Source organism: Kitasatospora sp. NPDC004272, from assembly GCF_053603035.1.
In genome coordinates, this window is the sequence record NZ_JBSGET010000051.1 from 1 (window position 1) to 49,267 (window position 49,267).

The 49,267-nt window shown below is 73.8% G+C and carries 42 protein-coding genes and 1 riboswitch; of the genes, 20 read left to right on the forward strand and 22 right to left on the reverse strand.

From position 1 onward, the window contains the following. The 7 genes from ACWEO5_RS17570 to ACWEO5_RS17600 form a co-directional block, all read right to left on the reverse strand. Positions 1 to 1,179, reverse strand: a 1,179-nt coding sequence (locus ACWEO5_RS17570; protein WP_452163217.1) for a glycosyltransferase, incomplete at its 3' end; no start/stop codon positions are given. Beyond that, a complete protein-coding gene (locus ACWEO5_RS17575; RefSeq protein WP_452163218.1) occupies positions 1,176 to 1,976 on the reverse strand; it encodes a polysaccharide deacetylase family protein in 801 nt (266 codons plus the stop codon). The genes ACWEO5_RS17575 and ACWEO5_RS17570, both read right to left, overlap by 4 nt. Further along, positions 1,966 to 3,744: a lipid II flippase MurJ gene (locus tag ACWEO5_RS17580; RefSeq protein ID WP_452163219.1), complete on the reverse strand. Its 1,779-nt coding sequence runs from the start codon at positions 3,742 to 3,744 to the stop codon at positions 1,966 to 1,968. The genes ACWEO5_RS17575 and ACWEO5_RS17580 overlap by 11 nt, the downstream gene beginning before the upstream one ends. Then, positions 3,741 to 4,973, reverse strand: coding sequence for an O-antigen ligase family protein (locus ACWEO5_RS17585; protein ID WP_452163220.1), 1,233 nt, complete (start codon positions 4,971 to 4,973; stop codon positions 3,741 to 3,743). Before ACWEO5_RS17585 ends, ACWEO5_RS17580 begins: the two co-directional genes overlap by 4 nt. Before the next feature lie 100 nt (positions 4,974 to 5,073). After that, entirely contained in the window at positions 5,074 to 6,645 is a 1,572-nt protein-coding gene (locus ACWEO5_RS17590) for an exopolysaccharide biosynthesis polyprenyl glycosylphosphotransferase (RefSeq protein WP_452163221.1), read from the reverse strand. 295 nt (positions 6,646 to 6,940) lie between these two features. Then, positions 6,941 to 8,104, reverse strand: coding sequence for a glycosyltransferase (locus tag ACWEO5_RS17595; protein ID WP_452163222.1), 1,164 nt, complete (start codon positions 8,102 to 8,104; stop codon positions 6,941 to 6,943). Between the two features lie 118 nt (positions 8,105 to 8,222). After that, positions 8,223 to 8,663, reverse strand: a complete 441-nt coding sequence (locus ACWEO5_RS17600; protein WP_344552255.1) for an SRPBCC family protein — start codon at positions 8,661 to 8,663, stop codon at positions 8,223 to 8,225. Between the two features lie 103 nt (positions 8,664 to 8,766). Between ACWEO5_RS17600 and ACWEO5_RS17605 the strand changes: the two genes are divergently transcribed. Then, positions 8,767 to 9,666: a HipA family kinase gene (locus tag ACWEO5_RS17605; RefSeq protein WP_452163223.1), complete on the forward strand. Its 900-nt coding sequence runs from the start codon at positions 8,767 to 8,769 to the stop codon at positions 9,664 to 9,666. 15 nt (positions 9,667 to 9,681) lie between these two features. On the opposite strand, the gene ACWEO5_RS17610 is transcribed toward ACWEO5_RS17605, so the two are convergent. Then, a complete protein-coding gene (locus tag ACWEO5_RS17610) occupies positions 9,682 to 11,166 on the reverse strand; it encodes a S8 family peptidase (RefSeq protein ID WP_452163224.1) in 1,485 nt (494 codons plus the stop codon). A gap of 248 nt (positions 11,167 to 11,414) precedes the next feature. Continuing rightward, on the reverse strand, positions 11,415 to 14,342 hold the full coding sequence (locus tag ACWEO5_RS17615; RefSeq protein ID WP_452163225.1) for a glycoside hydrolase family 48 protein: 2,928 nt from the start codon (positions 14,340 to 14,342) through the stop codon (positions 11,415 to 11,417). 258 nt (positions 14,343 to 14,600) lie between these two features. Between ACWEO5_RS17615 and ACWEO5_RS17620 the strand changes: the two genes are divergently transcribed. Further along, positions 14,601 to 16,187 (forward strand): cellulase family glycosylhydrolase, encoded by a 1,587-nt coding sequence (locus tag ACWEO5_RS17620; RefSeq protein WP_452163226.1) that lies wholly within the window; start codon positions 14,601 to 14,603, stop codon positions 16,185 to 16,187. Between the two features lie 31 nt (positions 16,188 to 16,218). Here the strand turns inward: ACWEO5_RS17620 and ACWEO5_RS17625 are convergent, their stop codons facing one another. Beyond that, entirely contained in the window at positions 16,219 to 16,374 is a 156-nt protein-coding gene (locus tag ACWEO5_RS17625) for a DUF2568 domain-containing protein (RefSeq protein WP_452163227.1), read from the reverse strand. Between the two features lie 291 nt (positions 16,375 to 16,665). Here ACWEO5_RS17625 and ACWEO5_RS17630 point away from each other — a divergent pair, with 291 nt between their 5' ends. Further along, complete coding sequence (locus tag ACWEO5_RS17630; RefSeq protein WP_452163228.1) at positions 16,666 to 17,094, forward strand: nitroreductase family deazaflavin-dependent oxidoreductase; 429 nt, start codon at positions 16,666 to 16,668, stop codon at positions 17,092 to 17,094. Positions 17,095 to 17,116: 22 nt separating this feature from the next. On the opposite strand, the gene ACWEO5_RS17635 is transcribed toward ACWEO5_RS17630, so the two are convergent. After that, complete coding sequence (locus ACWEO5_RS17635) at positions 17,117 to 18,109, reverse strand: aldo/keto reductase (RefSeq protein ID WP_452163229.1); 993 nt, start codon at positions 18,107 to 18,109, stop codon at positions 17,117 to 17,119. Positions 18,110 to 18,228: 119 nt separating this feature from the next. On the opposite strand from ACWEO5_RS17635, the gene ACWEO5_RS17640 reads away from it, so the two are divergent. Next, positions 18,229 to 18,867: a TetR/AcrR family transcriptional regulator gene (locus tag ACWEO5_RS17640; RefSeq protein WP_452163230.1), complete on the forward strand. Its 639-nt coding sequence runs from the start codon at positions 18,229 to 18,231 to the stop codon at positions 18,865 to 18,867. Positions 18,868 to 19,152: 285 nt separating this feature from the next. On the opposite strand, the gene ACWEO5_RS17645 is transcribed toward ACWEO5_RS17640, so the two are convergent. After that, positions 19,153 to 19,911 (reverse strand): DeoR/GlpR family DNA-binding transcription regulator, encoded by a 759-nt coding sequence (locus ACWEO5_RS17645; RefSeq protein WP_452163231.1) that lies wholly within the window; start codon positions 19,909 to 19,911, stop codon positions 19,153 to 19,155. A 112-nt stretch (positions 19,912 to 20,023) separates the two neighbouring features. Here ACWEO5_RS17645 and ACWEO5_RS17650 point away from each other — a divergent pair, with 112 nt between their 5' ends. Further along, the gene (locus tag ACWEO5_RS17650; RefSeq protein ID WP_344552318.1) at positions 20,024 to 20,392 is read left to right on the forward strand and encodes a DUF4406 domain-containing protein; all 369 of its coding nucleotides are present in this window, start codon (positions 20,024 to 20,026) and stop codon (positions 20,390 to 20,392) included. Next, positions 20,389 to 21,138, forward strand: coding sequence for an NUDIX domain-containing protein (locus ACWEO5_RS17655; protein ID WP_452163232.1), 750 nt, complete (start codon positions 20,389 to 20,391; stop codon positions 21,136 to 21,138). The genes ACWEO5_RS17650 and ACWEO5_RS17655 overlap by 4 nt, the downstream gene beginning before the upstream one ends. A 113-nt stretch (positions 21,139 to 21,251) precedes the next feature. Here the strand turns inward: ACWEO5_RS17655 and ACWEO5_RS17660 are convergent, their stop codons facing one another. The 4 genes from ACWEO5_RS17660 to ACWEO5_RS17675 all read right to left on the reverse strand — a co-directional run bounded on the left by ACWEO5_RS17660 (position 21,252) and on the right by ACWEO5_RS17675 (position 25,349). Beyond that, complete coding sequence (locus tag ACWEO5_RS17660; protein ID WP_452163233.1) at positions 21,252 to 21,563, reverse strand: GNAT family N-acetyltransferase; 312 nt, start codon at positions 21,561 to 21,563, stop codon at positions 21,252 to 21,254. Next, positions 21,503 to 23,134, reverse strand: coding sequence for a phytoene desaturase family protein (locus ACWEO5_RS17665; protein ID WP_452163234.1), 1,632 nt, complete (start codon positions 23,132 to 23,134; stop codon positions 21,503 to 21,505). The genes ACWEO5_RS17660 and ACWEO5_RS17665 overlap by 61 nt, the downstream gene beginning before the upstream one ends. A gap of 206 nt (positions 23,135 to 23,340) precedes the next feature. Continuing rightward, a complete protein-coding gene (locus ACWEO5_RS17670; RefSeq protein WP_452163235.1) occupies positions 23,341 to 23,925 on the reverse strand; it encodes a hypothetical protein in 585 nt (194 codons plus the stop codon). 113 nt (positions 23,926 to 24,038) lie between these two features. Then, on the reverse strand, positions 24,039 to 25,349 hold the full coding sequence (locus tag ACWEO5_RS17675; RefSeq protein ID WP_452163236.1) for a glutamine synthetase: 1,311 nt from the start codon (positions 25,347 to 25,349) through the stop codon (positions 24,039 to 24,041). A gap of 197 nt (positions 25,350 to 25,546) precedes the next feature. Between ACWEO5_RS17675 and ACWEO5_RS17680 the strand changes: the two genes are divergently transcribed. Both ACWEO5_RS17680 and ACWEO5_RS17685 read left to right on the forward strand, forming a co-directional pair. After that, positions 25,547 to 26,185 carry a TetR/AcrR family transcriptional regulator gene (locus ACWEO5_RS17680; protein WP_452163237.1) on the forward strand — a complete coding sequence of 213 codons (639 nt, stop codon included), beginning with the start codon at positions 25,547 to 25,549 and terminating at the stop codon, positions 26,183 to 26,185. A 116-nt stretch (positions 26,186 to 26,301) separates the two neighbouring features. Next, entirely contained in the window at positions 26,302 to 27,789 is a 1,488-nt protein-coding gene (locus ACWEO5_RS17685; RefSeq protein ID WP_452163238.1) for an MFS transporter, read from the forward strand. A 62-nt stretch (positions 27,790 to 27,851) separates the two neighbouring features. Here ACWEO5_RS17685 and ACWEO5_RS17690 read toward each other — a convergent pair whose 3' ends face one another. Further along, positions 27,852 to 28,424: a Uma2 family endonuclease gene (locus ACWEO5_RS17690; protein WP_452163239.1), complete on the reverse strand. Its 573-nt coding sequence runs from the start codon at positions 28,422 to 28,424 to the stop codon at positions 27,852 to 27,854. 412 nt (positions 28,425 to 28,836) lie between these two features. Here ACWEO5_RS17690 and ACWEO5_RS17695 point away from each other — a divergent pair, with 412 nt between their 5' ends. The 9 genes from ACWEO5_RS17695 to ACWEO5_RS17735 all read left to right on the forward strand — a co-directional run bounded on the left by ACWEO5_RS17695 (position 28,837) and on the right by ACWEO5_RS17735 (position 40,288). Further along, on the forward strand, positions 28,837 to 30,612 hold the full coding sequence (locus ACWEO5_RS17695) for a 3-hydroxyacyl-CoA dehydrogenase family protein (RefSeq protein ID WP_452163240.1): 1,776 nt from the start codon (positions 28,837 to 28,839) through the stop codon (positions 30,610 to 30,612). 194 nt (positions 30,613 to 30,806) lie between these two features. Beyond that, on the forward strand, positions 30,807 to 31,709 hold the full coding sequence (locus tag ACWEO5_RS17700; protein ID WP_452163241.1) for a TetR family transcriptional regulator: 903 nt from the start codon (positions 30,807 to 30,809) through the stop codon (positions 31,707 to 31,709). Between the two features lie 378 nt (positions 31,710 to 32,087). After that, entirely contained in the window at positions 32,088 to 33,458 is a 1,371-nt protein-coding gene (gene ccrA, locus ACWEO5_RS17705) for a crotonyl-CoA carboxylase/reductase (RefSeq protein WP_452163242.1), read from the forward strand. Next, positions 33,458 to 35,482: a protein meaA gene (locus ACWEO5_RS17710; protein WP_452163243.1), complete on the forward strand. Its 2,025-nt coding sequence runs from the start codon at positions 33,458 to 33,460 to the stop codon at positions 35,480 to 35,482. Before ccrA ends, ACWEO5_RS17710 begins: the two co-directional genes overlap by 1 nt. Positions 35,483 to 35,505: 23 nt before the next feature. After that, the gene (locus ACWEO5_RS17715; RefSeq protein WP_452163244.1) at positions 35,506 to 36,468 is read left to right on the forward strand and encodes an HpcH/HpaI aldolase/citrate lyase family protein; all 963 of its coding nucleotides are present in this window, start codon (positions 35,506 to 35,508) and stop codon (positions 36,466 to 36,468) included. A 4-nt stretch (positions 36,469 to 36,472) separates the two neighbouring features. Beyond that, positions 36,473 to 36,970 carry a MaoC family dehydratase gene (locus tag ACWEO5_RS17720; RefSeq protein WP_452163245.1) on the forward strand — a complete coding sequence of 166 codons (498 nt, stop codon included), beginning with the start codon at positions 36,473 to 36,475 and terminating at the stop codon, positions 36,968 to 36,970. Between the two features lie 141 nt (positions 36,971 to 37,111). Then, a complete protein-coding gene (locus ACWEO5_RS17725) occupies positions 37,112 to 38,314 on the forward strand; it encodes an acyl-CoA dehydrogenase family protein (protein ID WP_452163246.1) in 1,203 nt (400 codons plus the stop codon). Positions 38,315 to 38,745: 431 nt separating this feature from the next. Continuing rightward, a complete protein-coding gene (locus tag ACWEO5_RS17730; protein WP_344552285.1) occupies positions 38,746 to 39,423 on the forward strand; it encodes a phosphatidylserine decarboxylase in 678 nt (225 codons plus the stop codon). Positions 39,424 to 39,436: 13 nt separating this feature from the next. Next, a complete protein-coding gene (locus tag ACWEO5_RS17735) occupies positions 39,437 to 40,288 on the forward strand; it encodes a CDP-alcohol phosphatidyltransferase family protein (protein WP_176190528.1) in 852 nt (283 codons plus the stop codon). Between the two features lie 77 nt (positions 40,289 to 40,365). On the opposite strand, the gene ACWEO5_RS17740 is transcribed toward ACWEO5_RS17735, so the two are convergent. From ACWEO5_RS17740 to ACWEO5_RS17760, 5 genes are all read right to left on the reverse strand, one after another. Next, on the reverse strand, positions 40,366 to 41,703 hold the full coding sequence (locus ACWEO5_RS17740) for a hypothetical protein (protein ID WP_452163247.1): 1,338 nt from the start codon (positions 41,701 to 41,703) through the stop codon (positions 40,366 to 40,368). 380 nt (positions 41,704 to 42,083) lie between these two features. Continuing rightward, positions 42,084 to 43,205, reverse strand: coding sequence for an alpha/beta hydrolase family protein (locus tag ACWEO5_RS17745; RefSeq protein WP_452163248.1), 1,122 nt, complete (start codon positions 43,203 to 43,205; stop codon positions 42,084 to 42,086). Positions 43,206 to 43,413: 208 nt separating this feature from the next. After that, the gene (locus ACWEO5_RS17750) at positions 43,414 to 44,205 is read right to left on the reverse strand and encodes a hypothetical protein (protein ID WP_452163249.1); all 792 of its coding nucleotides are present in this window, start codon (positions 44,203 to 44,205) and stop codon (positions 43,414 to 43,416) included. A 361-nt stretch (positions 44,206 to 44,566) separates the two neighbouring features. Then, on the reverse strand, positions 44,567 to 45,241 hold the full coding sequence (locus ACWEO5_RS17755) for an XRE family transcriptional regulator (RefSeq protein ID WP_452163250.1): 675 nt from the start codon (positions 45,239 to 45,241) through the stop codon (positions 44,567 to 44,569). Between the two features lie 164 nt (positions 45,242 to 45,405). Beyond that, the gene (locus ACWEO5_RS17760; protein WP_452163251.1) at positions 45,406 to 45,774 is read right to left on the reverse strand and encodes a VOC family protein; all 369 of its coding nucleotides are present in this window, start codon (positions 45,772 to 45,774) and stop codon (positions 45,406 to 45,408) included. A gap of 63 nt (positions 45,775 to 45,837) precedes the next feature. Here ACWEO5_RS17760 and ACWEO5_RS17765 point away from each other — a divergent pair, with 63 nt between their 5' ends. From ACWEO5_RS17765 to ACWEO5_RS17775, 3 genes are all read left to right on the forward strand, one after another. Next, positions 45,838 to 46,299 carry a MarR family winged helix-turn-helix transcriptional regulator gene (locus ACWEO5_RS17765; protein ID WP_452163252.1) on the forward strand — a complete coding sequence of 154 codons (462 nt, stop codon included), beginning with the start codon at positions 45,838 to 45,840 and terminating at the stop codon, positions 46,297 to 46,299. 199 nt (positions 46,300 to 46,498) lie between these two features. Next, positions 46,499 to 48,751, forward strand: coding sequence for a rhamnogalacturonan lyase family protein (locus tag ACWEO5_RS17770; RefSeq protein ID WP_452163253.1), 2,253 nt, complete (start codon positions 46,499 to 46,501; stop codon positions 48,749 to 48,751). Positions 48,752 to 48,890: 139 nt separating this feature from the next. After that, a riboswitch (cobalamin riboswitch) is annotated at positions 48,891 to 49,020 on the forward strand. Between the two features lie 31 nt (positions 49,021 to 49,051). Next, positions 49,052 to 49,267, forward strand: a 216-nt coding sequence (locus ACWEO5_RS17775) for a cobalamin biosynthesis protein (RefSeq protein WP_452163254.1), incomplete at its 3' end; no start/stop codon positions are given.

The window sequence follows — 49,267 nt, forward strand, 5'->3', positions numbered from 1 at the left end:
GCGGCCGGCACGGCCCCGGCGGCCGGCAGCCGCCGCTGCCGGACCGGTGGCGCCTTCCGGGGCGGTGCCGTCGGCAGGTCTGCCGACGGCCTCGCGGTAGAGGGTGGCGAGTTCGGCGGCGATCCGGGCGATGTCGTAGTGGGCCACGACGGGGGGGACGGGGTGGGGGCCGGGGCGGGTGGTGGCGAGGAGGGCGAGCTCCCGGGCGTAGGGCTCGGGTTCGGAGGGGAGCAGGCGGGCGTGCGGGGCGGCGTCGGGCGGGAGTTCGGCGAGGGCCGGGCAGGCGGAGTGGAGCAGGGGGAGCCCGGCGGCGAGGCCCTCCAGGGCGGCCAGGCCGAAGGTCTCCTCGCGCGAGGGCGAGACCAGGACGTCGACGGCGGTGAGGAGTTCGGGCACGTCGTCGCGTTCCCCGGTGAGCACCAGGCGGTCGCGGACGCCGAGCCGGGTGGCCAGGTCGAGCAGGACGGCCCGTTCGGGGCCCTCGCCGATCAGCAGGAGGCGGGCGTCGGTGAGTCGGACCAGGGCCTCCAACGGGACGTGGAAGCGCTTGCCCGGAACCAGCCGGCCGACCGCGCCGATCACGAACACCCCGATCGGCAGGCCGAGTTGGGCGCGCAGTCGGCCGCGGTGGGCGGCCCGGACGGCGGGGGCGAAACGGTACCTGGCGGCGTCCACCCCGTTGGGGAGCAGCCGGACCCGGTCGGCGGGCACGCCCCATTCGTCCAGGACCGCGGCGACCTGGCCGGAGACGGCGAGGGTGGTGGTGCCGAGGCGTTCGGCGCCCAGGTAGAGGGCGCGGACGCCGCGCGTGGTGGGACGGCCCTCGATCACGCCGGACTGCAGCGAGTGCTCGGTGGCGATCACCGTGCGGACCCCGGCCAGCCGGGCGGCCAGCCGCCCGTACAGCATGGCCCGGTAGAGGTGGGTGTGCACCAGGTCGTAGCGGCCGGAGCGGATCAGCCGGGTGAGCCGGGGCAGCACGCCGAGGTCGCGGTTGCCGCGCATGTCGAGGTGGTGGACGGTGAAGCCGTCGGCGCGCAGTTCGCGGGCGACCGCGCCGGGGTTGGTGAGGGCGGCCACCTCGTGCTCCTGGTCCTTCGGCAAGTGCCGCAGCAGCAGGGCGAGTTGGCGTTCGGCGCCGCCCGCGTGCAGGCCGGTGACCACGTGCAGGACTCTCATCGGGGCTCCCCCGCGGTGGCCTTCGGCTCGGACTTCGGCGGGGCCCAGCGCAGCCCGGTCACGGCGTCCCGCCAGCGGTGCCGGCCGTGCTTGGCGCGCAGCCGCCAGGCGCCGTCCCGGTCGCCGACGTAGCAGCGCGGCAGGGCGTGCCGACCGGTCAGCCAGGAGTGCTCGATGGCGCAGGCGTAGTCGTAGCCGGCGTCCCGGACGGCCCGGGCGGCGGGCAGGTCGACCGCGCCGTACGGGTAGCAGAAACCGGTGACCGGGGCGTCGAGCAGGTCCTCCAGGGCCCGCCGGCTGTCCGCCGTCTGGCGTTCCAGGGCGGCCGGGGAGAGGCCGGGCAGTGCCTGGTGGCCGAGGCCGTGCGAGCCGATCTCCCAACCGGAGCCCGCGAGTTCGACGACCTGCTGGACGGTCAGCAGCTTCTTGCGCGGGCCCTCGGTGTCCCAGCCGTTCTCGCTGCCGAGCAGGTCGGGGACGACGTACGCGGTGGCGGTGAAGCCGTACTCGCGCAGCACCGGGACGGCGTGCCGGGCGAAGTCCGCGTAGCCGTCGTCGAAGGTCAGGCCGACCAGGCGGGACTCCCGGCCGCGGGCCTGCGCGGCCAGCAGTTCGCGGACGCTGACGCCGCGCCGGCCGGTGCGGTGCAGCCAGTCCATCTGTTCCGCGAACCGCTCGGGGGTGACGGTGAGTTGGTACGGATCCTCGTCCTCCTCGGCCACCGAGTGGTACATCAGGATCCAGGGCGCGAGCCTGGGGGCGAGTGCCTGGGCCGGCAGGCGGGGGTCAGCGGCCATGCGGCTTCCCTTCGGCGGCGGTGGACGGGTCGGTGGTGGGCGGAGCGGTGCCGTCCGGCGCGCCGGCGGGCGGGGGGACGGCGGGTGCGGCGGCGGTACCCGGGCGGCGGGCCCGGGCCAGCAGGCCGAGCACCGGGCCGCGCACCTCGGCGGCGCCGAACAGCGTGCCGAGCGCGGCGAAGACCAGCAGCACGGTGGCGCCGCCGAGCAGCGCGGCGGGCAGCGGGTCGGCGGTGGCCCGGGTGGCCAGCCAGCCGAGCGCGGCGGCGGCGAGGGCGGCGCCCAGCAGCCGGGCCTGGCCGCCGAGCACCCGGGGCAGCCGCAGCGCGACGCCGCGCAGCATCAGGCCGCGCATCAGCAGCGCCGCGGTGGTGGTGATGCCCGCGGCGTTGCCCGCGGCCAGGCCGAGCGCCCCGAAGTGCGGGGTGGCGCCGACGCCGACCGCGACGGTGACGGCCAGGCCGAGCAGCATCGCGCCGACCGGGTACCAGTCCGGCCAGGTGATCCGGTCGCCCTCGGCGCGCGGGGTGTCGGCGCGGCGCACCACCGGGCGGACGCAGAAGTACGGCCGGACCATCACCCCGATCATCGCCTGCGCGGGCAGGCCGAAGGAGTAGACCCGGATCACCGCGGCGGTGGCGGAGGTGTCGGCCGGGCCGAACGCGCCGCGCTGGAACAGCAGGGCGACCAGCGCGGGGGCGCAGGCCATCAGGAAGGCGGTGCCGAGCAGGACCAGCGCCGCGGCCTGGCCGAGGTCCTTCTCGACCCGGTCGCGGGCGGCCGTGAAGTCCCCGGCCGCCATCGCCCGGGCCACCACCGGGAAGGTCACGGTGACGATCAGGATCGCCGAGGTCATCGCCAACTGGCTGACCTTGGCGGCGTAGTTGAGGTGCGAGATGGTGCCGGGCGGCAGCCCGGAGCCGAGGTAGCGCTCGATGAACACCTGGGCCTGCCGGGTCAGCGTGAACGCGGCGACCGGCAGCAGCGCCAGCGGGATCAGCACCAGTCGGCGGGCCGCGCCCCGGCGCAGTCCGCGCCGCCGTCCGCCGGAGCGCAGCCGGCGGGCGAACGGCAGCAGCAGCACGCCCGCCATCAGCGCGCTGCCGACCGCGACGCCGATCGCCGCGGAGCGCACCCCGAGCAGCCGGTGGCCGCTGAGCAGCAGCGCCAGGATGCCCAGGTTGTACATCACGTAGATGACGGCGGGCGCGGTGAAGGAGTGCAGGGCGCGCAGCGCGGAGGCCAGGTACCCGGCGACGCCGAACGGCAGGATGGTGAGCGCGGTGATCCGGGTGCAGGTGACGGCGAGCTGCGGGTCGGCCAGGCCGGGGGCGAGCAGGTCGACCAGCCGGGGGGCGCCGAGCGCGACGGCGCCGGAGAGCGTGCAGAGCGCGAGCAGCAGCCAGGGCAGCGTGGAGCGGGTCAGCTGCCGGACCGGGTCCGGCCCGTGCGGGCGCTCCTCGCGCAGGACGAGGGCCAGGCTGAAGGCCGGGACCATCAGGAACGCCATCGCGTCCTCGATCAGCAGCGGCGCGAAGGTCTCCGGGACCGTCCAGGCGACCAGGAAGGCGTCGGTGCCCTGGTTGGCGCCGAAGTAGCGGGCCAGCAGCAGGTCGCGGAGCAGGCCGAGGGCGGAGCCGGCCGCGCTGAGCAGCGCGGTGACGCCGAACGCCTTGGCCAGGAACCCGCGTCTGGCGGGTTCGGCGGTCGCCCGCGGGGCGGGGACGGCGGTGGCGGCGGGCCGGGCCACCGGCTGGTCTGTCGTCATGCGCCGTCTGCTTCGCGGGAGTCGGGGGCGGGGCCGGGGAAGGTGGTACGGGCGGCCAGGCCGAGCACCACGGAGGTCAGCACGGTGGTGGTGCCGCCGATGTCGGCGTAGAGGAAGTCCCAGAGCACCCAGCAGAGCAGGGCGAGCGCGGCCAGGCCGGGGCCGGTGGCGCGGCGCAGGCAGCCGAGCAGCAGGGCGAGGAACAGGGCCAGGTAGGCGACCACGCCGAGCAGGCCCTGCTCGCTGAGCACCAGGAAGTACATGTTGTGCGGGGAGAGCAGCGGTTCGCGCTGGAAACCGATGGTGGAGTCGGCGGCGTCGCTGCCGGAGGACAGCCGCAGCGGGGCGTGGCTGTCGCGCAACTGCTGGAACGCCTTGGGTCCGGCGCCGGTGACCGGGTGGTCCTGCCAGATCCGGCCGGCGGTGGACCACAGGTCGTAGCGGTCGGAGACCGACTGGTCGGGGGCGGCGGAGACCGAGCCGATCGAGCTGAGCCGCTCGGTGACACCGGAGGCGCCGAGGCCGAGGCCGCCGACCAGCACCACCGCGGCGGCGGCGCCGACCAGCACGCCCTTGACGGCGAGCCGGGCGTCGGCGCGCAGCAGCAGCACGCCGGCGGCGACGGCGGTGGCGATCCAGCTGCCCCGGCTGAACGAGACGGCCAGCGGGAAGGCCAGGAACGCGGCGCTGGCCCACATCGCCCGGCGCAGCACCCTGCTGCCGCCGGGGCGGCGCTCGGCGAGGGCGAGCCCGAGGGCGGCCAGCAGCCCGTACGAGACGACGGTGGACATCGCCATGACGTCGAGGGCGCCGAAGGTGCCGATCGCCCGGATCGGCTGGCCGGTGTAGGAGGCGCCGGTGCGGGTGAGGTACTGGTTCGCGCCGACGGCGCCCTCGATCAGGGCGGCCAGCACGAAGGAGCCGAGCACCAGGCGCCGGTCGCGGGTGTCGCGGACGGCGAGCAGCACGGCGACGGGGACCAGCACGAAGATCTGCACCAGCCGGACGAAGCCGGTGGCGCTGCTCGCCGGGTCGATCGAGTGCACGGTGGCGACGGCGGCGGCCAGCACCACGCCGCCCAGCAGCGCGCAGGCGGCCGGGTCGAGCCGGGGCAGCCGGCCGCGCAGCAGGTCGAGGGCGATCAGCCCGACCAGGGCCAGCGAGGCGAGGTCGGCCGGGGTGACGTGCACGGACGCGGTGACGTCCTTCTCCCCCGTCGGCACGCACACCAGGAGGACCGTCGCGGCCGCGAGCCAGCTCGCCCTGGGCGGGACTATTGCGGCCAACCGCCTGGCGGGGTGCGGGAGTTGGAGGGCGATGGCCATGGGTTCAGCTCCCGTCCGGGCGGACCACCAGGGCGGCGGTGCGGAGCAGGACCTTGGCGTCCCCCCACAGGCTCCAGCCCTCGATGTAGCGGTTGTCGAAGCGCGCCCGGTCCTCGATCGAGGTGTCCCCGCGCAGGCCGTTGACCTGGGCCAGGCCGGTCAGCCCGACCGGGACCCGGTGCCGGTCGGCGTACTCGGGGTACGCCTGGCCGAACCGCATGACGAAGTAGGGGCGTTCGGGGCGCGGGCCGACCAGGCTCATGTCGCCGCGCAGCACGTTCCACAGCTGCGGCAGCTCGTCCAGCGAGGTCCTGCGGAGGAACTTGCCGATCGGGCCCATCCGGTGGTCCTGCGAGATGTTCCAGCGGGTGGCCGACTCGTGCTCGTTGGAGGGGCGCAGGGTGCGGAACTTGAGGACGGTGAAGACCTTGCCGTCCAGGCCGGTGCGCTGCTGGCGGAACAGCACGCCGGGGCCGGTGTCCCAGCGCACCGCGAGGGCGCAGACGGCCAGCAGCGGGGAGATCAGCAGCAGGCCGAGTCCGGCCGCGGCGATGTCGAAGCCGCGCTTGACGACCCAGCCGCCGCGCCGCATCGCGGGCGGCCCCAGGCGCAGACAGGGGAAGCCCCACAGGTGGTCGCCCGCGCCCTGGACCGAGTCGAACTCGCGCAGGCCGGGCACCAGCCAGACCTGGCAGCCGAGCCGGGCGGCGTGCCGCAGCGCGGCCAGCGTGTCGGCCTCGTCGGCGGCGCCGGAGGTGGCCAGCACGTGGTGGATCCGGTAGCGGCGCAGCACCCGGCCGAGCACCTCGCGGCCGCCGAGCACCGGCAGCGGGCCGCCGGCCGGGAGCAGCACCGGGTCCGGGTCGAGGTAGCCGACCGGGCGCAGGCCGTACTCGGGGCGGGCGGTGAGCACCGCGGCGATCCGCTGGCCGAGTTCGCCGGCGCCGAGGATCAGCACCGGGCTGGGGCGGCGGCGGCGGGAGCGGCGGGTGAGGTGGTGGACGAAGGCCCGGCCGAGGGCGGCCAGCGGGAGCACCAGCAGCAGCAGGGCGATCAGCCGCAGCGGGCTGACCGGGCCGAGGTCGGCCCAGCGGCCGGCCAGGCAGGCGTCGGCGGTGATCGCGAAGGCGGTGGCGACGGCGGCGCGGGCGGCCAGGGCGGGCAGTTCGTCGAGCGCGGACAGGCTGAGCCGGGCGCGGTAGAGGCCGCCGGCCAGGTTGAGCGGGAGCAGGGCGGGCAGCAGCAGGGCGGCGGTGGCGGCCGGGCGGGTGCCGGCGGGGGTGGTGGCGGCCGCGGCCAGGCCGACGGCGAGCGCGTCGGCGGTGGCCAGCGAGAGCGGCAGGGCGACCCGGGAGTGCAGCCGGCCGCGGTGCCGGCCGACGCCGGACGAGGTGCGGGGCGCGGCGGCCCCGGCCCGCGGGCGGCTCTTCGTCCGGGCGCCGGGGCGGCTCTTCGTCCGGGCGCCGGGGCGGTCGAGGACGCCGGTGCCGGGGCGGCCGTCCGGCCGGGTGCCGGGGCGGCCCGGGCCGGTCAGCGTTCTGCCCGGTCGCGGCACGCTCTCGTGGTCAATGGTCATCAGCGCACGAACTCCCCTGCTGTGTACCCGCCGCGGCCGGGCAGTCGGACCGGACGCGCACCGGCTCGGCGCCCCGGCCCGGTGGACGCGGTCCAGGTAAGCACCTGCTGCCGTGAAAGGCCGTCGACCATTTCGCTGCCGATAATGGGGACGAAGCAGGCAAAATCAGACATTACCGAACGCCGACCGGCGCGCAGGGGGCTGACATGCCATTTCATTCCACCCGCCCAATAATCAGACATTCAGGAAAGAAGGCCGCACCTGCGCGGGCGGGCGTTCACGGTCTGACAAACGATCAGAACCGCTGCGGGACACGGTCCTTGCGGGCCACCGGCACCGCGCCACCCCGAACAATCGTCCGGTAGACCGCCGCCACCTGCTGGATCACCCCGCGAATATCGTGATGATCTGCCATGTGTGACCGGGCCAGAACTCCACGCCTTTCGCATTCCGCCCGGTCACCCAGGAATTCGGCCAGTCGTTCGGCCAGCGCGACGGGATTCTCCGGCGGCACCACCGCGCGCTCCCGCTCCCCCGGCGGCAGGCACTCCCGGGCCCCCGGCACGTCGGTCAGCAGCACCGGCCGGCCGCAGGCCATCGCCTCCAGCGGGGCCAGCGCCATCCCCTCCCAGCGCGAGGGCAGCACCGCCAGGTCGGCCGCCGCCAGCCACAGCCGCGGGTCCGCCACGTCGCCCACCATCCGCACCCGGGACGGGTCCGGCAGCGAGCGCACCTGCTCGGCCAGCGCCTCCGCGTCCGGACCGCCGCCGACCAGCACCAGCCGGGCCGCCGGGCGGGCCAGCTGCACCCGCGTCCAGGCGTCCAGCAGCACGTCCTGGCCCTTCTGCCGACACAGCCGCCCCACGCACACCGCCAGCGGGTCGGCCCGGTCCAGGCCCAGGGTCATCCGGGCCGCCCGCCGGGAGGCCGGGTCGGCGGGCGCGAAGTGCTCCAGGTCCACGCCGTTGGGCACCACCCGCCAGTCGGCGACCAGCCCGGCCCCCTCGCCGTCGGCCCGCTCCCGCTCGCTGACGCACAGCACGGTGCGGGCCCAGCGGGTGGCGTGCCGCTCCCAGCGCAGGCTGGCCTCGGCCATCGCGCCGTCCACCGCCGCGAACGACCAGGCGTGCGGCTGGAACACGGTGGGCGGGGTGCCGCGGGCCGCCAGCCGTCCGGCCAGCCCGGCCTTGGCGCTGTGCAGGTGCAGCACGTCCGGGCCGGTGCGGCGGATGATCCGGCGCAGCCGCCAGGTCTCCCCGGCGACGCCCGCGCCGGGCGAGCGTTCGGCGGGCCAGTCCAGCACCCGGGCGCCGGCCGCGGCGGCCTCGCGGGCGAGCCGGCCGCCGGGGGGGCACGCCACCAGGACCCGGCACCCCGCCGCGCGCTGCCCGCGCACCAGGTCCACCACCACCCGGGCCACCCCGCCGTCGACCGGCTGGGACACATGAAGGATCGTCATCTGCACGGCCCGGAGCCTAAGTTGACGGTAGCGCCCGCCCGGGCCCGCTTCACCCGTCCGGGGAAACCAGACACCCGTACGGCTGACGCGCCGCACGGGTGTCCGAGTGCCGGGGTGCTCAGCCGAGTTCGGCCGCCAGGTTGGCCAGCACCTGGTCGTGGATCCGGTTCAGGCCCTTGGGCGCGAACGTCCGCTCGAAGAAGCCGCCGATGCCGCCGGCGCCGGTCCAGGTCGCCTCCACGGTGACCCGGCTGCCGCTCTCGCCGACCGCCGACACCGTCCAGGTGATCACCATCGAGGAGTTGGCGTCGGTCTCCACCAGCTTCTCCGGGCTGGGCGCCGACACCGTGAACAGGCAGTCGCGCACCCGGCTCTCGGTCGCCTGCAGCTTCCAGTGCACCTGCGTCCCGGCGCCCCGGCCGCCGGAGCGCACCTCGTACTCGCTGTACTGCGCGGGCAGCAGCTTCGGCCGGGTCACCGCGTAGTCGGCCAGCACCTCGTACACCCGCGCCGGGTCGGCCCCGTACGTCCGCTCGGTGGTGGCGTGCACCTTGCCCATCGCTTCACTTCTCCTCGGTCGGCTGCTCGACGGTCGGCCCCACCCAATCACCGACCCGGACGGCCGCCAAACCGGGGGCGGCGGGCCGCGTTAGGCTGGGCGGATGCTCGATGAGGTGAAGGCGCTGCGCTATGTCGACCCGCTGCGGGCGGGGGGGTCGGTGCCCGGGGTGGTGGAGGCCGACGACCTGGGGACGTACGTGGTGAAGTTCACCGGGGCGGCGCAGGGGGTGAAGGCGCTGGTGGCCGAGGTGATCGTGGGCGAGCTGGCGCGGCGGCTGGGGCTGCGGGTGCCGCCGCTGGTGCTGGTGGACTTCGACCCGGCGGTGGCCGCGGACGAGCCGGACCAGGAGATCCAGGACCTGCTGCGGGCCAGTGCCGGGCGCAACCTCGGGATGGACCTGCTGCCGGGGGCGCGGGACTTCCGGCCGGGGATGATCGAGGTGTCGCCGGCCGAGGCGGGCCGGGTGGTCTGGCTGGACGCGCTGACCGGGAACGTGGACCGCAGCGTGCACAACCCCAACCTGATGGTGTGGCACGGGCGGCTGTGGCTGATCGACAACGGCGCGGGCCTGGTCTTCCACCACCGCTGGGCGTCCGCGGCCGCCTCGGTGCACAAGCGCTACGACCTGAGCGGCCACGCGCTGGGCGGCTCCGCGCCCGACCTGGCCGCCGCCGACGCGGCGCTCGCCCCGCTGGTGACGCCGGAACTGCTGGGCGAGGTGGCCGCGCTGGTGCCGGACGCCTGGCTGGCCGACGAGCCGGGTTTCGACTCGCCGACCGCGGTGCGGGAGGCGTACGTGGCGCACCTGGCCGCCCGGGTGGCGCACTCGGCGGCCTGGCTGCCGGAGGGCTTCGCAACGCCCGAGCAGATCCGGGCCGCCGAGGAACGGGCCGCCGCCGCGCGACTGGCAGCCCGTCCGGCCTGGTTGAAGCAGGTCCCGAACCGGGCCGGCCTGGCTCCGGTGGAGCCGGACTGGTCCCGGCACGTCGGCGGGGAGTGAGCTACTGGCGGCGGGTCAGTTGCGCCACCAGTCGGCCGCCTTCGCGGCGGAGACCACGCCCGCGCCGTAGAAGCCGTTGTTGCGCTCGGGACCCTCGCAGGTGGCCTGGTACAGGCCGGTGCCGCCCGGGTTGAAGACGCCGGTCGGGCAGGCGTGCGGGTCGGCCTGCTTCACCAGCAGGGCGCGCAGCTGCTCCGGGCCGGCCCACGGGTGGGTGGAGGCGAGCAGTGCGGCGACGCCGGCCACGTGCGGGGAGGCCATCGACGTGCCGGAGCTGTAGCCGTACTTGTTGCCGGGGATGGTGGAGAGCACCGCGCCGCGGCCGTCGGGGGTGTCCGGCACCTGGTAGCGGCTGTCGCCGCCGGGGGCCGCGACGGTGACCTTGTTCAGTCCGTAGCTGGAGTAGTACGCCTTGTCGCCCTTGACGCCGATCGCGGAGACCGCGACCACGCCGGGCAGTTCGGCGGGCAGGTCGAGGCAGCTGTCGTCGATCGGCCGGGTGACCGGGTCGGTGTCGTCGGGGCTGGAGACGTCGACCGTCTTGTGCGCCAGGTCGATGTTCTCGTTGCCCGCGGCGGCGACGTTCAGCACGCCGTTGCGGCGGGAGTAGTCGACGGCCCGGCGGACCGCCTCGCTGACGGCCGCCTGGTCGGGGTCGTCGGCGCAGTTGAACATCCACGGGTCGACGTAGTAGCTGTTGTTGGTGACCTGGAAGTGGTGCTCGGCGGCCCAGACGAAGCCGCAGATCGCGTACTCGGGGTAGATGAACCCGCCGTCGTCGACCACCTTGACGGCGGCCAGCCGGACGCCGGGCGCGATGCCCTCGACGCCCTTGCCGTTCTTGGCGGCGGCGATGGTGCCGGCCACGTGGGTGCCGTGGCTGCTGGTGGTGGGCTGCCAGGACTGCCAGTCGGTGTCGGGGCGGCCGCTGAGGCAGGACGCGGAGAGCTCGGGGTCGACGTTGGCGGCCAGGTCCTCGTGGGTGGCGTCGATGCCGGAGTCGAGCACGCCGACCACCACCGAGCGGCTGCCGAGGGTGGACCGGTGCGCCTGGTCGACGCCGATCTGCTTCATGTCCCACTGGTTGGCCCAGAGCGGTTCGCTGCCGTCGGCGGGCGCCGCGGCGGGCACGTCGGCCTCCTGGACGATGCCCTCGACGCCGCCGGCCTGGATGCCCGCGGTGCGGCTGGCGCCGACCGAGTCGATGGTCTTCGAGGCGCGGAGCCGGCCGGCGAAACCGGGGTCCGCGGAGCGGGCGATCACCACGCCTATCTGCTCGTAGGAGGCGACCACGGTGCCGCCGGCCACCTTGACCTCCCGTTCGGCCTTCTGGGTCTGGCCGTGGTTGGCCCGGGTGTTGACGACGTAGCTGAGCAGGGGTCCGTCGGCGGTCGCGGCCGACGCGGCGGCGGCGGGCAGGGCCAGTGCGCCGGCCGTGGCCAGGGTGAGGCAGGCCGCGGTGGCGGTGAGTGCGGAGCGACGGATCCGGGGAACTCTCATAGGGGTTGACCCTCCCGAGTGGCGGCGGCGCGATCGAGGGTGATCGATTGCGTCCGAATGGCCGGGAGACTATTCACCCGATATGACAAAAATCAAGAGGTAGTAAAGCAATCTCCTCAGAACGGGCGAGTGCCCGGTCCGCTGTCGGTCGGACCGGGCACTCGCGCTCGGGGTGACGGCGGATCAACCGCCGGGGGTGGATCGGCCGTCGGTGGCGGCGGCCGCCGGGGGCGTCGGCCCCCGCCGGGTCAGCCGCCGAACAGTTCGCCGTAGGTCGCCATCGCCGTGGCGATGTCGGCCTGCGCCCAGAACCGGTGGTACGTGAAGGTCGGCGCGGCGCCGCCGTTCAGGTACGTCTGGACCTTGGCGAACGAGGGGTCGTTCTTGTACCAGGACCGGATCGACAGGAAGGTGGAGCTGCTGTTGATCGGGTCGCCGTTGGGCATGGTGCCGGTCCAGCCGCTGGGCACCGAGACCGAGTCGTTGAACCGGCTGTAGTCGGTGCGGGTCTCCGGGATGGAGATGCCCAGCGCGTCCTGGTTGTTGGTCCACATGCCGTCGAGCAGCTTCTGCGCCGCGCTCTTGGCCGCCGCGTTGCCCGACTTGGCCGCGTAGTACGACAGCAGCTTGGCGTAGGAACCGGCCACGCCGACGTCACTGGTGTAGTCGAGCACGCTCACGTGCAGACCGCTGTTGGCGCCCGGGGAGGTGGCGTTCCAGGTGTCCGGCTTGCCGCTCCAGGACAGCGTGGACGGGATCTGGTAGCTGCCGTCCGCGTTGAAGGTGGTCTTGGACAGCGCCCAGGTCACCCACTTGTCCAGGATGGCCTTGGCCTTCGGGTCGTTGCTGGAGTAGTAGTACTCCGCCATCCGCTCCAGGCCCCAGGCCTGGAAGCCGAACCACTGGTTGGAGGCCGGGTCGTGGTAGACCGGCGCCTCGTCGTAGAACATCCCGTAGAAGGTCGGGGTGCCGGCCGGCGGGGTCCCGTAGTCGCCCTCCCAGCTGTTGGTCGCGCCGCCCGCGATCGCGCCCTCGTTGGACTGCAGCCACTGGGTGAACTCGACCTGACGGGCCATCGAGGTGGTCCAGTCGGACTTGCCGGTGGTCGACTTGGGGGCCATCGCCGGGTCGTTGACCAGCGCGTACGCGGCCATCGGGTTCTGGTAGCCGCCGTGCGCCGCGCTGTCGCCGATCCGCCAGGACCAGCCGGCCGAGGTGTCGGTGGCGCCGCCCCAGGCGTAGTACCAGGACAGCAGGTAGTGCTCGGAGGTCTTGCCGCTGCCGGGCGCGCAGGCGCTGGCGCCGACGCAGTTGCCGATCTGCTTGAAGTACTTGTCGAAGAACGAGTACCGCAGGTAGTCGCCCATCTTGCCGGCCTTGGCCACCGTGGTGGCGACCTGCGTGCCGTTGCCCTGCGCCTTGGCCCAGGTGTCGGCCCAGTAGGCGGCCTGGATGGCGCGCGCGTCGGCGTCCGGCGCGTCGGTGTACTTCCACTGCTTGGCGTAGGAGTTGTCCTTGACGAACAGGTCCAGGTACCCGTTCTTGCCGCCGTACTTGAAGTTGTCGCAGGTCGGCTGCGGGATGGTCTCGAACACCGACTCCTGCGCACCGCGCTGGTAGGTGTTGATGAACGAGGGGCCGGGCGAGGTCGGACCGGCCTCGCACTTGCCCGGGCCGTTGCCGTAGCCGTAGACGTTGTCCACGTCCTGCAGCCAGTGCATGCCGTAGATGTCGTCGGTGCCGTACGCGCTCTTCAGCTCACCGGCGATCGGGTCGTTGCCCGCGGTGATCGAGGTGTCCAGCGCGGCCGGGTAGTCGCTCGGCAGCGGGCGCTCGGGCGCGTAGGTGGCCGGCTTGGAGGCGTTGTAGAACGAGTTGGTGGGCTGGTCGGCGTGCCCCGGGATCATGTACGTCTCCATGAGCGTCCATGCCGCGTTGAACTTCGACCAGTCCTGGGTGACCCGCCCGTACTGGGCCTCCAGCCAGATCAGGTACGAGTACGCCTCCGAGGTGGTCTCGTGCCCCTGGTCGGGGGCCTCGACCAGCAGGGTCTCCACCGAGTGGTACGGGATGCCCTCCGGCGAGAAGTAGCCGTTCGCCGGGTTCTTGATCTTGTTGTACAGCTGCAGGAACCGGTCGTTGTACACGCCCGAGGCGGCGGCCAGTTCGGTCACCGTGACCGCCGAGGAGGTGTACCCGGTGGCGGTGGAGGTGAAGGTGGCCGAGCCGGTGGAGGCCGCGTCGGCGGTGAGCGTGACGGTCTGCGCCGTCGACCAGTTGCTCGGGGTGAAGGTCAGCGTCGCGCCGGAGCTGATCGACAGACCGGTGTTGCCCGAGGTCCGGGTGGTGGTGACGGTGACGTTGGCGCTGGGCTGGCTGGACAGCTTCACCGCGAAGCTGCCGGTCTTGCCCTGGTTGACCGACAGGGTCAGCGGGGTGGCGCTGATCGCCGGACCGGACGCCACCGTGACGCCCGCCGGGGTCGACTCGCTGCTCGCGCCGAGGCTGTCGTACGCCTTGGCGTAGATCGAGTGGTTGCCGCTGGCCGCGCCCGTCCAGCTGTAGGTGTACGGGGCGGTGGTGGCGGTGCCGATCAGCGTGGTGTTGTCGTAGAACTCGACCTTGCTGATGCTCGCGCCGTCCGCCGCCGCCGCCGTGGCCGAGAGCGGGATGGCCGCCCCCGCCTGGTAGTTGGCGCCCGGGGCGGGGCTGGTCAGCGTGGTGGTCGGGGCCGCGTGCGCGCCGGTGCAGCTGGTGCCGTTGACCGCGAAGGAGGTGGGCGCCGCGTTGGTGCCGCTGTACGAGAAGTTGGCGCCCGCGGTGGCCGAGCCGCCGGCCGCGATGGTGCCGGCCCAGGCCGGGGCGGCGACGGTCACGTTCTTGCCGGACTGGCTCCAGGTGCCGTTCCAGCCGGTGCCGGAGAGGGTCTGGTTGCCGGTGTACGCGTAGGTGAGCGTCCAGCCGTTGAGCGCGGCGGTGCCCTTGTTGTTGATCGCCACGTTGGCGGTGAAGCCGCTGCCCCAGTCGTTCGTCGTGTAGTCGACGGAACACTGGACGACGGCGGCGGAGGCCGGGACGGCGACCGCGGTCGACAGGCCGGCGGCGAGCAGCGTGAGGGCTGCGGTGAGCGCCGAGACCCGATTTCGAGGCACCCGGTGACGGGTTGGGGACGACATGGCGGCTCCTCGGAGGGGGTGGGTGGGGGAGTCCGGGGACGGTCGTGCAGGGGTGGTCCGGACGGTCGGCAGGGGGTGCCTTCCGGCGCGGTCCACGGGGTCGTTCTGTGGGAGCGCTCCCAAATATCGGGAGGCATAAGCGGAGTGTCAAGAGAGTGCGCAGCCGAGGCCGGTTGGCAACTACCTTGCCCCTGGCTATGGTTCGGGGCGGGCCTGTGGGAGCGCGCCCATTTCTCCCCCTCCTTCGAGGAGTCGGACATGTCCGTCCGCACCACCACCCTGGCGCTGGTCTCGGCGTTGGCCGCGACCGCCGCGGCCACCCTCGCCCTCACCGGCGCGGGCACCGCGGCCGCCGCCGGCGTCCAGTGTTCCGTCGACTACACGACGAACGACTGGGGCAACGGCTTCACCGCGAACGTGAAAGTTACCAACGCGGGCACCACCGCGATCGACAACTGGAGCGTCGGCTACTCCTACACCGGCAACCAGACCCTCTCCGGCACCGGCTGGAACGGCACCTGGAGCCAGTCCGGCAAGAACGTCACCGTCGCCGCCCCGGCCTGGGCCGGCAGCCTGGCGGCCGGCGGCTCGGTCAGCGCCGGCGCCAACTTCTCGTACAGCGGCAGCAACGCGGCGCCCACCTCGTTCACCGTCAACGGCGTGGCCTGCAACGGCGCGGCGAGCCCCTCGCCGTCCCCCTCCCCCTCGCCGTCCGCCTCGGCCTCCCCGTCCGCGTCGGCCTCGCCCTCCCCCTCGGCGTCCGCGTCCGCGTCCGCTTCGGCCTCGCCGTCGCCGTCGCCCTCCGCCTCGTCGAGCGGCGGCACCGGTGGCGGCAAGGCCCCGGCGCTGCACGTCTCCGGCAACCAGCTGGTGGACGCCAACGGCAAGCAGGTGGTCCTGCGCGGCGTGAACCGCTCCGGCATGGAGTTCATGTGCGTCCAGGGCTACGGCTTCTCGGACGGACCGGTGGACGCCGCCTCGATCGCCGCGATCAAGAGCTGGAAGGCCAACGCCGTCCGCGTCCCCGTCAACGAGGACTGCTGGAACGGCTACGCCAACGTCAAGCCGGAGTACGCGGGCGAGAACTACCGCACCGCGGTGAAGAACTTCGTCTACGCGCTGCGGGACGCCGGGCTCACCCCGATCATCGACCTGCACTGGACCCAGGGCCTCTACACCGGCAACTCCTCGGGCTGCTCGGACGTCAACTCGACCTGCCAGAAGCCGATGCCGGGCGCCGGTGCGGCGACCTTCTGGTCCTCGGTGGCCACCACCTTCAAGAACGACCCCGCGGTGGTCTTCGACCTGCTCAACGAGCCCTACGCGGACCGCGCCGTCTCCGGCATCGACCAGGCGTGGAACTGCTGGCGGGACGGCGGCAGCGCCTGCCCCGGCATCAACTACCAGGTCAGCGGCATGCAGACGCTGGTGAACTCGGTCCGCGCGGCCGGTGCGAACAACGTCGTCCTGCTCGGCGGCCTGGCCTACTCCAACGACCTCGGCCAGTGGCTCGCCCACAAGCCGACCGACCCGGCGGGCAACCTGGCCGCCTCCTGGCACGTGTACAACTTCAACACCTGCGCCAGCCAGTCCTGCTGGAACTCGACCGTGGCGCCGCTGGCCGCCCAGGTCCCGGTGGTGGTCGGCGAGATCGGTGAGAACGACTGCGCCCACTCCTTCATCGACCAGGTGATGTCCTGGGCCGACGCCGCCAAGGTCTCCTACCTCGGCTGGACCTGGAACACCTGGGACTGCGGCCAGGGCCCGTCGCTGATCTCCAACTTCGACGGCACCCCGACCGCGTTCGGCCAGGGCCTCAAGAACCACCTGGCCGCCGTCAACTGACGAACCGTCCGGCCCCGGGCGGCCGCGCCGCTCACACCGACCGCCTCCGGCGGGCGTACGTGTGCAGCGCGGCCACCGCACCGGTGCCGAACCAGCAGAGCTCGAACGCCGCCCGGGCCGTGCCGTGCACGGGCCGGGCGGCCGTCGGGGCCGCGAACCGCCCCCACAGCACGGCGAGCACGGCCACCGACGCCGAACTGGCCGCCGGGCTCGACCCCGACCGGCGCGCCGCGCTCGCCGAGGGCCTGCGGGCGCTCGGCGCACGGCACGTCCCGCACTAGCGGGCGGCCGGGGGCGGGCGGTCGGGGTCAGCCGGTCGGGGTCGGTCGGCCCGGGCCGGCCGGTCGGGGTCGGTCGGACGGACGCGTGGAACAGCCGGGCGCGCCGAAGCCGCCGGGCGAAATCCGGTGTGCGGCGGTGCAGGTGACGCGTAGCGTGCGTGATGGTCCGTCAGTTCGCCTGTCCGAGAGGTGTCCTCGTGTCGTCAGAACGGCTCCAGCGCAACCAACTGGTGATCGACGAGTTCCGCTCCGCCGGCGGGGTGGTCGGCGGCGACTTCGCCGGGGTGCCCCTGCTGCTGCTCACCACCACCGGCGCCCGCAGCGGGGAGCCGCGCGTCATGCCGGTGACCTACCTGGAGGACGACGGGCGGCTGGTGGTCTTCGCGGCCAACGGGGGCCGGCCCGACCGCCCCGGCTGGTACCACAACCTGCTCGCCGACCCGGCCGCCCGCGTCGAGGTCGGCACCGAGAACTTCCCCGTCACCGCCTCGGTGGCCGAGGGCGCGGAGCACGACCGGCTCTGGGCCCTGCAGTTGGTGCGCACCCCGTACTTCGCGGACTTCCAGGAGCGGGCCGGGCGCCGGGTCCCGGTCGTCGTCCTGACCCGGGAGGTCGCGCCGCACTGACCGGGGCCGGGGCGCCCGGGTTTCACCAGGCGTACGCCTCGGGGGCGGGCTTGGAGCCGTTGGGCGCGGGAGAGGGGAAGAGCCGGTCCAGCTCGGCGAGCGTGTCGGCGTCGAGCCGGATCTCCAACGCGCGTAGCGCACCGTCGAGTTGGCCGATCGTGCGGGGCCCGATGATCGGCCCGGTGACGCCCTCCTGGGCGAGCAGCCAGGCCAGTCCGACGTGCGCGGGGTCCTCGCCGAGCCGGTCGCACAGCTCCTCGTACGCCGCGACGGCGTCGCGCCGCTCGTCGAGCGCGGCGGCCCAGATCCCCGAGCCGCTGCGGACGGCGAGCCCGTCGCGCTGCTTGCGCAGGACGCCGCTGAGCACCCCGCCGTGCAGCGGCGAGTAGGGGATCACGCCGATGCCGTACGCCCGGGCGGCGGGCAGCACCTCCAGTTCGGCCCAGCGGGTCATCAGGTTGTAGATCGACTGCTCGCCGACCAGGCCGAGGAAGTGCCGCTCGCGGGCCGCCTCCTGGGCCTGGGCGAGGTGCCAGCCGGCGAAGTTGGAGGAGCCGAAGTACAGCACCTTGCCCTGCTGGCGCAGCACGCCGAACGCCTCCCAGACCTCCTCCCACGGCGTGCTCCGGTCGACGTGGTGCATCTGGTACAGGTCGATGCGGTCGGTGCCCAGCCGCTTCAGCGAGCCCTCCACCGCCCGCCGGAGGTGCAGCGCGGACAGGCCGCCCTCGTTGGGCCCGGAACCGGTCGGGAGGTACGCCTTGGTGGCGAGGACGGTCCGGTCGCGACGTCCGCCGCCCCGGGCGAACCACCGGCCGATCAGCTCCTCGGTGAGCCCTTCGCCCGGCCGGGCGCCGTAGGAGTCGGCGGTGTCGAAGAAGTTGACGCCGTGCTCGTGCGCCCGGTCCATGATCGCGTGGCTGTCCTCCTCGGAGGTGCGCGAGCCGAAGTTCATGGTGCCGAGGACGAGCCGGGACACCGAGAGGCCGCTGCGTCCGAGACGGGTGTACTCCATGGGCTCCAACCTTTCCGTGAGGGCATGAGCCGCATCAGTCGGGATGCATGGAAGCTATAACTTGCAACACGAATGACGCAAGTAGCCGATGAACCATGACACCCGCGTATGCTTTCGCCATGGAGATGCAGTCGCAGGCACAGGCGGACACGTCCGGGAAGCTGCGCGGGAAGGCGGCACCCGCCGGCGGTCGGCCGCTGCGCGCGGACGCCGAACGGACGGTGACGGCGATCCTGGAGGCGGCCGAACGCACCCTCGGCCGGGACCCGGCGGCCACCATGGAGCAGATCGCCGAGGCCGCCGGCGTCGCCCGCACCACCGTGCACCGGCGCTTCGCCACCCGCGAGGCACTGGTCGACGCACTGGCCCTGTGGGCCACCCGGCGGTTCGCCGCGGCCGTGGCGGAAGCCCGCCCCGACACCGCCCCGCCCCTGGTCGCGCTCTACCGGACGACCGCCAACGTCCTTGCGATCAAGGTGGGTTGGGGATTCGCGATGAGCCAGGCATCCTCCGCCGACCCGGAGGTGGCACGCATCCACGCCGAGGTGCGGGAGACCTGCGAGCGGCTGTTCGTCCGCGCCCGGGAGGCGGGCGTCCTGCGCCTCGACGTCGACGTGCCGTGGACGCGGCAGGTCTACTACGCCCTGATCCACCAGGCCGCCCAGCGCCGGGACGGCGCGGACCCCGACGCCCTCGCCACACTCGTCGTGGACACCCTGCTCCGAGGCGCCGGAACACCGCACCCGGACTGGCTGTGACGGCCATGACCACTGGCAAAATCCTTGCCAGATAGGCGAGTTCGGCCCTTCGCGGTGTGCCCGGCGCGGCTGGCGGATGATCACCCCGGCGGCGGCGAAGCGCTCCGGGCCACCGGACAACAGCCTTGCTGAAAAACGTGGTTCGGCCGTTCGCGGTGCGCCCGGCGCGCTCGGCCCGCCCGCCGGAGGCGGCGAGGTGTTCTCGCGCCCCCAGGGCAGCGCACACCGCACTTCCCCCGGGCAACAGCCTTGCCGTCAGCGGCGGTTCAGCCGGTCGCGGTCCGCTCAGCGCGCCTGGCGGATGGTCACGCCGGCGGCGGCGAGGCGTTCCAGTGCCGGGTGGGCGGGGTCCGCGTCGGTGATCAGGCCGGCGACGCGGTCCCAGGGCAGGACGCGGAACGGGGAGGCGGCGCCGATCTTCTCGGCGGAGGCCAGGATCCAGGTCTCGGCGGCCCGGGCGGACAGGGCGCGCTTCATCGCGGCCTCGTCCGCGTCGCCGGTGGTGAGTCCCGCCTCGGGGTGGACGCCGGTGACGCCGAGCAGGCAGAGGTCGGCGGAGACGTTCTGCGCGGCCTCGACGGCGGCGGCGCCGCAGGCGACCGCGGAGTGCTTGAACACCCGGCCGCCGAGCAGGAACAGTTCGGCCCGGGGGTGCTCCAGCAGGGCCGCCGCCACCGTCGGACTGTGGGTGATCACGGTGCAGTCGAGGTCGGGCGGGAGCAGGCCGGCGACGGCGAGCGCGGTGGTGCCGCCGTCCAGGATCAGCGTGCCGCCGGGGCGGATCAGTTCGACGGCCGCGGCGGCGACCCTGCGCTTGCCGCCGGGCGCCACCGACTGCCGCTCGGTGTAGTCCGCCATCGCCGGGGAGGCGGGCAGCGCGCCGCCGTAGACCCGTTGGCACAGGCCCTCGGCGGCGAGGTCGCGCAGGTCGCGGCGGACGCTGTCCTCGGAGATGCCGAGTTCGGCGGCGACGTCCTTGGCCACCACCTTGCCCTCCCGGGCCAGCAGTTCGAGCAGGTGGTCGCGCCGTTCAGCAGCCAGCATCCGCATTCTCTCCTGTTCTTTCACGTTTCTGCATGTATCGTAGCGCCCCATGACCCAGCAGACCGCAACGACCCCGTCCACGGCCCGCCCCGGCACCGGCCCCGACTCCCCCATGCTCGTCCTGATCGCCGGCCCCTACCGCTCCGGCACCGGCGGCGACCCGGCCGCGATGGCCGCCAACCTGGCCCGGCTGGAGGAGGCCGCCTGGCCGGTCTTCGCCGCCGGGCACCTGCCCGTGATCGGCGAGTGGATCGCCCTGCCGGTGCTCCGCTCGGCCGGGGCGGGCCCCACCGACCCGCTGGCCGAACAGGTCCTCTACCCGGCCGCGGACCGGCTGCTCGCCCACTGCGACGCCGTGCTCCGGCTGCCCGGCGACTCCACCGGCGCCGACCAGGACGTCGCCACCGCCCGCCGCCGCGGCCTGCCGGTCTACCACGACGCCGCCGAACTCCCGCGCCGCACCCGGCAGGAGGACGCGTGAGCGCCCGCCCGGGGATCGACCTCCCCGACCACCGCGGCCGCACCGGCCTGGACCGCGCCGGGCGCGACCTGCGCCGCAACCCCGGCGTGCGGGTGCGCGAGGTCGAACTCACCTCGCAGGGCTGGCACGTGCTGCGCCGCACCACCTTCGACTACCGCCGCCGCGACGGCCGCTGGACCACCGAGCAGCGCGAGACCTACGACCGGGGCGACGGCGCGGCCGTCCTGCCGTACGACACCGCGCGCGGCACCGTCCTGCTGACCCGCCAGTTCCGCTACCCGGCCTACGTCAACGGGCACCCGGACGGGATGCTGATCGAGGCGGCGGCCGGGCTGCTGGACCCGGGCGAGGCGGGCGACGCGGCGGCGGCCGTGCGCCGCGAGGGCCTGGAGGAACTGGGCGTCGAGCTCGGCCCGCTGACCCACGTGCTGGACGCGTACATGAGCCCGGGCTCGGTCACCGAGCGCCTGCACTGCTACGCGGCGCCCTACCGGCCGGTCGACCGGACCGGGGGCGGCGGCGGGCTGGAGGAAGACGGCGAGGACATCGAGGTGCTCGAACTGCCCTTCGCCGAGGCGTTGGCGATGACCCGGGACGGCCGGATCGCCGACGGCAAGACCGTCCTGCTGCTCCAGTGGGCCGCGCTGGACGGCCCGTTCGCCGAGCGGGCGACGAACGGCGCGACCGGCAGCACGGCGGACGGCGCGGCGGACGGCGCGGCGGACGGCGCGGCGGACCGCGACTAGAGCCGCCCCGGCGTCGACCGCGACGCCGGGGCCGGAGGCCGGCCCCGGGCCGGGGGCCGGCCTCCCTGTTCCGCCACCTCGCGCGGAACCGTGCAGAAACGTGCAAGAGGTGGTCAGAGCGGGGTGGGGCCGCCGTGGCGGGCGAAGAACTCCTCGGCGAACAGGGCGAACAGCACCACGTCCCGGTGCTCGCCCGCCACGAAGAAGTGCCGGCGCAGGCGGCCCTCCTCGGTGAAGCCCAGCCTCCGCTGGAGGGCCGGTGAGGACTCGTTGTGGGCGAGGACCCGGGCGGTGGCCTTGTGGTGGCGGCGCTCGTCAAAGGGCGAAGCCCTCCGGAAGCGCGCAGCAATCGGGGCGGGACCCGTCAGGCGGGTCCGGGAGGCGGGGGTGTCCGGCGGAGGGCGCCGCGCAGCAGGGCGGACCACAGGCGGGTTCGGCCGGGGCGGTCGAGTGCTTCGTGGGCGGCGAGCAGGCCGCCGGTGACCGCGCCGAGGAAGCCGCCGGCCAGGCAGTCCTGGCCGGCCAGGTAGAGGCCGTCGATGCCGGTGCGCGGGCGCAGCCAGTCGGCCCGGCCGGGGTGGCGGCCGTCGCCGAAGCCGGCCACGTCCTTCGCCAGTCCGTAGAGGCTGCCGCCGGGCCAGCCGCCGAAGTGTTCGGCGCTCAGTGGGGTGCCGAGTTCGTGGTGGGCCACCCGCCCCCTGGTGCGCGGGAGTTCGCGGTGCAGGCGCTCCAGCAGTTCGGCGGTCAGCTCGGCCTTGAGGGCGAGGTAGGCGGGGTCGCGGTCCCGCCGGGGCGAGTCCCGGAAGGGGGCGAAGAGCTCCGGCCGCACGTAGGCGAGGATTTCGCCGGTGGACCGCCCGGGGTGCCGGGTCGTCCAGGTCGGGTCCTTGGCGCTGGCGAAGGAGACGAACAGTCCGCTGGTCCGCTGCCGGGGGTCGCCGTCGAAGAAGGAGTCGCAGTCGCCGTCGGTCACCAGCAGGTTGTGCCGGGGCAGGCCGAGTTCCGCCGGGTCCCCGTCGAGGCCGAGGAAGAGCACCACGAACGGGAAGCCGCCCCGCATGGCGGCCAGTCGGCGCGTGCGGGCCCCGGTCGGGTCGGGGAGCAGGCCGGTGAGGGTGTTCCGCGCGCCGGCCGCGCTGACCACCAGCGGGGCCCGCACCCGGGTGCCGTCCGCGAGCCGCACGCCGGAGGTCCGGCCGCCGGTCAGCTCGATCCGGGCCACCGGCGCCCGGACGAACACCTCGCCGCCGCCGTCGCGGATCGGGCCGAGCATGGCGCGCGCGATCGCGGCGCTCCCGCCCACCGGGTACCAGCCGCCGGTGCGGAAGTGCTCGAACAGCACGGCGACCAGGAAGAACGGCAGTCGGGCGGTGGAGTCGGCCAGCAGCAGCGCGGCCTGGGTGAGCAGGGCCTGCCGCAGCCGTTCGTCGCCGATCAGCCCGGCGACCACCTCGCGGGCCGGGAGCAGGGCGCGCGGCGGCACCGCCGCGGTGCGCAGCACCCGGGCGAGCGGGCGGGCGACCGGGCCGGACAGGCGCCCGAGCGCGAGCACCGGCAGCACCGCCCGGCAGCGGGCGACCAGGTCGAACAGGGCCTCGATCCCGGCCCGTTCGGCCGGGAAGCGGGCGATCAGCGCGGCCCGCTGGGCGCCGGGTCCGACCGGTACGGGGTGCACCTCGCCGGCCGGGCGGTACTCGTCGTAGGGGTCGCCGATCGGGGCCCACTCCAGGGCGCCGCCGGTCAGGTAGTCGGAGAGCACCCGCACCGGTTCGCGCTCCGCCAGCTGCCCGACGTAGTGGATGCCGACGTCCCACTCCCAGCCGCGCCGGCGGTAGGCGTGGGTGTACCCGCCCGCGGTGTAGTGCTGCTCGAACACCGCGACCCGGCGGCCCTGCCGGGCCAGGCAGACCGCCGCGGTGAGCCCCCCGGCCCCGGAGCCGACCACCACGGCGTCGTAGCCGGCCGCCGCCCCGCCCTTCGTCAGGGGCCGTCCCACCAGCACGCTTCCCGCTGCCGCCACCGTGCACCGCCTCCGTCCCGACCGCCGTTCCCTGGAAACGAACCACGGCCGGACGCGTCACGGCGGACTCGGCACCGGAAGGGCGGGCCCGCCGGGTTCGGCCGCCCCGGGTGGGCGGGAGGTCAGCGGTCCCAGCGGGAGGTCAGCGGTCCCAGCGGGAGGCCAGCGGCCCCAGCGGGAGGTCAGCGGCCCCCGGTGGCGAAGTAGACCGCCGCGCCGACGGCGGCCGCGGCCAGGGCCGCGATCAGCGCCCCGCGCAGCGGCACCTTCGGTTCGCGCACCCGGCTGCTCTCCGGCGCGGTGTCCAGCGGTACCCGGTCGCGCTCCGGGCAGCGCTCGGGGACCTCGACCCGCCAGGGCCGCTCCGGGTCGTAGGAGACGTCCAGCGTCCCTCCGGCGGCGAACTCCTGGAGGTGCATCACGTTGACCCGGGCCCTGCCGTGCACCCGGTAGGCGGGGCGTCCCTTCGGAGCCACCGTCAGGTCCAGTTCCAGCCTGTGGTCCGGGCCGTCGCCCGTCGCCCGCACGTCCTCGATCCGGGCGGGCGCGGGCACCGTCGCGCCCTTGACGTGCAGCCCGGCCTGCCGGCGGCGGCCGCCGTACACCAGGGCGCCCGCGAGCAGGGTCGTCCACGGCACCAGGTTGATCCCGACGACGAACCGGGCGATCCCTCCCCCGTCCTCGTCGCCCAGCTCGGTCGCCCCCTGCACCACCGCCCCCAGCTCGCCGCCCACCACGACGAACAGCAGCAGCCCCACCCAGAACATCCCCGCTCCCTCCCCCGGGCCCGGCCCCCGGGCGCCCACACTCTAGGGGTACCGGGTGAAGGCTCCGGGAACCCGGTGGTGTCCACCGGGCGGCCGGGCGGGGTCGGAGCGGTTCAGTAGCGGTAGCGGACGGCTTCGACGAGTTCCTCGGGCCCGAGGTCGGCGAACCGGGCGATCTCGGCCTCCCGGACGTCGAGGACGGCCCGCCAGAGCGGTTCGCCGAGCGCGGCGCGCAGCACCTCGGACTTGCGCAGCGCGTCGGCGGCCCGGTCGAGCGTGGTGGGGAGGCGTTCGGCGACGCCGTCGGGGTCGCCGGTGGTCTCGGCGGGCAGTCGGAGGGCGGCGCCGAGGCCGGCCAGGCCCGCGGCGAGGACGCCGCCGACGGCGAGGTAGGGGTTGGCGGCGGCGTCGAAGCACTTGATCTCGGCGTTGGCCTGCTCGGGCGTGGAGCCGGTGATCAGGCGGAGCGCGGCCTCCCGGTTCTCCAGGCCCCAGCAGCGGTGCGGGCCGGACCAGCGGCCGGGGGCGAGCCGCAGGTAGCTGGCGACGGACGGGGCGCCGAGGGCGAGCAGCGCGGGCAGTTCGGCGAGCACTCCGGCCAGGAACGCCTCGGCCTCCCGGGTGAGCCCGTGCGGGCCGGTGCCGCCGTGGCCGAGGTTGCGGCCGTCGCGCCAGAGGCTGAGGTGCAGGTGGCCGCCGTTGCCGACGCCGTCGGGGGCGGTGACGGGGGCGAAGCTGGCGCGCAGTCCGTGCCGCAGCGAGACGGCCTGGACGGTGTGCCGCACCAGCAGGGCGGTGTCGGCGGCCTCGACCGGTCCGCTAGGGGCGACGGAGAGTTCGTACTGGCCCTCGGTGTACTCGGGGTGCAGTTGGAGGACGGTGAGTTCCTGTTCGCGCAGGGCGCGCAGCAGGTCGCGCAGGTAGTCGCTGTTGCCGATCAGGCGGCGCATGCCGTACGCGGGGCCTCCTTCGCCGCCGTCGACGATCCACTCGACCTCGATGCCCGCCCGGACGGTCAGGCCGAGGTCGGCGAGCGCGTCGGCGGTGCGGCGGGCGAACTGGCGCTGGCAGCCGGGGTGCGGGTCGCCCTGCTGGGTCCAGCGGTCGCCGGGGGCCCAGGCCCAGCCGGGCTGGGCGGCGAGGCGGCGCAGGCCGGTGAGGTCGGGGACCAGGCGCAGGTCGCCGACCGGGCCGCCCGAGGGGGCGAGCGAGTCGTCGACCAGGAAGGCGTCGAAGCAGGGGGCGGCGCCGACACCCCAGCGGGCGGCGGACTCCAGGCCGCGGACGGGGACGGTCTTGACCCGGGTGACGCCGGCGTTGTCGACCCAGCTGACGATCACCCCGTCGACGCCCTCGGCCTCGATCCGGGTGGCGGCCACCCGGGCCTCGGCGGCGCGCTCGGCGCGTGGCTTGGCGGTGCTCATGGGCCCATCCTGACCAGGGCTTTCTCGGCGTTCGGGGGAGCGCGCCGGGAGGTCACCCGTCCGTGGCGGCAGGCATGTGACGCAGGTCACATCGAATGATGAAATTTCCGGGGAGCAGTTCCCCGTTTAGACATCTGTCCGCAACAAAACGGGGAGAGGATCCCCACTAACGGCCCGCCGCTCGAAGGGAGCGCACCATGACCGTCGTCACCACCGCCGCTCCCGTCCGGCGCGCCGACGCGGCCCGCAACCGGGCCCGCATCGTGGCCGCGGCCCGGGAGGCCTTCGTCGAGCACGGGGCACTGGCTCCGCTCGACGAGATCGCCCGCCGGGCCGGAGTCGGCAACGCCACGCTGTACCGGAACTTCGCCGACCGCCGGACGCTGATCCAGCAGGTCTCCATCGCCGTGATGGAGCGGATCGTGGCGCAGGCGCACGCGGCCGCCGCGGAGGAGCCCGACTCCTTCGCGGCGTTCAGCCGCTTCGCGCACGCCGCGGCCGAGGAGCGGATCGGCGCGCTCTGTCCGCTGCTCTCCGACTCCGTCGACCTCGAAGAACCCGAACTCGCCGAGGCGCGCGCCGAGATGAAGCGGGTCACCGAGGACATGATCCACCGCGCCCAGGCCGACGGCCTGCTCCGCTCCGACGTCGGAGCCGGCGACATCGTGGTCGCCATGGCCCAGCTCACCCGACCGCTCCCCGGCTTCGGCTGCCTCGACCTGGACCCGCACGTCCGGCGTCTCCTGCAGTTGCTCCTGGACGGCCTGCGGGCTCCCGCGCCGTCCGTGCTGCCCGGCCGTGCCGCGACCCTGGAGGACCTCACGCCCGGCGCCTGACCCAGCACACGGCACCCGGGGCGGTCAGCGCCCCCACGACTTCCCGCAGGACCCCCGTCACCGGCCGCGGTCCCGCAAGCACCCGTACGCCCTCGCACACACAAGTGGGTACCTCCATGTCTGACACCCTCCAGCCGGACCCGCGCCGGTGGAAGGCGCTCGTCTTCATCGCCCTCGCGCAACTGATGGTCGTCCTCGACGCGACCGTGGTGAACATCGCGCTCCCGCACGCCAAGGAAGACCTCGGCTTCGCCGACAGCACCACCCAGTGGGTGATCACCGCCTACGCGCTGGCCTTCGGCAGCCTGCTGCTGTTCGGCGGCCGGGTCGCCGACCTGTGGGGCCGCCGCCGCACCTTCATGGTCGGCCTGGTCGGCTTCGCCGCGGCCTCCGCGCTGGGCGGCGCCGCCGTCAACACCTCCATGCTGCTCGGCGCCCGCGCCCTGCAGGGCGTGTTCGGCGCGCTGCTGGCGCCCGCCGCGCTGTCGCTGCTCGCCGTGATGTTCACCGACGGCAAGGAGCGCGCCAAGGCGTTCGGCATCTACGGCGCCGTCGCCGGCGGTGGCGGTGCGATCGGCCTGATCCTGGGCGGCGCCCTCACCGAGTACCTGAACTGGCGCTGGACCTTCTACGTCAACATCCCGTTCGCCGCGGTCGCCATCGCCGGTGCGGTCCTGGTCATCCGCGAGCCCGCCGTCGGCCTGAACCGCAACCGCCTGGACATCCCGGGCGTGCTGCTGGTCACCACCGGCCTGGTCTCCCTGGTGTACGGCTTCACCCGGGCCGAGCAGGAAGGCTGGGGCGACAGCAGCACCATCGGCCTGTTCGTCGCCGCCGCCGTGCTGCTGGCCGCGTTCGTGGTCGTCGAGAGCCGGGTCAAGGCCCCGCTGCTGCCGCTGCGCGTGGTCACCGACCGCAACCGCGGCGGTGTCTACCTCTCGCTCGGCATGGCCGTGATCGGCATGTTCGGCCTGTTCCTGTTCCTCACCCTCTACATGCAGGGCGTGCTCGGCTACAAGCCGCTGGTCAACGGCGTCGCGTTCCTCCCGATGGTGGTCGGCATGATCACCGGCTCCACCCAGATCGGCGCCCGCCTGATGACCCGGGTCCCGGCCCGGTACCTGATGGCCCCCGGCTTCGTGGTCGCCTCGCTCGGCCTGCTGATCCTGACCCAAATCGACGTCAACACCTCGTACTGGCAGATCCTCCCCGGCCTGGTCCTGATGGGCCTCGGCATGGGCACCGCGTTCATGCCCGCGATGAGCCTGGCCACCTACGGCGTCCAGCCGCGGGACGCCGGTGTCGCCTCGGCGATGGTCAACACCTCCCAGCAGGTCGGCGGCGCGATCGGCACCGCCCTGCTGAGCACCGTCGCGCACAGCGCCGGCACCTCCTGGGCGAAGTCGCACGCGGCCGCCGCCACCGACCCGAAGCTGTTCCAGCTCCAGGCCCAGGTGCACTCCTACTCCATCGCGATCTGGGCGGCCTTCGGCATCCTGCTGCTGGCCGGCCTCACCGCGGGCGTCCTGATCAACGCCGGCAAGCCCGAGCACCACGCCCAGGGCGCCGACGCCGAGGACGCCGTCCCGGTCATGGCGCACTGACGCACCGGCGCACCACGCGCGAACGGCCCGCCCGGAACCCTCCGGGCGGGCCGTTCGGCGTCTCAGCGTGCGTAACGCTTGAGCTCCTCGGTGTCCAGGGTGACACCGATCGGGTCAGGCAGAACGACCTCGTGGCCGTAGGCCAGCGTCGCGACGCTCTCGTAGCGGCCGTCCTTCGGCTCGCTGTGGACCGTCACCGCGCCCGCGTCCCGGTCGATCAGCAGGTAGACCGGAATCCCTGCCTCGGCGTACGCCACCGGCTTCTCGACCCGGTCCCGCCGATGGGTGTCGGTGTCGTAGGACGTCACCTCGACCACCATCAGCACCTGCTCGGGATCGGCCCACTCGCCCTGTCCGGCGAAGGCCCCGTCCTTGGCGAGCGCGCCGTCGGGCTTCGCGTGCCCGGCCCGGTAGCGATCGACCCGCAGCCCTTGCTCGGCGTACAGCCACAGGTCCGGGCGGTGCTGCATACAGCGCTTCGAAACCCAGCGGATGATTTCGCCGTGGTCGCCGTCGGGCACCGGCTTGACTCCGATCCTGCCGTTGATGAACTCGAACACCACGTCTTCCCGTTCGGCCGCTATGGCGATCTCTCTGAACTGTTCGAGTTTCATCTGCGGGCGCTCGGTCGTCATGAATGGTGTCCTCCTTCGGCAGCTGCGGCCACAGTATGAGTCCGCCGGCGGTCCGGCGTGCCGCGTTCCCCCCTTCCTACCCGTCGGTAGCTGGGCTACAGTGTCGGCACGCGCCAGCGCCGGGCTTCGGGAGCCGCACCGGTGGGCCGCGTTCTCTTCTCCTGTGTGCGCGTCGGCGCCGCTCCACGACCTGTTCGGAGCGCCTGAGCACCACGGCAACACCCCGCTGACGGAACCGGAGCGGACCGGTCCGTACCGCGGGGCGCCGCAGTTCTTCCTTCGGTTCTTCCGTTCCCGTTTCTCCCGTGCCGCCGGCACACCCTCCCCCGTCACACCCTCCGTCCGGGTTCGCGCTGTCGCGGCCGGGCGGTGGCGGGGGCCGCGGCGCGGGCCCATGACAAGGAGTCTGGACATGGAGCGTCCCTTTCCCACCGTCGCCGTGGTCGGCCTGGGCACCATGGGTGCCGGGGTGGCCGTGGCGCTGGCGCGCAGCGGGCGTCGGGTGATCGGCGTGGAGGCCGGTCCGACGCAGGCGCTGCGGGCGCTGGACCGGATCGAGGCGTCCACCGCGCGGGCGGTGGAGCGCGGGCGGCTGGAGGCCGGCGAGCGGGCGGCGCTGCTGGCGCTGATCGAGGTCGGCGACGACCTGACCGCCGCGGCGGCGGCCGACCTGGTGGTCGAGGAGGTCCCGGAGGACCTGGAGCTGAAGCGGTCGCTGTTCGCCGAACTGGACCGGATCTGCCCGCCGGAGACGGTGCTGACCACCGGCACCACCGCGCTGAGCGTGACCCGGATCGCGGCGGCCACCGCCCGTCCGGAGCGGGTGCTGGGGGTGCACTTCTTCAACCCGGTGCACACGATGCGCCTGGTGGAGGTGGTGCGCACGGTGCTGACCGACCCCGGGGCGGCCGAGCAGGTCGCCGAGTTGGCGCGCGACCTGGGCAAGGAGCCGGTGGCGGCGGGCGACCGGGCCGGGTTCATCGCCAACGGCCTGCTGTTCGCGTACCTGAACCAGGCGGCGGCGATGTTCGAGTCCCGGTACGCGACCCGGGAGGACATCGACGCGGCGATGCGGCTGGGCTGCGGCCTGCCGATGGGCCCGCTGGCGCTGCTGGACCTGATCGGGATCGACACCGCCCGCACCGTGCTGGAGGCGATGTACGCGCAGTCGAAGGACCGGCTGCACGCCCCGGCGCCGGTGCTGGGGCAGCTGGTCGCGGCGGGCCTGCTGGGCCGCAAGTCGGGCCGCGGCTTCTACGCGTACGAGGCGCCGGGCTCGTCGAAGGTGGTCCCGGAGGAGCGGGCGGACGCGACGCCGCGGGCGGCGGGGCGCGAGGTGCGCGGTGTCGGGGTGTGCGGCAGCGGGACGATGGCCACCGGCATCGTGGAGGTGTTCGCCAAGGCGGGCTTCCCGGTGCTGCTGGCGGCCCGCAGCCGGGAGAAGGCGGAGCGGGCGAAGGAGCGGCTGGCGAAGTCGCTGGAGCGTTCGGTGGCCCGGGGCCGGCTGTCCGAGCAGGCCCGGGACGCGGCGCTGGCGCTGGTGACGCCGACCGGTTCGTACGCGGACCTGGCCGACGCGGACCTGGTGGTGGAGGCGGTGGCGGAGGACCTGGCGGTCAAGCGCGAGCTGTTCGCGGCGCTGGACGCGGTCGTCAAGCCGGGCGCGGTGCTGGCCACCACCACCTCCTCGCTGCCGGTGGTGTCCTGCGCGACGGCCACCTCCCGGCCGGGCGACGTGGTCGGGATGCACTTCTTCAACCCGGCGCCGGCGATGAAGCTGGTGGAGGTGGTGTCCACGGTGCTGACCGCCGGGGACGTCACGGCGACCGTGCTGGAGCTGTGTGCGAAGGTGGGCAAGCACCCGGTGGAGTGCGGCGACCGGGCCGGCTTCATCGTGAACGCGCTGCTGTTCCCGTACCTGAACGACGCGGTGCGGATGCTGCAGGAGCACTACGCGACGGTGGACGACATCGACACCGCGATGAAGCTGGGCTGCGGCTACCCGATGGGCCCGTTCGAACTGCTGGACGTGGTGGGCCTGGACGTGTCGCTGACCATCGAGCGGGTGCTGCACCAGGAGTTCCGCGAGCCGGGCCTGGCGGCGGCGCCGCTGCTGGAGCACCTGGTGGCGGCGGGCTGCCTGGGGCGCAAGACGGGGCGTGGTTTCCGCGACCACGCACGGCGGTGACCGGCCGTCCGGCGCCGGCCCCGCAGGGTCGTCCGGCGCCGGCCGGGGGCGTCAACCCGCTTGCGGCGAAGCCTCCTTGGGGCGCGGGGGCGGTCTCCTCGCGGTGGCCGCGGCCGGCCGTGGCGCCGACGGCGGCGCCGGTGCGCCGGGGCAGGCCGGCCGGGGCCGCACCGGGTGCGTGTAGCGTTCCGAACATGGATCGCCAGACCTCGTCCCCCCAGCAGCAGCCGCAGGCCGCCGGGCCCGATCAGCCGCGTGCGGGGGTGGAGTCCGGACCGGGCAGCCGCCGGGCCGCCGCCCAGCGCCTGCAGATGCGCCAGGACCTCACCGCCGCGGCGATGGAGCTGTTCGCCACCCAGGGGTACGAGGAGACGACGGTCGATCAGATCGCGGCGGCCGCCGGGGTCGCCCGGCGGACCTTCTTCCGGTACTTCCGGTCGAAGGAGGAGGCGATCTTCCCGGACCACGACGACACCCTGGTGCGGGTGGCGGACCTGCTGGCCAGCGCCGAGACCGAGGAGCACCCGCTGGACGTGGTGTGCCGCGGCATCAAGGAGGTGCTGCGGATGTACGCCTCCACGCCGGAGATGTCGGTGGCCCGCTACCAGCTGATCCGGCAGGTCCCGGCGCTGCGCGAGCGCGAGATCGCGGTGGTCTCCCGCTACGAGCGGCTGTTCACCCGCTACCTGCTGGGCCGGTTCGACGCGGCCGAGCAGACCCCGCCGAGCTGGCAGCGCGGCGGGGACGACGACTCGATGCTGGCCGAGGTGTCGGCGGCGGCGGTGGTCGCGGCGCACAACCACGTGCTGCGGCGCTGGCTGCGGGCCGGCGGCCACGGGGACGTGGAGGCGCAGCTCGACCACTCCTTCGGGGTGATCCGGGGGACGTTCTGGCCGACCCCGCCGAGCGGGGCCCGCCGCCGCGGCGCCTCCCTGGCACCCGGTGCCAGTGGGGAGGGCGGGGAAGCCGAGGCGGTGAGCGCACTGAGTGCCAGTCCGGGGGGTGAGGTGCTGATCACAGTCGCCCGGACGGACGCACCGCTGGAGACGGTGGTGGATTCCATCAGAGCCGCCCTGGCGGGCAGGACTTCCGCGTAATCCAGGCCGTTTCCGCAGATCAACCGCTGTTTCGAAGGCCCGTTCCCGCTTCCGGGGGCGGGCCTTCGGCCTGCCCGGGCCCGTCCCGCACCGCGTGTCCTTGCTCACGCCACGACTTGGCACCCCGTGTCTTTACGAGTGGCACAGGGTGCCACTACCTTGTTCCCACCGGCTGCGGCGCCGCGGCTCCCCACCTCGGCGCGCCGTCTTCCGGCGTCCCCCACCGAGGGGGCGTGAACCAGCAGCACCCACGCGACACCACCCACCCGTCGCACCAGCCAAGCACCACCCTCAGACCCTCAACGCGAAGCCGGTGTCCGCTCCCGGCTCCCCCAGACGCCCTGTGTCCCTCGCACAGGTACGCCTTCGGAGGCAGCCATGCAGGAAATTCTCGACGCGATCCTCAGCGGCGACGCCACGTCCGCCGACTACGCCGCCCTGGCGCTGCCCGAGTCCTACCGGGCGGTGACGCTCCACAAGGACGAGGAGCAGATGTTCGCCGGCCTGGCCAGCCGGGACAAGGACCCGCGCAAGTCGCTCCACCTGGACGACGTGCCGCTGCCCGAACTCGGCCCGGGCGAGGCCCTGGTGGCCGTGATGGCCAGTTCCGTCAACTACAACACCGTGTGGAGCTCGATCTTCGAGCCGGTCTCCACCTTCGGTTTCCTGGAGCGCTACGGCCGCCTCTCGCCGCTGACCGCGCGCCACGACCTGCCGTACCACGTGCTCGGCTCCGACCTGGCGGGCGTGGTGCTGCGCACCGGCGCCGGGGTCAACGCCTGGAAGCCCGGCGACGAGGTGGTCGCGCACTGCCTGTCGGTCGAGCTGGAGTCCCCCGACGGCCACAACGACACGATGATGGACCCGGAGCAGCGGATCTGGGGCTTCGAGACCAACTTCGGCGGCCTGGCCCAGATCGCCCTGGTGAAGACCAACCAGCTGCTGCCCAAGCCCAGGCACCTGACCTGGGAGGAGGCCGCCTCCCCGGGCCTGGTCAACTCCACCGCCTACCGGCAGCTGGTCTCGCGCAACGGCGCCGGCATGAAGCAGGGCGACAACGTGCTGATCTGGGGAGCGAGCGGCGGCCTCGGCTCGTACGCCACCCAGTACGCGCTGGCCGGCGGCGCCACCCCGATCTGCGTGGTCTCCAGCCCGCAGAAGGCGGACATCTGCCGGGCGATGGGCGCCGAGGCGATCATCGACCGCTCCGCCGAGGGGTACCGGTTCTGGAAGGACGAGAACAACCAGGACCCGCGCGAGTGGAAGCGCCTGGGCGCGAAGATCCGCGAGTTCACCGGCGGCGAGGACGTGGACATCGTCTTCGAGCACCCCGGCCGGGAGACCTTCGGCGCCTCGGTCTACGTCACCCGCAAGGGCGGCACCATCGTCACCTGCGCCTCCACCTCCGGCTACATGCACCAGTACGACAACCGCTACCTGTGGATGTCGCTGAAGCGGATCGTCGGCTCGCACTTCGCCAACTACCGCGAGGCGTTCGAGGCCAACCGGCTGGTCGCCAAGGGCAAGATCCACCCCACCCTGTCCAAGGTCTACTCGCTGGAGGAGACCGGCCAGGCCGCCCTGGACGTGCACCACAACAAGCACCAGGGCAAGGTCGGCGTGCTCTGCCTGGCCCCGCAGGAGGGCCTGGGCGTGCGGGACGCGGAACTGCGGGCGCGGCACATCGACAAGATCAACGTCTTCCGCGAGCTCGACGAGCGGAACGACAAGCACAGCGGGAACGCCTGATGGCCGCTCAGGAACGTGACCGGCCCTGGCTGATGCGCACCTACGCCGGGCACTCCACCGCGAGCGACTCCAACGCGCTGTACCGGCGCAACCTCGCCAAGGGGCAGACCGGCCTGTCGGTGGCCTTCGACCTGCCGACCCAGACCGGCTACGACTCCGACCACGTGCTGGCCCGCGGCGAGGTCGGCCGGGTCGGCGTGCCGGTCGGGCACCTGGGCGACATGCGGACCCTGTTCGACGGGATCCCGCTGGAGCGCACCAACACCTCGATGACCATCAACGCCACCGCGATGTGGCTGCTGGCGCTCTACCAGGTGGTCGCCGAGGAGCAGGGCGCGGACGTCGCCAAGCTCACCGGCACCACCCAGAACGACATCGTCAAGGAGTACCTGTCGCGCGGGACGCACGTCTTCCCGCCCGGCCCCTCGGTGCGGCTGATCACTGACATGATCGCCTACACGGTGGCGCACGTCCCCAAGTGGAACCCGATCAACATCTGCAGCTACCACCTGCAGGAGGCCGGGGCGACGCCCGTCCAGGAGATCGCCTACTCGATGTGCACCGCGATCGCCGTGCTGGACGCCGTCCGCGACTCCGGGCAGGTCCCGGCCGAGCGGATGGGCGAGGTGGTCGGCCGGATCTCCTTCTTCGTGAACGCGGGCGTCCGCTTCGTCGAGGAGATGTGCAAGATGCGGGCCTTCAACCGGCTGTGGGAGAAGGTCACCCGGGAGCGCTACGGCATCGAGGACGCCAAGCAGCGCCGCTTCCGCTACGGCGTGCAGGTCAACTCGCTGGGCCTGACCGAGGCGCAGCCGGAGAACAACGTCCAGCGGATCGTGCTGGAGATGCTGGCCGTCACGCTCTCCAAGGACGCCCGTGCCCGCGCCGTCCAACTCCCGGCCTGGAACGAGGCGTTGGGCCTGCCGCGGCCGTGGGACCAGCAGTGGTCGCTGCGGATCCAGCAGGTGCTGGCGTACGAGTCGGACCTGCTGGAGTACGGCGACCTGTTCGACGGCTCGCACGTGGTGGAGGCGAAGACCGCCGCGCTGCTGGCCGGCGCCGAGGCGGAGATCGCCAAGGTGCTGGGGATGGGCGGGGTGATCCCGGCCGTCGAGTCCGGCTACCTGAAGTCCAACCTGGTGGCCTCGCACGCCGAGCGGCGGGCGAGGATCGAGGCGGGCGAGGACCGGATCGTCGGCGTCAACTGCTTCGACAGCACCGAGGACAGCCCGCTCACCGCGGACCTGGACACCGCGATCATGGTGGTCGACCCGGCGTCCGAGCGCTCGGTGCTGGCCAACCTGGCGGCCTGGCGGGCCGGGCGGGACGAGGCCGCGGTGCGGGCCGCGCTGGCCCGGCTGAAGGAGGTGGCGGCCACCGACGAGAACCTGATGGACGCCACCCTGGCCTGCGCCCGGGCCGGCGCCACCACCGGCGAGTGGTCGTTCGCGCTGCGCGAGGTGTTCGGCGAGTACCGGGCCCCCACCGGCGTGGGCGGCGCCCCGGTCGCGGTCGCGGCCGAGCCGGGCGGCGAACTCGCCGCCGTGCGCGCGGCGGTGGCCGCGACCGCCGCCGAACTCGGCACCGGCAAGCTGCGCCTGCTGGTCGGCAAGCCCGGCCTGGACGGACACTCCAACGGCGCCGAGCAGATCGCCGTCCGGGCCCGCGACGCCGGGTTCGAGGTGGTCTACCAGGGCATCCGGCTGACGCCCGAGCAGATCGTCTCGGCGGCCGTCGCCGAGGACGTGCACTGCGTGGGCCTGTCCATCCTGTCCGGCGCGCACCCCGAGCTGGTGCCGGACGTCCTGCACCGGCTGCGCCGCGCGGGGGTGGAGGATGTGCCGGTGATCGTGGGTGGAATCATCCCGGCGGCGGACGCGGAGGTCCTGCGGGACGCCGGCGTCGCCGCCGTGTTCACGCCCAAGGACTTCGGCATCACCACCATCATCGGCCGGATCGTGGACGAGATCCGGCTGGCCAACAGGCTCCAGCCCCAGGTCCCGGCCACCGCCGCGACCAGCTGACCCCGGAAGGAACACCCCTCCTCATGACGACCGTGAACCGCCTCCGTCCGCGCCGTTCCTGCCTGGCCGTGCCCGGCAGCAACCCGCGCTTCCTGGAGAAGGCCCAGGGCCTCCCGGCCGACCAGGTCTTCCTCGACCTGGAGGACGCCTGCGCCCCGCTGGTCAAGGAGAGCGCCCGGCACCACATCGTGGACGCCCTCAACAACGGCGACTGGGGCGGCAAGACCCGGGTCGTCCGGGTCAACGACTGGACCACGCACTGGACCTACCGGGACGTGATCACCGTGGTCGAGGGCGCCGGCCAGAACCTGGACTGCATCATGCTGCCCAAGGTGCAGGACGCCGAGCAGGTGGTCGCGCTCGACCTGCTGCTCACCCAGATCGAGAAGACCGTCGGCCTGGAGGTCGGCAAGATCGGCATCGAGGCGCAGATCGAGAACGCCAAGGGCCTGGTCAACGTCGACGCGATCGCCGCCGCCTCGCCCCGGCTGGAGACGATCATCTTCGGCCCGGCCGACTTCATGGCGTCCATCAACATGAAATCCCTGGTGGTCGGCGAGCAGCCGCCCGGCTACGGCGCCGACGCCTACCACTACATCCTGATGCGGATCCTGATGGCCGCCCGCGCCAACGACCTGCAGGCCATCGACGGCCCCTACCTGCAGATCCGCAACCAGGAGGGCTACCGCGAGGTGGCCCGCTGCTCGGCCGCCCTCGGCTTCGACGGCAAGTGGGTGCTGCACCCGGACCAGGTCGCCGCCGCGAACGAGATCTACTCGCCCGCGCAGGAGGACTACGACCACGCCGAGCTGATCCTGGACGCCTACGACTGGTGCACCTCGGAGGCCGGCGGCGCCAAGGGCTCGGCGATGCTCGGCGACGAGATGATCGACGAGGCCAGCCGCAAGATGGCCCTGGTCATCGCGGGCAAGGGCCGGGCCGCGGGCATGGAGCGCACCACCAAGTTCGAGATCCCCGGAGCCTGACGCCATGCAGTTCGGACGCACCTACGAGGAGTTCGAGGTCGGCGCGGTCTACAAGCACTGGCCCGGCAAGACCGTCACCGAGTACGACGACCACCTGTTCTGCCTGCTCACCATGAACCACCACCCGCTGCACCTGGACGCCAACTACGCGACCACCACCGTGCAGGGCAGGAACGTGGTGGTCGGCAACTACGTCTACTCGCTGCTGCTCGGCATGTCCGTCCCGGACGTGTCCGGCAAGGCGATCGCCAACCTGGAGATCGAGTCGCTGCGGCACGTCGCGCCGACCTTCCACGGCGACACGCTGTACGGCGAGACCGAAGTTCTCGACAAGCACATGACATCCAAGCCGGATCGCGGCATCGTGTACGTCGAGACCAAGGGCTACAAGCAGGACGGCACCGTCGTCTGCACCTTCCGCCGCAAGGTGATGGTGCCGACCGAGACGTACGTGAAGGAGCGCGGCGGGGAACAGCCCGGCCGCCCCGAGCCGCTCGCCTGACCGCCCTCAGAGCCCCGGACGGGCGGGCCGCCGTCATCGGCCTTCGCCCCTACCCGGTTCCCGGGGGCTCCGCGGCAGCCACGCGCCGCGGAGCCCCCAACCCCTCACCCTCATCTTCACGAGCATTCACGGAGCCGCACGATGGGACGCCTCGCACAGACCGACGGCCTCACCGAGATCCAGCGGGACATCCTCGCCACCGTGCGGGAGTTCGTCGACAAGGAGATCATCCCGGTCGCCACCGAACTGGAGCACCGGGACGAGTACCCGACCGCCATCGTCGAGGGCATGAAGCAGCTCGGCCTGTTCGGGCTGACCATCCCCGAGGAGTACGGCGGCCTCGGCGAGTCGCTGCTCACCTACGCCCTGGTGGTGGAGGAGATCGCCCGCGGCTGGATGTCGGTCTCCGGCATCGTCAACACCCACTTCATCGTGGCGCACATGATCAACGCGCACGGCACCCCGGAGCAGAAGCAGCACTTCCTGCCGAGGATGGCGGCCGGCGAACTGCGCGGCGCCTTCTCGATGTCCGAGCCGGGCCTGGGCTCCGACGTGTCGGCGATCTCCACCAAGGGCGTCCGGGACGGCGACCACTACGTCCTGAACGGCCAGAAGATGTGGCTGACCAACGGCGGCACGTCCAGCCTGGTCGCGGTGCTGTGCCGGACCGACGAGGGCGGCAGCACCCCGTACAAGAACATGACCACCTTCCTGGTCGAGAAGACCCCCGGCTTCGGCCCGAACGGGACGGTGCCCGGCCTGACCGTGCCCGGCAAGATCGAGAAGATGGGGTACAAGGGCGTCGACACCACCGAGTTGGTGCTGCAGGACGTCCGCGTCCCGGCCGACCGGGTGCTCGGCGGCGTCCCGGGCCGGGGTTTCTACCAGATGATGGACGGCGTCGAGGTCGGCCGGGTCAACGTGGCCGCGCGCGGCTGCGGGGTGGCCCGCCGGGCCTTCGAGCTGGGCATCGCCTACGCCCAGCAGCGGGTCACCTTCGGGAAGAAGATCGCCGAGCACCAGGCGATCCAGTTCAAGCTGGCCGAGATGGCCACCAAGGTCGAGGCCGCGCACCAGATGATGGTGATGGCCGCCCGCAAGAAGGACAGCGGGCAGCGCAACGACCTGGAGGCCGGGATGGCCAAGTACCTGGCCTCCGAGTACTGCAAGGAGGTCGTCGAGGACTCCTTCCGGATCCACGGCGGCTACGGCTTCTCCAAGGAGTACGAGATCGAGCGGCTGTACCGGGAGGCCCCGATGCTGCTGATCGGTGAAGGTACGGCGGAGATCCAGAAGATGATCGTAGGACGCCGGCTGCTGGAGGAGTACCGGCTCGCCGACTGAGGACCCCTTCCCGGGGCGGACGGCGGGCGTGCGGCCCGTCGTCCGCACCGCGCCGCACCCGTCCCGGCCTGGTCAGCCGGTCCCTCCGGCGGGAACGGCGCCCGAGGCGACCCGCCGGCGCGTTTCCCCAGGTGCGCGCCGGTGGGTCGCCTCCGTGCACCGCGTGTCACTCCGGCGTCACTGAGACGTGAATCACCCGTGACCCAGGACCTCTTGGGGAACCGCGCCCGCTCCGGTTACGGTCGTATGCATAGCAGGTGCTCGACCCAGTAGGTAGACGTAGCTCGACTAGCAGGCGGCTTGCCCAGGTACGGGCAGGTCCCGATAGCATCCACCCGGACAGCAGCCGTCCAAACAACTCGATCCCCGCGGTGGCCCCCGTCCAGGGGCCATTCAGTGTCCCCGCGCGGGGCCGCGACTAAAGGTCCTCGATGCCCATCAGCCCGTCCCCTCACACCTCCGCCCAGGGTCCCGGACCCGAGGGTCGGCGTCCCCGCGTGACCATCGCGCGCGGTGCCACCCCCTGGTTCGTTCCCACGCTGGCCACCGCCGCCGTGACGACCGCCCTCACCCGGCGTTCCGGCAAGTGGGCCCTGGCGGCCGTGCCCGCCTGCGCCCTGAGCGCTGGCATGCTGTGGTTCTTCCGCGACCCCGAGCGCGAGATCGGCGCCGGCCGAGTGATCTCCCCGGCCGACGGCGTGGTCCAGTCCATCGACGAGTGGCCGGACGGCCGCACCCGCGTCGCGATCTTCATGAGCCCGCTCAACGTCCACGTCAACCGCGCGCCGCTGGCCGGCAGCGTGACGTCCGTCGAGCACATCGCCGGTGGGTTCGTCCCGGCGTTCAACAAGGACAGCGACCGCAACGAGCGCGTCGTGTGGCACTTCGACACCGAGCTCGGCGACATCGAGATGGTGCAGATCGCGGGTGCTGTGGCCCGTCGCATCGTCCCCTACGTGGACGCCGGCACCAAGGTCGAGCAGGGCGAGCGGGTCGGCCTGATCCGCTTCGGCTCCCGCGTCGACACCTACCTGCCGGCGGGCGTCGAGGTCGGCGTCACGGTCGGCCAGAAGACCACCGCCGGGGTGACTCGCCTTGACCGTGACTGATCCGGAAACCCTCATGGAGCTCGACGACGACGAGTCGACCGAGCTCCGCCGCCGCCGCTGGGCCCGGGACCGCGAACTGCGCGCCCCCCGCTCCCCCCAGCACCTGTCCACCGCCGATTTCCTGACCCTGGGCAACGCCGTCTGCGGCTTCCTGGCGATCTACTCGATCACCACCGGGATCCTCATGCCGCACCTGACCAACGAGTCGGCCGCCCCGGTCAAGCACAGCGCCGCCACCGCGGTGACGCTGCTGCTGATCGGCTCCATGTGCGACCTCTTCGACGGCCTGGTGGCGCGCAAGCTGCGCTCCTCCGCGCTCGGCGCCGAGCTCGACAACCTAGCCGACCTGATCAGCTTCGGCATCGCGCCGGCCTACTTCGTCGCGGTGTGGGGCCTGGTCTCCCCCGGCACCAACCAGCAGCTCTCGGCGTTCATCGCGCTGACCGTGCTGCTCGCCGTGGTGCTGCGGCTCGCCCGCTTCTCGGCGGTCAAGATGCGGCCCGGGATCTTCCAGGGCATGCCCTGCCCGATGGGCGCGATGACCGTGCTGGCCATCGTGCTGCTCGACCCGCCGTTCGTCCCCGGCCTGCTGATGATCTTCGGCGTGGCCTACCTGATGGTCAGCCGGATCGAGTACCCGAAGCCGCAGGGCCTGCTCGCCACCGCGACGCTCGCCTGGATCGTGGTCTCCATCGGCTGCCTCGCCTCCTGGGCGGCGGGCCTGCCCGGCGGCGACACCCTGATGCACATCGGCGCGGTCGCCCAGATCGCGCTGGCCGCGATGGCGCCGCTGCTGGTCATCCGCCGCAAGGTCGGCGAGAAGGTGGGCGTGGTCCGCGCCCGGCGCGCCGAGAACCGGGGCTGACGCACCCGCCGCACGAAGAAGCCGCCCTCCCGGGAAGTTCTCCGGGAGGGCGGCTTCTTCCGTGTGCCGGTGCGGGCTCAGGCGCCGCCGTTGTGGACGGAGAAGGCGCTGCGGCGGGCGGCGCGGGCCACCGCCGGGTCGGGGTGGACGGAGGCGACGGCGGTCAGCACGCTGGCGGCGCGCGGGTGGCCGGACTGGCGGGCGCGGTTGAACAGCCGCACCGGCTCGCCGGCCGAGGCGCCCTCGACGTGGCCGACCAGCAGCGCGGTCTCGCCGTGGTCGAGCACGGCGGCGGCGGTGTCCACCCACAGCCAGGCGGCGTCCTCCGCGCCCAGCACGTCGGCCGGGGACACCCCGTCCTCGTCCAGCTGTTCGGCCAGCCAGAGCAGCGCGTAGGGGCGCAGGACGGGCTCGTCCACGGCGCCGCGCACACCCTGCTCGGCGGTGGAGCCGGCCACCACCCGGAGCGCCTCGAAGGCCAGGCCGCGCACCAGCGCGTCCTCGCCGCGGGCGGCCTCCAGCAGTTCGGCGACGGCGCGGTCGGCGGGGCGGGCGGCGACCCAGGCCCGGAACTCGGCGCGGGCCGGGCCGGGGCTGTAGTCGGCGCAGGCGCTGAGCAGCTCGGCGGCGCTCTGCTCGATGTGGCCGGCGGCGGTCTGCGCGACGGTGCAGATCTCCTCCAGCTTGGCCCGGACAGCCCAGTGGCCCAGCGGGGAGAGCTCGGCGGCCTCGTCGCGGCGGCCGAGCGCGCCGACGGCGGCCAGGCCGTCGAGCATCCAGTCGAGGACGGCGGCGACGTCGGCGGGCGAGTGCGGGGTGTCGATCTGCGGTTCGCGGCAGGTGCCGCGGACGGCGGAGACCGCGAACGCGGCGTGCGGGACGGGCGACAGCGGGAAGGTGCCGGAGCTGGGGCCGAGGCGGCGCTCGTCGAGGCCGCGGCGGAGCAGTTCGAGCAGTTCGCTGTCGGCGACCGGGCCGTCCACCAGGTGCAGGAAGGACAGCAGCTGGGGGGCCTGGTCGACGGCCTGCCCGGCCAGCTGGGCGAAGACCCCGCGCAGCGCGGCGGGCGGGACGGGGGCCAGCAGCGTCCAGGCGTCGAACAGCGCGGACCAGCCGCGGACCACCGCCTCGTCGTCGTGCTCCCAGGCGTGCAGCCGCCAGCCGGGCCCGGCTCCGCCGTCGCGCAGCTCGACCAGGCCGACCAGCAGGGCCTGGCCCCAGGCGTTGGCGGCGGCGCCGACGGTCATCGCCAGGGCGCGCCCGGCGGCCCGGGCGTCCTCGGGGAGGAGTTCGCCGCGCTTGTCGACCTCGGAGAGCTCGCCGGCCCAGCGGGCCACCCGGACGGCGTCGGCGAGCATTCGGCGGGCCAGCGGGGCGAGTTCGGAGGGGGCCGGGAAGCCGTCCGGGACGGGCACCCGGCCGCGCCCCGGCTTCGCGGGGACCCGGCGGCGATTGGCGGCGACGGGGGGAGTGCCCTCCGCACGACCGACGGCCGCCGTGCCGGGCAGACGGGTCACCGTCGCACCGGTGCGGTGGGGCGGGTGCGGGGCATCACGGTCGCGCGGGTTCCGAGACGTCACGCCGTGCAGTCTTCCCCTTGTACGGGCCTTCTGTCACATCGACTGCCGGGCTGTCTCGGCCCGTCGTCCGAACGGCTCGAACGACGGGGGGACGAGTCACCGTGAAACGGGACGAAACGCTCCGCTTTTCGGCGTGGACATGGCGGATATTGTGACCGCTCCGAGACGAAGACGCGGTACCCGGCGTTCCGGTTCCCGGTCCCGGCCCCCGGGGCTCAGAGCAGCGGGGTGAGGAAGCGGCGCAGCGCCTCGGTGTACCCCGCCGGATCGGCGTTCCACAGCGCGGCGTGCTCGCCGTGCGGCACCGGGTGCAGGCTGACCAGGTCGTCGCGGCCGTCGGCCAGCGCCTGGGCGGCGCTCCACGGGGCCACCCGGTCGTCCGTGCCCTGCAGCAGCAGCGCGGGCGCGGGCAGGTCCGCGCCGGAGGCGATCCGGGCGAAGTCGGCGAGGTCCACGCCGGTGCGGCCCTGGGCGGAGAGCGCGCCGAGCTCGCCCAGCGCCGGGGACGACCAGGCCCAGGCGGTCTCCCGGCGGACGGTCTCGGACCAGTCCAGCACCGGGGAGTCCAGCACCACCCCGGCGATCCGGTCCCGCCAGGTGGAGCGGGCCGCGGCGTGCAGCACGATGGTCGCGCCGACCGACCAGCCGTACAGCACCACCTGCCCGGCGCCCTGGGACAGCGCGTACCGGATCGCCACCTCGACGTCCTGCCACTCGGTCTCGCCGAAGTGGCCCAGACCGTCCGGCGGGGCCGGCGCGTCCCGGTCGCCGCGGTAGCTGAGCGTCAGCGAGGGCATCCGCAGCGCGTGCAGCAGCGGCAGCACCGCCAGCGCCTGCTCCCGGCCGGTGCCGGGGCCGTGCACCAGCAGCACCCAGGTGCCGCGGATCCCGGCGGTGCGCCAGGCCGGGAGGTCGCCGAGCTCACTGGCCACGGCGACGTCCGCGTAGTCCAGGCCGAGCGCGGTGCGCGGATCGCCGAGCAGCACCCGGGGCGTCACCCTGACCTCGGTGCCGACCGCCAGCGTCCCGCCGTCGGCGCGCTCCAGCCGCCGGGTGACCCGGTCGCCGCCCTGCTCCAGCACCCCGCCGACCACCGCGTGGCCGTCCTCGCCCCACTCCAGCGCGTACGTCCCGCGCCGCCGGGTGTCCGGCGTCGAGGTCAGCACCACCCGGCCCGGCCCGAGCGCGTGCACCTTCACCGGCGCGGGCGCCGAGAGCACCTGCACGGTGCCCGGCCGCACCACCCGGTCCGACACCTTCCGACCCAGCAGCAGGAAAGCCGCCGTTCCGGTTCCTGCTGCGGCGGCCGCGACGGCGGCTGCGGTTCCCCAACGCATGGCGCTCTCCCGGGTGCTGGCGGTCCTGTGCTCCCAGTGCACCTGCCCCCGCTCCGGACGGCCATTCGGGGCACCAGCCCGGGTGACGGGCCCCGGCGACGGGGCCGGTGCCGTCAGGAGTCCCCGGCCCCTTCCGGAAGCGGCTCCGGGGAGGCGCGCTCCCGCCGGGCCGCCTCCGCTGACCGGCGGCCCGCTCCCCGGGGAGCGCTCACGGGTACAGCGGCCGGGCGGCGGCCATGAACTCCGCGCGCAGCCAGGCGAAGCGCTCCAGCAGCAGATCGCGGGGAAGGACCGCGCCCGAGATCATGAGCCGCCAGGCTGCGGGGCACCGGTCCGCGAGCGCGAGCACCCCGGCGACCTCCTCGGGCGGGACCCGGCCGCTGTCCAGCAGGCAGAACTCCAGGAGGTCCCGTTCTTCGCGCCTCGCGCCGACCGCTTTGTCCGGCCAGTCCTCCAGGAGCTCAAGCGCCACCCAGGCCGAGCCGTGCTCGGGCACGTCGCACGTCTCGGGGTCGTCCCACTTGCACGCACCGTCGAACACGGCGGCCACGACCGTACGGAGCACCGCGCGGTCGAGCGCCAGCTCCTCAAGCTTGCGGCACTGCTTCAGCAGGTCCCCCGCCCTGCCCAGGAGATCCGGGGGAGCCAGCAATTCCAGCGCCCCGAACGCCGTCTGGACGGCCGCCCCGTGTTCGGCGACCCGTACGGCCCTCAGCTCGTGGTCGATGCTCGGCAGGCGCCCCACCACCGCCTCCAGCTCGTCGACCGTTCGCAGGAAGCGGGACAACGCCGCCGCGAGCACGCTCTGCCGCTCGGCTTCCCGCCCGCCCGACTGCTGGAGGCGCACCGCGGCGATGGCCGCGTCCGCCTGGTCGTGCCCGGCGCTCAGGGCGGCGTCCGCAGCCCGGTCGCCGGAACGCCTGGTCCACCAGGCCGCGAGCACGCTGATCGGCAGTGCGAGCGCTGCGCAAAGGGTGGTTCCGATCTCCGCCACGGTCACGGGTCGATCCTGCCCGGGCCGTGCCGCCCCGTCCGGCGGTCAACGGGAGCTGCGCGGAACTGGTGCGCACGGACCGGTCGGAGACCGGTCCTGCACGTTCTCCGACCGGTTGGCGCTGGAACCCGGACGGCGGAACCGGGCGGCGGAACCGGACCTCCGACCCGAGGGGGACCGGTTGTCGGCCGACACCGGGGCGCTGCTCGGTGTTCCCGGGAAGGGGCGCGTCCGGGCACGGCCGTCGTCGGGCCGAGCCGGAGGGCGCCGGGGTGGTCCTGCGCTCCGAGGGCGTCCTGCACGCCCAGGTGTGTCCCTCCGGTCCGGACGGTGACTTCGTGGGCGAGGTGCTGGTGCGGAAGCCGCACTAGACTTTCTCCCCCGCCTCGGCGAGCAACTGCCAGAAGCGGGGGACGGGTTCGGGGCGGGGCGGGGGTGGGGTGGTGCCCCAGGAGGCGGGGGTGTGGTGTTCGGACTGGAGGGTGGCCAGGACGTGTTCGAGCAGGGCCGGGTCGGCGGGGACGAGGCGGGCCACGGGGGCGAGTTGGGCCTGCCAGCGGCCCTGGACGACCTGGCGGAGGCGGGCTTCGAGTTCGGCGGTGCGGCCGGTGAGGTGGAGCAGGGTGGGGAGGTCGAGGGCGAGGACGCGGGCGAGCAGGCGGGTCTGCTCCTCGCTGCCGGTCCAGCGTCCGGTGGCTTCGGCCCGCCGGTAGGTGTCGGGGGCGAGGCCGAGCAGGCGGGCGGCCTGGTCGGGGGCGAGGCCGCGGGCGATCCGGTGCTCGCGGAGGGTGGCGGGGGCGGCGCCCATCAGGTCGGCGGGCGGGCACCACAGGGTGCGGGCGAGGGCGGTCAACTCCCCCTCGCCGGGCCGGATCCGGCCCTCCTCCCAGCCGAGGACGTGTCCGGGCAGCAGCCGCACGCCGTGCGCGGCCAGCCCGTCGGCGACCTGGTCGACCGTCAGGCCGAGGGCGGTGCGGTGGGCGCGGGCGGCGGCCGGGGAGAACGGCACCGGCGCGGGGGCCGGCGGCTGTCTGCGTCGCATGCCTTCCGACGGTAGGGGCGGCGGCGGGGCGGGCCACAGCCGCGGATGGCACGAAGCGGGGACGGCCGCGGGGCGGCGCGGCTGGGCGAAGCGACGAACCGGGACGGACGGGCCGGACCGGGGCCGACGGGCGGCGGCGCCCGGGCCAGGCCGGGCCGGGCCGGTCAGGCGCGGTCGTGGAGGGTGACGTGGTAGCCGTCGGGGTCGGCGAAGGTGAAGGTCCGGCCGAAGGGGCCGTCGACCGGCGCGGAGACGACGGGGTGGCCGTCGGCGGCGAGGGCGTCGTGGATGGCCTGGACGTCGGTGGCGTGCAGCCAGATCGCGGTGCCGATGCCGGGCCGGTCGGCGGCCTCAAGGTCGGTGCCGGGGACGACGTCGCGCAGGGCGAAGGCGATCGGCTCGGTGCGGAAGACGACGGCGTGCGGGGGCCCGGCGGGCGAGCGGACCAGGCCGAGGTACTGCTCGTAGAACGCCTGGGCGGCGGTGAGGTCGCGGACCTGCAGCGAGATGAAGTCGGGGCCGGTGACGGGCATGGCGGTGCTCCTCCTCTTCGTGTCAGATTCCTGACACGGACCAACGTATGTCAGACTTCTGACATGAGTCAAAGCGGCACCGGCATCGACCTGGACACCTCACTGGGCTACCTGCTGAAGGAGGCTTCGAGCGTCCTGCGCGCGGCCATGGAGGAGGTGCTGCGGCCGCTCGGGATGACCGTGACGCACTACTCCTGCCTCGAACTGCTGGCCCAGCGGCCGGGCCTGTCCAACTCCGAGCTGGCGCGCGGCGCGTTCGTGACCCGGCAGTCGATGAACGTGCTGCTCCAGAACCTGGAGCGGGACGGCTACGTGACCAGGCCCGCACAGGCGCCCGTCGGGAAGGCCCTGCCCGCACGGCTCACCCCCCGCGGTCGGCGCAGCCTGGAACAGGCGAGCGCGGCGGTCCGGTCGGTCGAGGTCCGGATGCTGGCGGGCATGACCGGGGCCGAGCAGGCGGACGCGCTCCGGAGCCTGCGGAGCATGATCCGCTCCCTGCGCGGCGGCGACACCGACGGCGCGTAGCCGCCCGCCCGACCCCCTCCGCACCAGCCCCCTCCGCGCCCGACCTTCGGGCCGGTCGGCCTTCCCCACCTGGGAGTTCACCGGGGCCGCAGCGAAAGTTTCGCAACGCGCGGGCCGGAGGGTTGACGGCGTCCCGCCAGCCTGGATGGATGTCATGGGAGCGCTCCCAATTATCCGTCCCCTCCCTGAAGGAGCAACGATGGCAGGACATCGCAGACGGTGGGCCGGGCGTCCGGTCGCGGGGCTGGCGGCAGGCGCGCTGGCCGTGACCGGTGCGGGCTGGGCGGTGCAGCAGGCGGGCGCGGCGGTGGCCGGATGCCGGGTGGACTACACGGTCGCCAGCACCTGGCAGGGCGGCTTCGGGGCGAACGTGCAGATCACCAACCTCGGTGACGCCGTGACGGGTTGGACGCTGCAGTGGTCGTTCGGCGGCGGCGAGCAGGTCACCCAGGCGTGGAACGCGGACGTGACGCTCGGCAGCAGCCAGGTCACCGCGAAGAGCCTGGACTACAACGGCGCGGTGGCGGCCGGCGGCGCGGTGAGCTTCGGTTTCAACGGCTCGGTGCCGGGCTCCGGCGCGGCCTCGGTGCCGACCTCGTTCACGTTCAACGGCACGCTCTGCACCGGGAGTCCGGGCAGCGGAACGTCCCCCTCGCCCAGTCCGTCGCCGAGCGCGTCGGGCAGCGGGCAGCCGCCCGCCGGGCAGGGGCGGCAGGTGGAGAAGCTGGACCGCGGTCTGGTCTCGGTGCGCAGCGGCACCGGCAACCTGGTGTCCTGGCGCTGGCTGGCCACCGACCCGGACGGCGTCGCGTTCAACGTGTACCGGGACGGCGCCAGGGTGAACTCCGCGCCGCTGACCACCGCGACGGACTACCTGGACGGCGGCGCGCCGGCCGGCGCCTCGTACACGGTGCGGGCGGTGGTGGGCGGCGTCGAGCAGGCCGCCTCGCCCGCCTCGGTCGGCTTCGCGGACGGCTACCGGGACGTGCCGATCTCCCCGCCGCCCGGTGGGTCGAACGCGAGCGGCTCCTACACGTACGAGGCCAACGACGCGAGCGTGGGCGACCTGGACGGCGACGGGCAGTACGAGTTCGTGCTGAAGTGGAACCCGACCGACGCCAAGGACAACTCGCAGTCGGGCTACACCGGCGACACCTACCTCGACGCGTACGAGCTGGACGGCACCCGGCTGTGGCGGATCGACCTGGGGCGCAACATCCGCTCCGGCGCGCACTACACGCAGTTCCAGGTGTACGACTACGACGGCGACGGGCGGGCCGAGGTCGCCGTGAAGACCGCGGACGGCACGGTGGACGGCACCGGGCGGACCCTCGGCAGCGCCACCGCCGACTACCGCAACTCCAGCGGGTACGTGCTGTCCGGGCCGGAGTTCCTGACGGTCTTCGACGGGCGCAGCGGCGCCGCGCTGCAGACGGTGAACTACGACCCGCCGCGCGGCACCGTCTCGGCCTGGGGCGACTCGTACGGCAACCGGGTCGACCGGTTCCTGGCCGGGACGGCGTACCTGGACGGCTCGCGCCCGTCGATCGTGATGGCCCGCGGCTACTACACCCGGACCGTCGTCACGGCCTGGGACTGGCGCGACGGCAGGCTCACCGAGCGGTGGAAGTTCGACTCGGACGCCTCCGGCAACGGCGCGTACGCGGGCCAGGGCGACCACCAGTTGGCCGTCGCGGACGTGGACGGCGACGGCAGGGACGAGATCGTGTACGGGGCGATGGCCCTGGACGACAACGGGCGCGGGCTGTGGAACACCGGGCAGGGGCACGGCGACGCGATGCACGTCGGCGACCTCGACCCGAGCCGTCCGGGCCTGGAGGAGTTCAAGGTCGACGAGAGCACCGGCAAGTACTCGGCCTGGTTCGCCGACGCGCGGACCGGCCAGATCCTGTGGCACCAGCCGGACTGCGCCTGCGACAACGGGCGCGGCGTCTCCGACGACGTGTACGCGGGCAGCCCGGGCGCCGAGTCCTGGTCGTCCGGGGTCAGCGGCCTCTACAGCGCCAAGGGGGAGAACGTCGGCCGGAAGCCGGGTTCGGCCAACTTCACGCTCTGGTGGGACGGCGACCCGGTGCGCGAACTGCTCGACGGCACCCACGTCGACAAGTACGGCACCGGCGCGGACACCCGGCTGCTGACCGCCGCCGGCGTGCACTCCAACAACAGCACCAAGGCCACCCCGTCGCTCTCCGCCGACCTGTTCGGCGACTGGCGCGAGGAGGTGGTGTGGCCCACCACCGACAACCGGGCGCTGCGGATCTACTCGACGCCGGTGCCGACCTCGCTGCGGATCACCACGCTGATGCACGACGTCCAGTACCGGGAGGCGGTCGCCTGGCAGAACACCGCCTACAACCAGCCGCCGCACCCGGGCTTCTTCCTCGGCGACGGCATGCCGACCGCGCCGCGGCCCGTCGTGCACACGCCCTGACCGGCTCCGCCGGACACCCGTCCTGAGCTGCGCCCCGGGCCCCGCCGACCGGTTCGGCGGGGCCCTTCCGGTGCCTCCGGCCGGATGTGACCAACCCCTCCGCCGGCTCGGTTGACCGCGCGGAAGCGGGCGTGGTGGGATCTTCGGGCCAAACGGAGGCAAGCAGAGGAAGCCGGTGCGAGTCCGGCGCGGTCCCGCCACTGTGACCGGACACCCCGCGCGGGGGTGACCGGAAGTCAGGAGACTCTGGCCCCCGTTCCGTCGATCCAGGGCGCGGACCCTGAGTGAGGACACGACGCCATGCGGGCTGCCCCGTACCTGGTGGGCGCGGTCGCGGGATACCTCGCGGACGCCCGGCTCGGAGACCCCCGGCGCGGACACCCCGTCGCCCTGTTCGGCACCGCCGCGGCCCGGCTGGAGCACCGGCTGTGGCGCGACCACCGCGGGGCCGGGGCGGTGCACACGGCGCTCGCGGTCGGCGCGGTCGCGGGCGGGGCGGCGCTGGCCGTCCGGGCG

Excerpts from the sequence above, each read along its gene's own strand:
- ACWEO5_RS17770 (WP_452163253.1), top strand. The coding sequence starts at position 46,499 with ATGGCAGGACATCGCAGACGGTGGGCCGGGCGTCCGGTCGCGGGGCTG.
- ACWEO5_RS17745 (WP_452163248.1), bottom strand. The coding sequence starts at position 43,205 with ATGCGTTGGGGAACCGCAGCCGCCGTCGCGGCCGCCGCAGCAGGAACC.
- ACWEO5_RS17760 (WP_452163251.1), bottom strand. The coding sequence starts at position 45,774 with ATGCCCGTCACCGGCCCCGACTTCATCTCGCTGCAGGTCCGCGACCTC.
- ACWEO5_RS17755 (WP_452163250.1), bottom strand. The coding sequence starts at position 45,241 with ATGCGACGCAGACAGCCGCCGGCCCCCGCGCCGGTGCCGTTCTCCCCG.
- ACWEO5_RS17645 (WP_452163231.1), bottom strand. The coding sequence starts at position 19,911 with ATGCTGGCTGCTGAACGGCGCGACCACCTGCTCGAACTGCTGGCCCGG.
- ACWEO5_RS17640 (WP_452163230.1), top strand. The coding sequence starts at position 18,229 with ATGGAGATGCAGTCGCAGGCACAGGCGGACACGTCCGGGAAGCTGCGC.
- ACWEO5_RS17695 (WP_452163240.1), top strand. The coding sequence starts at position 28,837 with ATGGAGCGTCCCTTTCCCACCGTCGCCGTGGTCGGCCTGGGCACCATG.
- ACWEO5_RS17595 (WP_452163222.1), bottom strand. The coding sequence starts at position 8,104 with ATGACGATCCTTCATGTGTCCCAGCCGGTCGACGGCGGGGTGGCCCGG.
- ACWEO5_RS17575 (WP_452163218.1), bottom strand. The coding sequence starts at position 1,976 with ATGGCCGCTGACCCCCGCCTGCCGGCCCAGGCACTCGCCCCCAGGCTC.
- ACWEO5_RS17610 (WP_452163224.1), bottom strand. The coding sequence starts at position 11,166 with ATGAGAGTTCCCCGGATCCGTCGCTCCGCACTCACCGCCACCGCGGCC.
- ACWEO5_RS17730 (WP_344552285.1), top strand. The coding sequence starts at position 38,746 with ATGCCCATCAGCCCGTCCCCTCACACCTCCGCCCAGGGTCCCGGACCC.
- ACWEO5_RS17715 (WP_452163244.1), top strand. The coding sequence starts at position 35,506 with ATGACGACCGTGAACCGCCTCCGTCCGCGCCGTTCCTGCCTGGCCGTG.
- ACWEO5_RS17635 (WP_452163229.1), bottom strand. The coding sequence starts at position 18,109 with ATGGAGTACACCCGTCTCGGACGCAGCGGCCTCTCGGTGTCCCGGCTC.
- ACWEO5_RS17615 (WP_452163225.1), bottom strand. The coding sequence starts at position 14,342 with ATGTCGTCCCCAACCCGTCACCGGGTGCCTCGAAATCGGGTCTCGGCG.
- ACWEO5_RS17690 (WP_452163239.1), bottom strand. The coding sequence starts at position 28,424 with ATGACGACCGAGCGCCCGCAGATGAAACTCGAACAGTTCAGAGAGATC.
- ACWEO5_RS17700 (WP_452163241.1), top strand. The coding sequence starts at position 30,807 with ATGGATCGCCAGACCTCGTCCCCCCAGCAGCAGCCGCAGGCCGCCGGG.
- ACWEO5_RS17765 (WP_452163252.1), top strand. The coding sequence starts at position 45,838 with ATGAGTCAAAGCGGCACCGGCATCGACCTGGACACCTCACTGGGCTAC.
- ccrA (WP_452163242.1), top strand. The coding sequence starts at position 32,088 with ATGCAGGAAATTCTCGACGCGATCCTCAGCGGCGACGCCACGTCCGCC.
- ACWEO5_RS17710 (WP_452163243.1), top strand. The coding sequence starts at position 33,458 with ATGGCCGCTCAGGAACGTGACCGGCCCTGGCTGATGCGCACCTACGCC.
- ACWEO5_RS17685 (WP_452163238.1), top strand. The coding sequence starts at position 26,302 with ATGTCTGACACCCTCCAGCCGGACCCGCGCCGGTGGAAGGCGCTCGTC.
- ACWEO5_RS17670 (WP_452163235.1), bottom strand. The coding sequence starts at position 23,925 with ATGTTCTGGGTGGGGCTGCTGCTGTTCGTCGTGGTGGGCGGCGAGCTG.
- ACWEO5_RS17620 (WP_452163226.1), top strand. The coding sequence starts at position 14,601 with ATGTCCGTCCGCACCACCACCCTGGCGCTGGTCTCGGCGTTGGCCGCG.
- ACWEO5_RS17650 (WP_344552318.1), top strand. The coding sequence starts at position 20,024 with ATGCTCGTCCTGATCGCCGGCCCCTACCGCTCCGGCACCGGCGGCGAC.
- ACWEO5_RS17720 (WP_452163245.1), top strand. The coding sequence starts at position 36,473 with ATGCAGTTCGGACGCACCTACGAGGAGTTCGAGGTCGGCGCGGTCTAC.
- ACWEO5_RS17735 (WP_176190528.1), top strand. The coding sequence starts at position 39,437 with ATGGAGCTCGACGACGACGAGTCGACCGAGCTCCGCCGCCGCCGCTGG.
- ACWEO5_RS17600 (WP_344552255.1), bottom strand. The coding sequence starts at position 8,663 with ATGGGCAAGGTGCACGCCACCACCGAGCGGACGTACGGGGCCGACCCG.
- ACWEO5_RS17590 (WP_452163221.1), bottom strand. The coding sequence starts at position 6,645 with ATGACCATTGACCACGAGAGCGTGCCGCGACCGGGCAGAACGCTGACC.
- ACWEO5_RS17605 (WP_452163223.1), top strand. The coding sequence starts at position 8,767 with ATGCTCGATGAGGTGAAGGCGCTGCGCTATGTCGACCCGCTGCGGGCG.
- ACWEO5_RS17680 (WP_452163237.1), top strand. The coding sequence starts at position 25,547 with ATGACCGTCGTCACCACCGCCGCTCCCGTCCGGCGCGCCGACGCGGCC.
- ACWEO5_RS17675 (WP_452163236.1), bottom strand. The coding sequence starts at position 25,349 with ATGAGCACCGCCAAGCCACGCGCCGAGCGCGCCGCCGAGGCCCGGGTG.
- ACWEO5_RS17580 (WP_452163219.1), bottom strand. The coding sequence starts at position 3,744 with ATGACGACAGACCAGCCGGTGGCCCGGCCCGCCGCCACCGCCGTCCCC.
- ACWEO5_RS17725 (WP_452163246.1), top strand. The coding sequence starts at position 37,112 with ATGGGACGCCTCGCACAGACCGACGGCCTCACCGAGATCCAGCGGGAC.